The organism is Petrotoga sp. SL27 (genome assembly GCF_002924605.1).
GTDB classification, from domain to species: domain Bacteria; phylum Thermotogota; class Thermotogae; order Petrotogales; family Petrotogaceae; genus Petrotoga; species Petrotoga sibirica.
In genome coordinates this window covers 1-57671 of sequence record NZ_JAIP01000012.1, presented here as the reverse complement: position 1 = coordinate 57671, position 57671 = coordinate 1, and the positions used below count along the sequence as shown (strand labels likewise).

Below are 57671 nucleotides of genomic sequence, written 5' to 3'. Positions count from 1 at the left end.
AAAAGTTGCAATTTTGCTTGTTTCATCAAATGCTTCTCCTTGAAAATGTACTTTGTTATAGGTTACATCAGTTATTTTTAACTTTATGAATACCTTAAAAGAATAAGGTGTAGGTGACAGATGATCTATGCAACTGTGTGAAACTACAGAAATTTGATCCTCTTCCAATAGATCTTTTATAGTATTGTAACTGCATTTATGTATTTCTTCTAAAAGAGATGAGGTGCTTAAAGCATGGAAACTTATAACTTCTTTATCTTCTGACCATAAATAGCTTTCATCTCTTACCTTAAAAGAATAATTAAATTCCTTTTCTTTCAATGGGATTATTTTCTCTAGGAAGGTATTCATAATTTACCACCCTTTCTTCTTCCAGAGTTGAAGATACTCCAAAACTTTCTACATATTCTTCAAGGTCATCAACATCTTTTTTTAATAATTCTTTTAATTCTTTTCCTGTGATAGTTTCCTTTTTTAAAAGATATTGGGCAATAAGTTCGAGTTTTTCCTTGTTCTTTAGCAACACAGATTTAGCCTTTTCATAACTTTTGTTAATTATTTGTTTTATTTCAGAATCCAATTCTTTTGCAGTTTCATCAGAGTAGTTTTTTTCTCTAAATAATTCACGTGCTAAAAAAGTTTCCTCACTTTCGCTAACCCAAGCTACAGGACCAATTTTTTCGCTCATACCAAAACTTTCGACCATCCTTCTAGCCATTTCTGTAGCTCTCTTTAAATCATTCTCAGCTCCACTGGTTATTTCATCAAATATTATTTCTTCCGCAGCTCTACCGGCTAACATTACTGTGATATCATCGAGTATTTCAGATTTACTCATAAGATATCTATCTTCCGATGGTAACTGTAAGGTATACCCCAAGGTTGCGTAGCCCCTGGGGATAATTGTTACTTTGTGTACAGGATCAGCATTTGGTAAAGATATTCCTAAAATAGCATGACCTAGTTCATGATATGCAACGACTTCTTTTTCCTGTTCGGAAAGTACTCGCGTTTTTCTCTCAGGACCTACTATAACTCTCTCTATGGCTTCTTCGCAATCCTTCATTGTAATGAACTTTTCCCCGTTTCTGGCTGCCAAAAGCGCCGCTTCATTGACTAAATTTTCTAAATCTGCTCCAACAAATCCAGGAGTAGCCCTGGCTAACACATCTAAATCAACATCTGGTGCTATTTTCTTACCTCTAAAGTGGATCTTTAATATCTCTTTTCTCCCCTGGGCGTCCGGTCTATCAATCACGACTTTTTTATCGAATCTTCCGGGTCTTAACAAAGCTTTGTCCAGAACATCAGGCCTATTTGTGGCTGCCATAACTATTATTCCTATACTTGGATCGAATCCATCCATTTCCACTAAGATCGAATTAAGGGTTTGTTCCCTTTCATCGTGACCTCCTCCCAGGCCTGATCCCCTTTGTCTACCTACGGCGTCTATTTCGTCAATAAAGATAATGGCAGGTGCGTTAGCCTTGGCTTGGTTAAAAAGATCTCGAACTCTTGCGGCACCTACCCCGACAAAAAGTTCAACAAAATCTGAGCCACTAATATAAAAAAATGGGACATTTGCCTCGCCAGCCACGGCTCTAGCGAGTAAAGTTTTTCCTGTACCTGGTTCTCCTACTAAAAGAACCCCTTTTGGCATTCTAGCTCCAAGCCTGTTAAAAATCTTAGGATCTTTCAAAAATTTCACAACATCTGTTAATTCTTCTTTAGCTTCCTTGACCCCAGCAACATCGTTAAAAGTGGCGCGATTTTTTTTTGGGTCATATTTTTTGGCGGGGCTTTTTATAAAATTCATACCTTGATTTGCACCGCCCCCGCTTGATCGAAACAGAAAGGTGAAGAGGAAAATAAGTAAAAAAACAGGTAAAAGAAACGTTAAGATAGAAATCCACCAACTATTTCCCAAACTCCTGGTATATTTAATCTCTATTCCTTGGTTTGCAAGCCCATAAACATACTGCTGGTCCGATAAAAGATTAGGGGCATATGTCTCATAATAAAGCCCTGCTTGATCTCTTGCTCTAGCATAACCAGAGTCTTCTATTTCTAAAGAAACAATTCTTTTATCTTCCAACATTTGAACTAATTCACTATATTCTATTTTTGAAACATTTTGAGTACCGATAAGGCTGTTTACTCCAACATATATAAGAATACCTATTGTTATATATATTAATAATAGCAAAAAAACTCTAGGTTGGTTTCTTTTGTTTTGCAAGACAGGACCTCCTCTTTTCACAATTATATAATTGTTTTAGATTTTAACAAATAGAGTATCTTTTTTTTTCGCTATAGTTAATGCATTTATCTTTCTTATTCCGCCGTTGCGCATTTTAATAATTTTCGCAGTTTCCTCCATATTTGGGGGGTATTTACCAAACTTCAAAAAGGCAATTCTTATTATTTCGGTATCGAAAAAGTCATTTTCCAATTTTAATTTTAACGAGTCTTTACTTATCTCACTTCTTTCTTCAAATTTCCTTTTAACTTCCTCCCTGTAGCCCCATATGATTTTTGCAAGCCTAAAGAAACTTTCTTTGTACCTTGGGTTGATCTTCTTAAATAAAGGAGTAATTTCATATCTTATTTTATTTCTAGCATAATCTAAAGAATAGTTGTACTTATCTTCCACATACTCTATATTATTAATTGTAACATAATTTCTGATTTCTTCCAAGTCGACACATAACATTGGTTTTGTTATTTCTTCTTCTATAGGAATTAAGCCGCCTAATCCGTATATTCCGGTCCCCCGTAAAATTCTGTAAAACATCGTTTCAAATAAATCATCCATATGATGGGCGGTTGCTATTTTATTATAACTTAATCTTCTTAACGTTTCATAAAAAAACTCATACCTTAAATTTCTTCCAGCTACTTCAACACCTACCTTGTTTTTTTTTGAGTATGTAAAAACATCCACTTTTTTAGAAAAAAAGAGTACATTTAGTTTCTCACAAGCTTGTCTTACAAAGGCTTCGTCATTATCAGCTTCTTCTCTCATGCCATGGTTTAAATGAGCTACTGATATTTCAAATCCCATAGTTTTCGATAATTTTGACATCACATGAAGCAAAGACATTGAATCTTTCCCACCGGAAACTCCTAATAGAATTTTATCATATTTGTTAAAAATTTTGTAGTCTTTTATGAATTTAAATATTTTTTTCTCAAAATCTTGAAGTATCATTTCTTCTTCTCCTTCCCAAATTAACTCTAATAACGCCTATAAAAACAAAACAGCGTCTTAAGACGCTTAAAATACCAAAGAATATTATGGAGCCGGTGAAGGGATTTGAACCCCCAACCTACTCATTACGAATGAGCCGCTCTACCGTTGAGCTACACCGGCAATTGACTTCGTTATTGACAATACATACAAAAAACCCCGCTTTTGGGGTCAAAAATGGAGGGCCTGATTATCAAAAAAATATAATATCCGACTTTATGTGGAATTTCGCACTATTAAAGTGCCAAGCACCATTACGTGCACGAGATTCTTTAGGCCCTCCTTTTTTATTCTACTATATAATTTCAAAAATGTCAACTAACATGGGGCTCTGTAGGGACTTTACAAAATGAAAGATTTGTGATAAAATAATTAAGTAGAAGATGGGGACGTAGTGAAGCTGGTTATCATGCCGGTCTGTCACACCGGTGATCGCGGGTTCGAGTCCCGTCGTCCCCGCCATATTTTAAAAAGGCGAACGTTAAACGTTCGCTTTTTTTAAATTATTTTTAAAGTTTATACGATATTGTTATTTTTTAATAATTAATACTTCATTTGTTTAATTTGTGATACAATAGAAGTGACAGAAGGTTTACAAAATTAATGGGGGGATCATACTAAAATGCAAAAAGAAGTAGAAAAGGGATTTTTTATGGAAACTTTTCAAGAAATGGTGGATCTTTTTCAAGGAATAAATTGGGACGAAAGTGAAAAAGATTTTCTAACAAAGCTGTTAAAAATTGCTATAAAGATCATACCAGAAGCTGAATACGGCTCTATTTGGCTAATTAAGGGCGCATTATATGAAGCCATAGTTGGAATTGGTTACGATGAAGATTTAATTAAAGAAATGGTTGTTCCCTTCAACGAATCATATGTAAGTAATCATATGGATAAAGATTTAATAGAGGTTCAGAATATTTTGAATTACAATTCCCCTGAAACCGATTTGTACAAAATCAGCAAAAAATTACATAAAGAAACTAATCAAATGGTGACTTTGATTTCAGCTTTAAAAAATAAAGACAATGTAATTGGGCATATATATATTGACAGCTACCATGTTGACTCTTTTGATGATAATTCAAAAAAAATGCTTAGAATGTTCAGCAATTTAGCATCTATATTTTTAACTTTGAAAATCCTACGGGATTCAGAAAAAGAAACAGTAGAGACAAATTCTAATTATTTGAGTTTTATTAGTCATGAATTAAGAACACCTTTGACTTCAATTATAGGATTTGCCGAAACAATATTGAACAATGAGGATTTAAATAAAGATGAGATAAGAAGTATCATAAGAAAGATACTATTTTCTACTAAACACATGAACTCACTCTTAGACGATATTTCAACTTTCAACAAATTGAACAAAGAGAAGAGATTGAATTTAGAAAAATTAAATTTAAAAAAGTTATTATATCAGGTTTTATCAATGTTAGAGCCAACAGCTTCCCCTGATGTTGAAATAAACCTCGATTTTCCCCTTGACATGCCAGTAGATATTGAAACAGATGAAACTAAATTAAATCAGGTCCTCGTAAACGTAATAGGGAACGCAATGAAATACACCACAGAAGGTTCAATAGATATCCGTGTAGGTTACGAAAGTCATACAAAACATTTTCTAATCGAGGTAAAAGATACGGGACCTGGGATTCCAGAAGATAAATTAAAAGACATATTTAGGCCATTTTTTAGAGTTTCTAAAGATAAACCTGGAAGTGGATTAGGTCTAGCGATTGTAAAAAAGAATCTTAAAATGCTCAAAGGAAGTGTAGAGGTAAAATCAAAAATAGGCAAAGGGACTACGTTCCTGATAAAAATACCCCAATCCATAAGTGGTATTGTAGATAAGAGTTAATAATAGTTACGCCGAACATATTTCTTCAAATAATTTTGGGAAGAGTACTTTTGGTTCACCACCTGTTTTTAAGGATCTATCCAATTCTTCTATATCTATTATTATTTTTTCTATAGAAGTAGGGGAGTAGAGTTTCTCAACGTTGATTTTTTTTACTTTGTCGGTTTTAAAATTGAATCCTAAAAAGGAAGCTACTCGTTGTAGTGAAACCATGCTATCTTTGCTGATTTTCATGACTTCAGACCAATTGTAATTGGCCTTTCTTTCGCTATTTAATATTACCGAATATAGATCCAAAAAGTACTTATATAAATAATTTGCTAGGGCAATTGGGGAGAATGAAGAAGATTTTACAATAGAATGCAGCTTTATTAGTGAATTTGATAATTTCTTTGTTATTAAATCATAGCAAAGTTCTTCATAACTAGCAGTAGAAAAATAAGTAGAAACATCTTCAACATCTTTTATAGATATAATTTCCATATTGGAATATATGGAAAGTTTCTTAATTTCCTCATACAACAAATCCTCATTTTTCCCAACAAATTGTATTATTTTCTCGGCTGTTTCGTTACTTAATTGTTTGTGTAACTTGCTTGCTAAATCCTTAACCATTTCTATCCACAATTCATCTTTCCAAAGGGGAGGAATCATCGCCTCTATTTTTCTATCGAAATTTATTTCTTTTAGATATTTATTTTCCTTTTGACTATCCAAAATGAGAATACCTTTGACAGCATTATCATAATGCTTCAGTAAAGTGGAGATCTTTTCTTGATATAGGATTTTAAAAGAATCAAAATCTGAAATTACTATAATTCTGTCTTTGGAAAAGATACTTCCCATGGTGAAAATATTGTTGATCTCTTCATCTACATAATTTTCTGGCGATAACGTAACTATTTCAGCATTTGGGAATTTTTCGATAATTTCTTCGATTCTGATTCTTTTTTGTATAGTTGAATTTCCCAAAATTAATATTTTTTGCAAAGTCAACTCTCCTTCAATCGATTGTGTGAAGTTGAATGATTTCGGAATCGTTTAGATAATTATACGGGGGAACAGATTGTGAAAAAACGGTGTCCCCATTACCAGTGATTATTACGTTTTTTTCTTCTATTCCTAAGTTTAACAAAATATTGTAAGCTTCAGATATAGGATGACCAATCAAATCTGGCATAATATCTTTATAAAAAACTTTTTGATCTTGGGGTGCGATACTTTCTTTTTCTGTAGCATATCTATAAAAAATATTAGTTAACACAGGAGCCGCAACTTCTCCACCATAAAATTCTTCTTTAGGATTATCGATTATAACTACAGCAGTATATATAGGATCAACAACGGGATAAAAGCCAACATACAACGAATAATAACTACCTTCAACATATCCTAAACCACTTTCTGCCTTTTGGGCGGTGCCAGTTTTTCCGCCGATTTTCAACCCTTCCTTATAAGCTTTTCGAGCAGTTCCTTCTATGACTGTATAACTTAACCACTCTTTTACCATTTTAGCGATAGGTTCAGATATCACTTGCCTTTCTGAGATTTCTTTTACTTCTAAAAAAGTGGGCTTTACATACTTCCCATCATTCGGAATCACGTTAAAAGCAGATATTAACTGTATTGGTGTGATCCCTATTCCCTGACCCAGAGCAATCTGAAAAGGAGTTATTTCATACCAATCATCCGGATAAGGGACTACCCCGTTGATTTCACCTTTGAATTCTATTCCTGTTTTTTTCCCGAAACCATAGGTTAAAAGTTTTTGGTAGAACCATTGATTAGAAAAATCTTCAAGTATTTTTTCCATAATCTGAGCGATCGCTATATTTGAGGAATAAGTTAGAGTTTCCTTAAGTCTAACTTCTCCCATGCCATAACCTTGGGATTCGGTTACCTTGAAATTTTTTTTACCTGTAGGATAATACTCGTAGCCAGAATAAAATTTATCGTTAGGATTTATTATATGTTCATCTAGGGCAGTAGAAATTAATAACGGTTTAAGTGTGGACCCTGGTTCTATATATCCCATATAAGCAATATTCCAAGGATAGAGTGAAACACTGGCTTTAATTTTACCGGTCTTGCTTTCCATAACTACGACAATTCCGCCTTCCGCGGATTCTTTTTTTACGGTATTTTGAAGTTCTTCATATGCTATTTGCTGCATTTTCAAATCTATACTTAAACTGACTGTTTTTTGACTATCTAAAATTCCATTCTCTAATAAAAAAGGTTCGATTCCATAGGTGGTTCTATCAGTTTTTCCGATTAGTAGATCAAGAGAAAATAATTCATTGTAAACGCGGTGAGTGACAGGATATATCCTCGCGTATTTGTTTAAAATTCCAAGATCTATATAAGCCTCTTCATAAGTATCATAACTTCCCCATTTTAAAAACTTAATGTTTTCTATTTCGTTGTCACTAAACCTTTGATTCAACAAATATTTGTTTTTTTTAAAATCGTTTCGTGATTTCATAAAACCTAAATCTACCCAAGCTTCGTATTTTTCTTGGTTATATACAATCATATTTCCTTTGGAATCAACAAGTTCTGAGTATTTATTATTTTCTAAAGAAGTTGAGAGTTCGTTAAAGTCCTTTTCCAAAGAGTTATTATACACAAAGGTGATGGTGATAAGAAAAATATATCCTGAAAGAAAAAGGAAGGTGAAAATTAACCATTTGTGTTTCATAGTTGAATTATTTCCCCACAATATTTAAGATCCCTATGTATCTGTCTATTTCGCTATCTAAGGCAGATACTTTTGATTCCATATTATTAAGCTCCATCTGAGATTGGACTATTATGGATTTATAATTCTCAATATTTTTACCAAAGTTAAGAAAGATAGTAAGCCAAATGCTAACGGTTAAAAAGGCTAAGAAAACTAAAACGATTGTAGCAATATCGAGAGACTTAACTTTAGATTTAGTTTTTTCTATTCCTTTACTTTTACCGAACACGCTTCTTTCCATAGAAACTCCCCCTAACTCTTGTCATTCTTTACACCCCTACATACTCGGCTACCCTCAATTTGGCACTTCTACTTCTTGGATTATATTTTATTTCTTCTTGCGTAGGTAAAATAGGTTTGGGAGTGAGGAAATCATATCTTTCATTATTTTTGAAAAAATCTTTAACGATCCTGTCTTCCAGTGAATGAAAACTTATTACCGCTACTCTTGCTCCTGTAGTTAAAAAACTTTCAAATTTAGCAAGGGTTTCTTCGATGTTTTTTAATTCTTCATTAACTTCTATTCTCAGAGCTTGAAAAGTTTTTGTGGCAAAATGTCTGCGCCTGTCGTGTGTTACTGAACTAGGTAACCCTTTCCTTATAGCGTTCACTAACTCTTGTGTGGTGTTTATAGGCCTGCTTTTTATAATGCTTTTTGAAATACTGTGAGCAAACCTTTTTTCTTCTCCATACTCAAAGATAATACGTCTGAGCTCTTCTTGTGAATAATTATTGACTATGTAAGCTGCATTCTTCTTTGCTTGGACATCCATTCTCATGTCTAAAGGTTCGTCTTTAGTAAAAGTAAACCCTCTATTTTCGCCTTTTAGTTGAAACGTAGATACACCTAAATCCATTAAAAAACCATCAACTTTATCAATATCTAATCCCCTTAAGACCATATCTATGTCTTTATAAGAAGATTTAATCAATACCACATTATCCGAAAAGTCTTTTAATCTTTGTTCTGCTATCTCCAATACCTCATAGTCCACATCTACTCCAATTATTTTAGCTTTGTTATTTGTGAATTCTAAAATAGCTTTTATATGTCCGCCTTCACCAGCAGTACAATCCACATAAATGCCGTCTTTTTTAGTTATCAAATAGGATAAGATTTCCTCAACCATTACACTTTTATGAAAATCATTGTATTTTCTTACTATTATTATACACCTCTTTCGCGGAAAAGCAAGTTAATTTTTTTACTTATATTTTGCAAAGAATAACAGTTCTTCTTCTATGAATTCATCTATTTCCCCATCTAATACGGCTTGAGCGTTAGAGGTTTCATACTCTGTTCTTAGGTCTTTAACCAAAGTATATGGATACAAAACATATGATCTAATCTGATTACCCCAGGAAATGTCTTTTACTTCTCCACGTAATTTTAGTTTTTCTTCTAAATTTTTTTGGTGTTCTATCTCGTATAACTTTGCCCTTAGAATTTTTAAAGCGGTGGCTTTGTTTTTGTGTTGTGAGCGCTCGTTTTGCACCGCTACCACTATGCCTGTAGGTAAATGAGTAATTCTAACTGCTGAATCTGTTTTATTAACATGTTGGCCACCTGCTCCACTGGATCTATAAGTATCTATTTTCAAATCGTCTGGATTTATTTCTATCTCAACATTTTCATCAAATTCAGGCATCACGGATATTGACGCGAAAGAAGTGTGTCTTCTTCCATTAGCGTCAAATGGAGAAATTCTAACTAATCTATGTACACCACTTTCATACTTTAATTTACCGTATGCATAGGGACCTGAAATTTTGATGGTGGCACTTTTTATTCCAGCCTCGTCTCCTTCTTGAAAATCTATCGTTTCAATGTCATAATTATTTTTATCTGCCCATCGAGTGTACATTCTCAATAACATAGATGCCCAATCCTGTGATTCTGTTCCTCCCGCACCAGGATGTAGACTAAGAAAGGCGTTTGCATCATCATATTCTTCGGATAATAACATCCTTAGACGAAAAGAACCTATCTTTTTTTCAATACCTTTTAAAATTGCTTCAACTTGAGCGTTCATTGATGGATCATCCTCTGATAATTCAACCGCTATTTCCAATTCTTCAAAATCGCTCTGCAATTTTTTAAATTCATCTATTTCATCTTTTAAATTTTGTGCGATTTTGGAGATCTTTTTGGCTCTATTTTGATCATTCCAAAAGTTTGGTTCCATCATTTCTTTGTCAAGTTTTTTAACTTCTTCTTCTGCTTCTTCTATACCAAAAATTCCTTTTAAATCTTCAAAATTTTCTTTCAACTCATCTATTTTGACTTTCGTTTCGTATTCTATCATCGAATCACCTCTTAAAAATGGCTTCAATTATTATCTCTTAACTTTATACCTTTTTTTAATTTTGTTGGATTGCTTAGCCGTATTTTTATTTTTAGATCCTTCACCATTGTTTGATTCATCAACCGCTGATACGTTGTTATGTACAAAGTTCAAACTGGCATATATTTTTTTTGCTTCCCTTTCTTCTTTTTCTGGAACGACCCTTGCTATTCTCATTAGATAATTGACTATTTCGTCGTATATACTGTCAACCATTTGATCAAAAAGTAGGTACGATTCTTTTTTAAATTCCATAACAGGGTCTTTTTGGCCATAGGATCTTAATCCCACAGCTTCCTTTAACGCTTCAATAGAATCTAAATGGTACCTCCATTTTTCATCTATTATTCTTAACATCACAAATTTTGCAACTTTGTTAAAATCTTCTCCAAACTCCTCTTTTTTGTATTGATATCTCTTCCAAAGTAGATCAAAAATTTCATTTTCTATTTCCTCACGCGTGTTTCCCTTTATTTCAGAAATTATCAAATATTGTTTCAACTTTTCTGAAATACTACTTTTATCGTATTTTTCTTCCACTTCATCCCACGAGGATTCCACAATTCTTTCCACAACATCCCTAAAGATTTCTTTTATATGATCATCATAATTGCCTTGCTCGAGTATCCAATCCCTATGATTGTATATTACAGATCTTTGTTTGTCCATTACAGAGTCAAATTCGTACAATCTTTTTCTTATCGAAAAGTGTATCCCTTCTATTTTTTTTTGGGCATCTCGAATAACTTTACTAAGCATTTTATGTTCTATGGGTTGTCCTTCTTCTATTTTTAAAGCATTCATCATGTTTTTCATTCTTTCCCCACCGAACAATCTTAAAACATTATCTTCAAAAGAGATAATAAATCTTGATTCACCAGGATCCCCTTGCCTACCAGATCTACCTATTAGTTGGTTATCTATTCTTCTGCTTTCATGCCTTTCAGTACCTAAAACAAAAAGGCCGCCAAGTTCTTTAACTCCTTCTCCCAATTTAATATCGGTTCCTCTACCCGCCATATTCGTGGCTATGGTAACGGCATTTTTTTCTCCTGCCTGAGCGATAATTTCTGCTTCCCTTTCGTGGTATTTTGCGTTCAAAACTTCATGTTTTATTCCTCTTTTTTTTAGTATCTCACTTATGGTTTCGCTGTTTTCTATGGACGTTGTTCCCACCAATACTGGTTGCCCTTTTTGATTACGCTTTACTATTTCATCAATTATTGATTGATATTTCTCTTTTTCGGTTTTAAAAATTAAATCATTTCTATCTTCTCTAATAACAGGTTTGTTGGTAGGAATAACAACAACTTCTGTGTTGTATATCGCTTTGAACTCGTCTTCCTCAGTTTTTGCAGTTCCGGTCATACCAGATAATTTTTCATACATCCTAAAATAATTTTGGAAAGTTATTGTAGCAAAAGTTACGCTTTCTTCTTTAATTTTTACTCCTTCTTTTGCTTCTATAGCCTGGTGCAATCCTTCCGAATACCTTCTTCCAGGTAATAATCTTCCGGTAAATTCATCAACGATAACAACTTCTCCATTGCTAATGATATAATCTTTATCTTTTTTGAAAAAATTTATCGCCTTTAAGGCGTTCAAGAGGTGGAACAAATACTTAATATTGCTTGGATCATATAAATTATCGACAGATAATAACTTTTCTGCTTTGCTTATCCCTTCTTCTGTTAACGCTAAAGTCTTTTGTTTTTCATCTATAGTGTAATCTTTTTCAACTATGAATCTCTTAGCCAAAGACGCAAATCTTCTGTAAAGTTCAGAAGGAGTATCTGAAGGTCCGGAAATGATTAAAGGTGTTCTCGCTTCATCTATCAAAATAGAATCAGCTTCATCAACTATTGTAAAGTAATGTCCTCTTTGTACTTTGTCGCTCATTTCGTAAACTAAATTGTCCCTTAAATAATCAAATCCAAATTCATTAGCAGTACCGTAAGTTATATCAGCTTGATAAGCTTTTTTTCTGTCTTCTTTGTCCATATTGGCTTGAATGTACCCTACGCTCAATCCAAGGTACTCATAAACCGGTCCCATCCAATTTGCATCTCTTTTAGCCAAATAGTCATTATGGGTAGCCAAATGAACATTTTTTCCTGTTAAGGCATTTAGATAAATTGGAAGGGTTGCAACTAAAGTCTTTCCTTCCCCAGTTTTCATCTCGGTTATCTTACCCTCATGTAAAGCGATACCTCCCATTAACTGTACATCGAAATGCCTCATTCCTACCGTTCTTCGTGAGGCTTCTCTTACAACAGCAAAGGCTTCAGGTAAGATATCGTCCAAACTCTCACCTTGTTTTAACCTGTTTTTAAATTCCGGAGTCTTTCCAGATAATTCAGTGTCGCTGAGAGATTTCATACTTTCTTCTAATTCGTTTATTTTATTTGCGATCTTTGAATATTTTTTAAGCAAACTTTTATTCTTGTCTATCAGTCCAAAAAGCATAAAGAATGCACTCCTTTCGAATCAAACTTTCTAAACTATAATTTTTATCTAATTTTCATTTCTACTGTATATATTCCATCATTATCGTATTCTTCTTTTATTATCCAGCTATCTAAAGAACCATAAAAATTCTCTGATAAGTAATTTGAAATATCTAAGATTAATAGATTATCGAGACCTTCTTTTCTTTCAATTTCTACATAAAATTTTGCATTTTTAAATCGAGGTATTTCCGTTAAATACACATTCATCCTATTGGGTAAAACGTTTGAGAATATGAATTCATCTTCTACAAAATAAAGGTAAATTTGGTTTTCCATACTTTGATTAGACCAAAGATAATAATTGTAGGTTCCAACTTTTCCCTCTTCTATATTTCTTTCTTCTGCAAATTCTTTCAGTTTTGAAGTATCAATTGATGCTTCAAAGAATAAGTTCAGCTCGTTATTACTAATATTTTGTGAACTAATAGCTAAAAACTCATCTTCTTTGATACTATTGGCTATAAATCCTATAACATTTTTACTTTCATCGTCCAAAGGCGTTAAAAAATTTTTGAAGTATGCTTGGAAATTGGTTTTATCCAACTTTTCTATATTCAAAACTTCTCCAAACAATTTTTTGTTTTCCAAAATTGCCAAATCAAAATTTTTTCGGACCCCTCTATAATCTTTAGACTCAAATGTTGCCTTTAAGGTTCTAGAATCAACGGTAACGTAAAAATCCCAATGTTTATTTTCATTTAAAATATTTTCCAGCGAGCCTGATACTAAACCCTTTGAATTATCATCAAAGGTTGTAGGTTCCATGTTCAAAAAGATACCCTCTTCATTTTTTTGAACAGCAAAATTCCTTTCTTCTAAGGTGTATAGTTCATTGCTTATCTTATTAGCACCAAAGATCTTTGTAAAAATTTCATTGAACACTTCATATTCGGTAGAGTATATGGCGATACTTTCCGAATTAACTATCATATCAGATAGAAGGTTAAAATAGTTCGGATTAAATAATTCGCCGAACGAATAGTCTTTTTCCAAATAAAATACCATCGGGGCATTTAAAAAATTTTGAATGTTTGTATTCGTAGATTCTAATGTCGTTGAAAATAGTTCTTTGATATAATCTTGTCCTATTCCTTCAGTGGAGTTTACAAAGCGATAAAAAGGCACTGTTTCATAGATTTCGGTATAAACATCTAAAGGACTTTTTATCCTTATCGTTGTTTCTCCAAAGGTAACTAAAGCAATTAAAATCAAAAAGGCGAAGATAATTGATAACTTCTTTATTTTATTTCCTCCCTGTTATTCAACACTCATTTTGAATTTTGAAATGGCTGAATTGAGGTTTTGAGAAAGTTGTTCTAATTCTTGGGCTCTTTCATTGAGTGAGCCAGCGTTTTCAGATTGACTTTGCATCAGCATCTTAATTTCTTTAATTTTTTCGCTAGTTTCATTTACCGTTCTCGCTATTCTTTCCATTGAAGAACTCATTTCTTGCGTACTTGCACTTTGTTCTTGCGAACTAGCAGTTACGTTTTCCACACCTGAAATCATGCCGTTTATCTCACCTAATATGCCTTCAAATTGTTCTCGAACCTTGTTGGCTTCCTCGTTTATTTCTGCGATAGTATTTACGGTTTTGTTGGTTACATCGTTGACGTTGTTTGTTCCTTTTTTTAGGTCCTCTAAAATGTTGGCGATTTCATCCGTTGCCTTACCACTTTCTTCTGCTAATTTTCTTATTTCATCTGCTACAACGGCGAATCCCCTTCCCGCTTCTCCTGCTCTTGCTGCTTCTATCGCTGCGTTCAGTGCTAACAGGTTCGTCTGTTCGGTGATGGAATTTATAGTTTGAATAATATTTTCAATATTTTCTGCTTTTTCCAAAAGTTTTGAAACATTTTCTTCTGCTTCTTTGGATTGCTCTACACCAACTTCTATCTTCTTTACTATATTGTGAATACTTTCCATTCCTATATTGGCTTGGTTTTGTGTCGTTTCAGCTGAATTAGATAACTCTTGTGCAGCCGAAGATAAACTTTGTGCTGAAGAGGCAATTTCTTCAATCCCCGAGGTGATCTCTTCAACAGATGAGGCACTATCTTCTGAAATTAACTCTATATTTTTTGCTTTTTCTAGACCTTCTTCTCCTGACTTTTTGAATCTTTGCGAGTCTTCTTTTAATTCTTTTGAAGATGTTTCGACTTTATAAGATACATCTTTTATGCTTTCAATCGTTTCTTTTAAGTTATCTCGCATCTTGCTAAATGATTTAGCCATTTCTCCCACTTCGTCTTTGGACTTACTTTTGAATTCTACATCTAGATTCCCTTCTCCAAATTTTAATAAAACGTTTGAAAAATCTTTTATCGGTTTAGATATACCTTTCCCAACAAAATATGCTACTACAATAGCTATAACAACTCCCACAACAGTTATTAGGATTATAAGAAGCGTTAAACTATTTATTTCACTGTATATTTCACTCTGAGGTAAATTTAGGAACAAAATCCAGTCATTGGATAGCTTGGAATAACTTGTTAAAAACTCTTCACCATTTAATCTTTCTACAAAAGTCCCTTCTGTATTTGAGTTTATGGTTTCTAAGTAATCCACTATTTCATCTTCTATATTCTTTCCAGATTCATAAAGAGGATGGGAAATTACATTTAAATTATCATCCACTAAGTACGCATATGCATTTTCGTATCCTAAATCTTTTTGAATAAGATTGGCAAAATATTCCAAAGGAAAACTCATCCCTGCAACGCCAACAAAAGTTCCATCTTCTGGATCAAAATAAGGAACAGAATAAGTAATTACGTTTGCTTGTAAATATTCATCAAAGTATATATCGGTCCAAACACCTTCACTTTTGTCTCTTGCTTCGAAAAACCATTGATATTTTTTATTTTCGGGGTTAAAAGTATCATCTAATTTTAGATATTCATTTTCTAAACTCTTAACTTCGTTTTCAATGTAGTAAAGAGAATACAATTCTTTTGTGCTTAACATATCAGGATTGAAAACGATGAAGGAGGTTGCATTACCTTCTATTTTTTGGGAAAAATTTTTGGGTACATCCTTAGCTCTATCTAAAAACTTTATCACTTCAGCATTTGAAAAACTCGCTATAAAAGGATCAAATCCTAAAAAGGCAGAATCGCTATAATTATCCACCACTATTTCAATAATACTTATTTGTGAACCTAGATCAGATGCAACGCTCGCAGTTAAATTTTCTACTCCGCTTAGTGAATATTCTTCTAAAAGAGAAGTGGATCTGAAAATTGATACGATACTAATAACGGTTACCACCACTATCACTAGCAACGTAGAAGATAAAATAATCTTGGTGCTGATTCTTTTCAATGCGAACTCCCCCTTTAAAATATGTATCAGGTTAAATTGAAACGCCCAACGTGATTCTAACGATGAACCCTATAAAAAAGGTTAATCCTGCAACACCTAAACTTATCCCTGCCATTTCAAGAAATCTACTTTTGAAGTTTAGATCTTTAGCCACAGAAATATAAAAATTGAAAACCAATATTATTATAACAGCTATTATTAAAGTTATAACTAAACTTAAAAAATATTTATTTGGCATTAACAAGTAAGGAAGAATTAAAAAAAACACTGTAATTATATATGCGATCCCGGTGTAAGATGCAGACTTTAATGCTCTTTCATCGTTTTCAGCTCTTTTTGATAGATACTCGGATGCCGCCATTGACAATGATGCAGCTATCCCCGTTATTAGTCCAGATGTAGCTATTATTATTCCGTTTTGAAGGGCAAAGGTCAAACCTGCTAATGCACCTGTCAATTCAACCAACGCATCGTTTAAGCCCAACACAATCGATCCCACGTAATTCAATCTTTCTTCTTCTATCATTCCTAAAAGTTCCTGTTCATGCTTATCTTCTTCTGCTTCAATCTGTTTTGCTTCTGGAACTACACTGGAAACATCTTCGTAGGAGATCTGAGCCCTTTCTTCACCATTTTCCATAAGCTTCAAACTGAAGGTTAATCCAAGTATTTTAGAAAGAATGAAATAGAACATAACTATTATGTAATTTGGTTTCACATCTTCGTTTGTATAACTTTTCCAAAAATCGTGGTGTTTTAATTCTTCGTTCGCTATGTTTTCTAAGACTTTTTTATTTTTAGGATCTTTAGTAGATTCAGCTAACCTTTTATAAATCATATGTTCCGTTATCTCATTCTTTTGGAAATTCAATAAATGTTTTTTTGTTTTTGAGTCGATTTTTGAATTTTCCATTTTAGCACCTCCGATTAAAAATCATTTTCTATTCTTCGTATTTTTTATACATTTCCTCTATTTCTTTTTCGTACCTTTTCAATATTTCTAGCAATTTTTGGTTAAAATGATCTGGTTTTGTCCTGTTATCCCCGTGTAACAATATGTCAATTGCTTTCCTATGCGAAAAAGCTGCTTTATAACTCCTTTTTGATCTTAATGCATCGTATACATCTACTAAACCAACGATCTGGGCTTCAATGGGGATCTGTTCACCCCTTAATCTAAAAGGATACCCAGAGCCATCGTAATGTTCGTGATGGTAAAGGGCAATTTTTCTAGCTGTTTCAAAATATGAACCATCCAACAAATTATCCGCATATAGCGGATGTTTCTTTATTTCTTCCCATTCTTTTTCGTTTAGTTTACCCGGTTTATTAAGTATCTCGGCAGGAACAAAAAGTTTTCCGACATCGTGAAGAGGAGAAAAATCTCTTATTCTTTCAACATGTTCTTTGGGTAAACCCAATTTTTCAGCAAAAAATGCAGATAATTCACTTACACGGTAAATGTGTTTTTTACTGTTCTCATCGTGTGATTCTGCCAATATAGAAAGTTTGCTTGCAAAGGTTGCATAAGCATTTTTTACCTCTTGCGTTTTTAATCTGTTAACAAAAAACATTTTCGCCACATTTAGCAACGAATCAAAAAATCTTACCGATTCTTCGGAAAAATTCTCATCGCTACCTTTTTTAATATCAAGGGAAATATTCAAATATCTATCTTCGTCTATTTTTATTGTTTTCAGTAGAGAGGATTTTATTGGTTTGGTAAATTTGTACATTAAATTGGCTACATCTTTAGGCATCTTTTCTTCATCCAATGAAAGTACGTTATCAAGTACCATCGATTCTTCAGCAATAAAAGCATAACTTTTTTTAAGATTTAAACTTTTTAAACCAATAATATCATGACCCCACGTAGTTAAAAATCTCCAACTATCTCCCTCTATTATAGAAACACTACCATAATCAGCTTGGGGAATTTCTACGATTAAAGTATTTAAAAATTTTTGAAAAAAATCTTCTACTTTTACCTTTTCATCTCCTACTTCAGAGATAATTTCCAACAGATGAATTATTTTATTATTCAGTTGTTCTATTTCTTGATAATTACTCTCTATTTCTTCATTTTGTGATATTAACTCTTCGTTGTAGGAAGTTAATTGTTCATTTGCTGCGGTAAGTTCTTCATTGTAACTTTGAGCCTCGTCCTTTGCCTCATTTAATTCATTCAAAAGAGAGTGAAGTTTTAAATTTTCTTCTCGTAGCACATATATGAATAGAATAGAAAAAGGTACTAGAATTATTATCATCCAAAAAATTATGGGGTAATTCTCATAAAAAGAGGGCGGTTTATTCTGGATTATTGAATCTGCTGGTAGTCTATTGATTGAAATACCAAATCTTTCCAACTGAAGAAAGTTAAAAACGTATTTATTATCAGGGAAGTAAGTTCTTGGTAACTCTTTAATATTAATTCCGTTTAATAAGTCTATTGCTATTTCTCCAGCTTTACGTCCTTGATCGTATGCACTGGTAATTTTACCTCCTACAACGTTGTTGCCCATATAAACGCTTGAGGTAGTATAAATGGGAAGCTTATCAAATTGTCCCATATATTGTTCTACTTGTATGTAATCATAAAAATTTCCATAAATATCTTTACTAAAAGCCAAAAGGAGTACAATTGAGTTTTGTAATGGTGTATCTAGCTCTTGTTTTATTTGATCCAATGAATCGGTAAGAAAGATAAAATTGATACCCTCAAATTGAGGTATTACGTTATTTTCCACTTCTTGCTTAAAAAGTTCTCCAGTTTTGGTCTGATTATCAACAATTACATAAACATTCTCTGTGGTTGGATGAAGATTTAGAGCTAATTCTAAGGTTTCTTTTATATCATGAATCTCTACAATCCCACTTACAAAGTTCAATTTACTCAAATCGTACTCTTGATAGTAATTGATCCCGGCATGCACTATAGGGGTTCCCAAAAAAAGTGATTCATAATTTGATAAAACAAAATCAAAGGCGTTATTATCCAGAGCGATAACGACATCAAAAGTAAAATTACTAAATTTTTTTTCAAAGTACTCTTTGAATATGTTTAAACTATTATCATCGCCAAACCTTTTGCTATCAAGATATTCAACATATATATTTATACTTTCTTCATCTTCTAAAATTGAATATATACCTTCTAATTCCCTATCTGACCATGACAAACCCGGATTATATGAATTTAAAATTAGGATATCAGCAAAGGCCAAAGAATAAATCCCAGACAAGATGAGTAATAATAACAATAATCGAACTTTAGTGTTTTTTTTCAAATGTGAACCTCCTAGCTATAATGAGTGGGAATTTTAACGTTTATTTTGACTTTCAATAATTCTTACTTTCGATATTATATCACAAATTAGTAAACTGCTATAGTATAATAATTTCCTAGTTAAACAAAAATTATTCTAAAGTTATAATATTCGTAATATATATTTTCTATCATATCAATAGTGTTTAAGCCGATAAATTTGTTCAACTTTTTTCAGCAGTGTTTCACTTAGTCTATCGTCTAATTTTGTCTAAAGTTAAGTACAAAGGAGGGGGTATTATGTCTAAAACATGGTTGATAGTCGTTGGAATTTACCTTGTGCTAATGGCTATTGCAGGTTTTAGTGTTGCAACCATGCCAAACTGGCATGCTTGGATAGACATCATCGTTGGTATTATTTCTTTGATAGTTGGTTTTATGGATAAAGGAAAGAAAGGCTCAGCGGCGTAGAATTTTAATTTCATAAAATTTGTACAAAACACAAAAGAGGCAGAAATCCTTTTGCCTCTTTTGTGTTCTTAATGGGCTCTATATTTTCATTATAAAAGAGGTGGTTTATTTGCCTTTTGATGGTTTGGTATTGCATAAAGTTTTAAAAGAAATAAAAAACAACATTTTGGGAGATAGAATTAAAAATATTTATCAACCTATCAAATCCCAAGTGTTAATACAATTTTCTCAAAGTTTTGTGCTTCTTTCTTTAATAAGCCCTTCCTATGTTATTTTACTTTCTCAAAAACCAAACGTACCCATACAACCAGCGAACTTTGCACAGTTTTTACGAAAAAAGACAAGAAACGGAAGAGTGGTAGATGTTGAACAGTTAGGTTTAGACAGGATAGGTTACTTTGAAATTGAAAGTTACGATCAAGAAACTTCTGCAATGAGAGAATATAAGCTATTTTTCGAATTAATGGGAAGAAATTCTAACTTAATACTCGTTAACGAAGATAATAAAGTAGAAGAATCTTTAAAAAGGGTTTATGAAGAATTTAGACCTATAATTCCAGGAGTTAAATACCTGCCTTACTACGATGATTCTCAAACAAATATATTGGAAGAAAATATAGAAAACATTGAAAATATTGATTATGATAGATTGATGGGGTTTTCTAAAAAATCAATAGCTTTTTTGCAAGAAATAGGTATCCAAAGAGCTGTACAAGACCTCAAAAAGCCTTATCTTTTCTACTTCAATGAGGCAAACACATATGATTTCTCCGCAATAACTCCGAATAATTTTAAATATGAGGAATTAAAACCATCAGAGGCATTGCTCAAAGTCTTCCAAGAAAGGGCTAATCAATCACGATTATTGGAAATAAAAAGGGATTTGGGAAAAAGGGTAAAAAGTGAAATTGACAGATTAGAAAAAGCCAAAGAACAAATATTACAAGATTTAAATGAAGAAAAAAGTCTAACGGACTTAGAAAAAAAGGGAGAACTTCTTCAAACTTATCTCTACAAAATAAAAAAAGGTGAAAGATACTTTACAGTAACCGATTGGAATACTGGTGAGGAAGTCACAATCGAAATAGAGCCACTTTTATCCCCTACGCAAAACCTGGAAAAACTGTATAAAAATATAAAAAGAACAAAATCAAGAGTCGAACATGCTAAAAAAAGAATAAAAAAAGTGAATAACGAACTCGAATATTACAATCAGTTATTTGAAACAATCTCTTCCGCAGAAGAAATTGAAACTTTAATAGAGATAAAAGAAGAAATGAAAAATATAGGACTGATAAGTGAAAACAAAAAATCTAAAAGGGAAAGAAAAGTAAAAACAACCTTTAGGAAATTTAATTACAAAGGCTTTGAAATACTAGTTGGGAAAAATAATAAACAAAACGATGAATTAACAAGATCAGCTACACAGGCTGATATATGGCTTCATACACATGAGATCCCAGGTTCTCATACAATAATAAAATCTTCTGGTAAAGAAATACCAGAAGAAGTAATAGATTACGCAGCAAGAATTGCTGCAACATTTTCTAAAGCAAAAATGTCTTCCAATGTGGCGGTTGATTACACTCAAAGAAAAAACGTATGGAAGCCAAAAGGAGCAAAACCAGGAATGTGGTTGTATAAAAATTATGAAACCATTATCGTTGAACCTTTTAGAGAAATACCATGAAAAACTTAACCTTTATGACCCAAGAACTCTGAAATATTTTTGGCACATTCCATAACATAACGAATGTATTCATCGACTTTTTTTTCTTCTGCCCTAGCGACACTCATCGAAATACTTACTCCCGCTATTACTTTTTTATCGTAGTTAAATATAGGAGCTCCTATACAAAAGATCCCGATTTCATTTTCTTCGTTATCAATTGCGTATCCTCTTTTTCTTATTTTTTTAAGTTCATTTTTCAATTCATTAGGATCAGTAATTGTGTTTTTACCCCTCTTTTTTTGCTCCACAATTTTCAAATATTCTTCTACTTCTTTTTCAGGTAAATGCGCCAAAATAGCTTTTCCAAATCCTGTTGCATAAAGGTTCATCTTCATTCCAATTCTTGACATCATTGGTAAAGAATTGGGGCCTTCTATCTTTTCTATATATATTCCTTCATATCCTTCTTTAATAGCCAAATGAACTGTTTGACCTGTTTTCACCATTAAATCAACTAAGTGTGGATGTGCAATCTCCCTAAGATTTACTTTTTTTAGAATAATACTTCCATACTCCACAAGTTTAAAACTCGGGAAATAGGATTTATCACTATTCTTTGACAAAAGTCCTCCTTTGTACAAGTCGTCTAAGTACTTATAAGCATTGGACATAGACATATCAAACTCTCTTGCAATTTCTGTTACATTAACTGGTTTTGGTGAATAGACTATATAATCTAATACTTCTATAACTTTTCTGATAGATTGAATAGATTTTCACCTACTTTCATATCTTTTAACTAAATATTATACTATATTTATTTGACAAGCACCTTAATTATCTTTTATTTTGATGACTAACTGAACAAAAACATCATATGTTTTAAGTTTATGAGGAAAATTATGTGGTATAATGGCGATAGAACCTTTTCTCAACTTTGTTGTTATTGGTTTAGTAATTTCTCCACCCCTAAACTCACCATCTTCGATCTCTTTTGAATTCAATAAGTCCTCTCCAATGGTTAAATCGGCTTCACCATCAAGAACTATATACACATCAGTCCACTTTTTATGTTTTTCAGCTTCTGTTTCTATATTTGACATTTGGACAAATTTTACATAACTGTTCCATGAAATTGGTATTTCATAAGGTTTTTTGTTCTCTTTTTCAAAAATATTCTTAACAATAAAAGGTTTCATTTGTTTTTACCGCCTCCAAAAATTTTTCCAATTAGTTTAGAAATAGGCCCCCCAAAAAAAGTCAATGTAATAAGAATTACGAAAATCAAAGAAATAGGTCTTGTGAAAAAGAGTGTCATGTCCCCGCCTGTTTTTGTTAACCCAACTCTTAGATTATCTTCTATCATTGGACCTAGAATAATGCCAAGTATCATCGGCGGAGTTGGGACATTCGTTTTTTCAAACAGATAACCTATGACTCCGAAAAGCAACATCACGTATATATCGAAAAAGCTATTTCTTATAGCATAAGACCCAATCATGGAGAAAATTACTACAATTGCCATAACAATTGAAGTATTCATTTTAAGGATTTGTGAGTAAGCTCTAATTCCTAGATAACCAACAAATATCAAGAAAATGTTGGCTATTATTGCTACTGTAAATAAACCAGTTACAATGTCTCCGCTTTGTTCAAATATAAGAGGACCAGGTTGTATCCCAAACATAAGGAATGCACCGAGTACAATGGCCGTTATGCTATCTCCCGGAATACCAAATACCAATGCAGGGATCCACGTTCCTCCTAATGCTGCGTTATTTGCGGATGTAGGAGCTATTACTCCATCGACAATACCCGTTCCAAACTCTTTTGATTTTTTTGAAGTTTTCTTTTCTGTACCATACGCAACCCACGCTCCGATATCAGCTCCGGCACCGGGTAGTGCACCTATAAAAGTACCAATTATTGCTGATTTTATTATAACAAACGGTTTTTTTATAATTATTTTTAAAGCTTCAAGAATAGGTACACCCATCTTTTCTTTTATAGTTGGGACACCTAAACCTGAACTTCCTCGTTCAATATTTTTTAGAACCTCTGAAATCCCAAATAGTCCAATCATCGCAGGTATAAATTCAATTCCCCCCATCAATTCAATATTCCCAAAAGTGAATCTTGGATAGCCAGTTGTAATGTCTATGCCAATAGTTGAAATCAATACGCCCAATAAAGCTGACGATAAGCCCTTTATTACATTTCCTGAACTGAGTACAGCGCTCATGCTTAAGCCAAAAATTCCCAACCAAAAGTATTCATAGTTAGTAAATTGAAGAGCTAGCTTGGCTAAAGGTGAAGAAACTGTTATTAAAATCAAAACGCCAATAAGACCTCCTATGGCTGAACAAAACAAATCAAGTGATAAGGCTAAGCTACCTTTTCCTTTTTTAGCCATCTCATGACCATCTAAAACTGCAGCTCCTGATGAAGGAGTACCTGGTATTCTTAAGTTAGTAGCTGGAATATCACCTGCAAATATAGACGTAAAGGTAACTCCCACAACCATTGCCAACGCCGCTAAAGGGCTCATATAATAAGTTATAGGAATTATTAAAGCTACGGCCATTGTTGCGGTGAGGCCTGGTATACCTCCTACAAAGATTCCAAAAAACATAGCAATCAACATTGGAAATAAGACGTCGGGTTGAAATACTTGCAAAACATTTTCCATTCAAATCACTCCTGTTTTAAAATGAAAAAAGGATCCCTTCGGGAAAAGGTATTTTGAAAAGGTACTCAAAGATCAAGATAATAATTACCGTCACGATACCTGAATAAATCAGTGCTCTTAATAAACGCACACCAAAGGTAGTCATCAAAATAGTTGAAAAAATAAAGAGCCCCAATTTAAATCCAACAAGATTAATAAATGGAACAAATAAAATTATTCCAGCAATGACAACAGTTATATTAAATAATCCTTTCTTTGTAACTACAGTTTTTCTAACCTCTTCTTCTTTTTTTAGACCTTCTTCATTCAACTTTTTTAATTTAAAAGTCCGAAGAATGCCTACGATTATTTCATAAATTCCTATTACTATAAGAAAAATACTTATTACTTGCGGAAAAAAACTCGGACCAGGCAATTCTTGACCTCTTACTACATAACTAGGGAATTCTAAACTTATTAAAATAACAATGATTGATAATAAACTCAAGATGCTACCATATACAATATTTTTATAGTTCATCTTTTAGCACCTCTCTAAAATTGACAAGTATTTTTAAACAATCTCCCCGACAAGTAAGTGTCGGGGAGAAAAGAGACTATTCTGGCAAATACCCCCCGATTTGGAGTATCTCTCTCCAAACTTTGTCTTGCTCAGCAACATACTCTGTAAATTCCTGAGAACCACGAATTTTAATACCAAAACCATTTTTATCCATGAAATCTTTAAAATCTTGAGATTGGGCTATTTTTATAATTTTTTCTTCTAGCAAGTCTTTTATCTCTGGTGGTGTTCCCTTAGGTACAGCAATTCCACGCCATGTTCCTGCCGACCAATCAATTCCTATCTCTTTTAATGTTGGAATATTTGAGTACCTCGGATCTCTTTCATCTGCCATAATTGCTAAAGCTTTAAGGTCACCAGATGCCATCTGTGGCCAGACTTCAGGAATACTGGAAGTGATAGCATCCACATGACCGCCTAACAATTCTACGACAGCAGCAGCAGCTCCTGTAGTTGGTATCCAAGTTGTGTAATCGGGAGGTATTCCAACAGCATTAAACATTCCGATTCTTGCAAGGTCCCAAACTGATCCTACACCTGAACCTGAAAACAGATACTTTCCTGGATTCATGGCTACATCAACCAATAATTCCACAGTACTATTCCATTCTGAGTCCCCTTTAACAATCAAGCCTGCAGGATCAAAATTAACTTGAGCTATATAGTCGAAATCTTCATAAGTTAAAGGAGTAAGACCCATCCAATGCATACTAGCTATTTCCAGGGTTACCAAAGTTAGGGTGTATCCATCAGGATTTGCATACGCCCCAGCAGCATGACCAACTGCACCACTGCCGCCGGTTTGGTTCACAACAACAAAGGGTACTCCAAACTCTTTAGATAATTCATCAGCTAAAAATCTTGCCAATCTGTCTGTTCCTCCACCCGCTCCCCATGGGCAAATAATGGAAACAGTTTTACGGGGGTAATCCAGAGAAAAAATGCTAACAACAATAGTTAACACTAAGAATATAACCAATAACTTCTTCATACTGACACCTCCTCAAATTAAGTTGAAAAATCTCTTTAGAAACTATAAAACATGCATTGTAACTAATTTTAATACCTTCAATATTTGATGTTTACCTCCTCACTATATAATTTATTTGATACCACATTTTTATTATCTCGTAAGGAGGTCATACAATTGTCATTATTCGGTGACTCTTCTCAACTATACTGCGATTTCGTCTACTTGGAGTGGATAATTATCCAATATTTTAGTTCTTTTTCGTCACACTTACTTTACCTTTAGTTATTCTTTACTTTTGCCTATTTCTGAAATGGGTAATAATAGTTGTCAAATGTTTTCAATATTATCGATATTCTCATACTTTAATACATATTTTTCCATTAATTCTATAACTGCTTGGGCTACTGTTTTTGCTCTGCCTTCTACAATTGGTTCTACCCATCCAATTAACCCATCATCAGTTTCAAGTTTTAAAAACATCCATCTTGGTTGTTCGAAAAAGATATCATAATTAACTATTTTCACCATATTTATCCACACCTTTTATTTATTAAGAAAGTTATCTATTTAACTCTGGACTATTTCCGACAAATTCTTTTAATTCATCCCAGCTTGGTAAGCTTTCTACATCTCCTTTAACCGTTAAAGCAAAGGCCCCACAGGCATTTCCTAATTTTACAGATTCTTCTAATTCATAACGCTTTGTAAGACCAGTTATAAATCCAGCAGCAAAGGCATCCCCCGCACCTATAGGATCTATTATTTTTGGTACTTGGAATCCTGGAACCAAAACTCTTTTATCCTTTGTTCCCAAATAGGCACCTTTTTCTCCCATTTTTAAAACAACAATTTCTGGTCCCAGATTTAAAAATCTATCTAGAATTTTATCTTTATCATCTTCATTAATTAATATTTTTGCCTCACTTAGACCAGGAAGTACTATGTCCGATTTTTTAATTAAATCCAACAAAATATTTATCATTTTGTCTTTATTATTCCAAACCTTTAATCTAATGTTGGGATCAAAGATGATTTTTAGATCATGTTTTTTTGCTATTTCTATAGCTTTATACACTGCCTCACAACAAGATTCACTTAATCCCGGTGTAATACCAGTCAAATGTAAATACTTTGCTTGAGAGATGTAATTCTCATCTAAATCATTTTCATTTATAAAACTTGCAGCAGAGCCCTTTCTGTAATAATATACTTTGCTTTCTCCTAATTCTCTCCGTTCTTTAAAAAAAACGCCCGTGGGGTGCTGCTCATCTCTTTTAACTTGAGAAACATCAACCCCTTCACCTCTAATAAATGACTCAATATAATCTCCGAACCCATCTTTCCCTAATTTGCTTATCCAACCAGTTTTTATTCCTAATCTTGAAAGACCAATCGCAACATTGGACTCTGCTCCACCAATTTGTTTATTGAATTGATATACATACTTAATAGACCCCGTTTCTACAGGTACAAATAAAACCATCGTTTCCCCTAAAGTTACCAAATCAATCATATTGATTATAACCTCCTGGTTACAAATAGTTTTAGTGTCTTTTGAGATGCTAAAAACATCTTTTAGTTTTTCTTAGTCTGGCAAACCATCTGTAGCGCTTTTAAAATTAAAATCTTATTTTTGTCTATCATTTTATTTCTAAAGTGTCTAAGTTTTGAAAGGTTATATAATTTTTGGTAGATCTATTAATTAAATTATTTACTCTTTAACTCTTCAATATTTTTTGCCCTTCCAAAGCATTTTTTACTTTTATAAGAAAATTTTCATCATATATGAATGGAAACCTTGGACGTCCCACATTAATGCCATTTAAATTCAAAATAGCATGAATTATTGGAATGCCCTGCCCTAATTTCCTAATTTTTCTGTAAGCAAATAAATAATTCATTTTTTCTTTGTAATCCTCCATATTGGCATTTTTTATAGCGTTATAAACATCGACAACATACTCTGGAAAGGCATTAGACATAGCAGAAATTGCGCCTTTCCCTCCATGAAGCATCGTCGGATTTAGATACAATTCCGAACCATTTAGATAATTAAATTTTTCCAAATCAACGGTAGAACATAAATCATAAAAATAATTTAAATTATTGGTAGTATCTTTAATACCGTACACTCCTATTCTTACCAATTGTTCTACACAAGATACAGAAAGATTATATCCAACTCTAGGGGGATTGAGATATACAAAAACGGGAATAGTAATTTCTTTTACTATTTTTTGAAAGTATGAAATAACTTCCTCTTCTTGGTAATTATAAAAATACGGAGGAACAAAAGCCACGGCATCTACTCCCTTGTTTTGAGCGTATTTTGCAAGTTCTAAAGATGTATTAGGATTACTTGATCCCACGTGAACAATTACTGGTTTGTTCAATTTGTTTTCTACTACTTTATCGATAATTTGTTTTTTTTCTACTTCGTTTAACAACGCTGTTGAGCCATAAGTCCCTAGAATAAAAAAGCCATGTACTTTTTCTTTTAAGAAAGACAATAAATTCTCTAGTCTAAATAAATCAACTTTATTCTCATTGTTGAAAGGCGTAATTAAAGATGTAAATATTCCTTCAAACATATTTTCTCCTTCCTCTCTTATTGTTTTCTTATTAAGAAAGCAACTTTCTTATTTTCAAATCAAAAAAATTATAATAAAATAACGCCTACTTGTCAAATCCGATTATAAGCAATTAGGAGCATTTATTAGCAATTATTTAAGTTTAGCTAATAAATGCTCCTGTTTTCTGAGTTTTTCTGTTTTTATTTTTTTTCTTCAATTTTAAGTTCTTTAACATGTTTTTCTATATGGTTCGCAACGTTTCGATGGTATTCATTTTGGTATTTTGTAAGGATCTCAAAAAACTTTTCTCTGAAATCGTATTGAGGGTTCAAAACAAACATATATGAAACGTGCAGCGTTTGCCTTGCATCTGGGTTTTGTAGGTACTCTGTTGGGGATAGATCTTTTGGAACAGAGAATGGATCACAGGAAAGATGGTAGTATTTATCCATCTCTTCTCTTTTATCAAGACATGTTTTCCAGATTTTTTTGAAGAATTCAGGATCTTTTTGAGCTACAATCTTAATAGCTTCGAGATAGCTGGTTCCAGATGTTTTTAGGTGGTAATTACCTTGAGTAACTTCACCTATTATGGGATAAATAGAGAATTTATCACTACCAGAATGAATGGAAAGCCTGTATCCAAAGTATTTGGCTATTTTGTCTTGTTTGATAAGAGACTTTTTAAACTCTTGTAGGTTTCCTATATAGTCAATAGCTTTTTGAAACTCCCCAGGGAACCGCGGGGCTAGGGTATCTATTTTTACTCCTTCGTCGTAGATATATTTAGAGATCAAAAAATGTGTTTTTTCGTCTGTTGGAACATCTGTCTCGTCAACTGAAACTTCAAAAGTTACCTCTTTTTTATTTACTTTCGGGAATTTGTTCCATACATCTATGACTCTTTCGATAACACCGGCATAAATTGAAACGATTTTATTCAACTCGTTTTTATTTGAATATTCTATGGGCATATCGTTTACAAAAAAGCTTTTGTTATAAAATTGATCAAATATGCGTTCTTTTATAGAAGAATCTTTATTATTCATATGTTCTGAACAATCCAAAGTCAACATTGTAATACCCGAATCTAAAGCATATTGAATCTCCTCATCGCTTTTCAAATGATCTCCATCAAATCCACTGTTTCCAACATAATTTTCTTCAATGAGTGCATTTAGTACGTCTTTTCGCACGTCACTGAACGTTCTTCCTGTAAAGTTTAATTCCCTAATGCTTTGTTGTGCGAAAACAGGAAAGAAGTTGTATTTTTTTGCAACCTTTATATGGCCGTGGGTAGCAATTCCTATTCTATCTCCAAGACCCAAAGAAATACCTTTCTTCGGTAAAATTGTAAACATTTATATTTTCCTCCTCATGGTATTAATTCTTCTCTTACATATTTTTCAAAGGCATAAGTCGCAGCTCCACAAGCTGTTAGGTATTCCCCTATCGAAGAAACTTCAACGGTCACATCTTTGTTTGCGTAAAATATATTCTGGTTGTAACTTTGTTCTGTGCTGTCTTTAAGAAATTCCCACCCGTTTGACACCCCACCTGCTATATAGACCTTTTCTGGATTTAAAATATTGACTAAAGTAGCAATGCCAATTCCTAAATATTTTCCTGCTCTTTCAAAAGCTTTTATCGCATTTTCATCACCTTTTTTGGCTAGTTCATATACTAATTCAGATTCACAACTTCCTTCACACTCTAAATTTTTCCCGGATATTTCTTCGTAATTTCTAACAATCGCTTTACTTGAGCTTTCTGTTTCCAAACAACCTTTTTTACCGCAGTTACACTTTCTGCCTTCGGGGTTAACCGTAACGTGACCTAACTCCCCTGCAGCGTTCTTATATCCTCTCAATATTTTTCCGTTACTTACTATTCCTACTCCTATACCTGGACCGATGTTGATTACACAAAAATCTTTCTCTTTGTGGGAATTGTTAGAAATTAAGCTTCGCGCCATCATTATTGTGTTGTGGTCCACGTAAGCAGGTAGGTTGAATTCTTTTTTCATCACCTTTTTAACTTCAAAGTTGGATATATCAATATTGTGAGATCTGATAACCTCTCCTTTTTCGGGATCTATATAACCAGGAAAAGCCATCCCTATGCCGATTATGTTGAATTCTTTTTTTACCATTTTTATATTTTCATAAATCTGTTTCAACAATTTGTCGTTCTTCTCCGATACGAATCTTTTGGAATATAAGATATCCCCTTTACCGTTCGAGACAATAACCCTTGAATATGCAGAGCCCACGTCATATCCAATAAACAAGAATTCATCGTAGTTTATATCAAGCAAAATACCCTTTTTCCCAACACGAGAAACATCCTCACTTCCAACTTCTTTCAATACCTTTTTATGAATTAAAAGATTCGTTATATAACTCACAGTTGAAGGCATGAGGCGTGTTTCTCTTGCGATTTCAGCTCTCGTCATAGGGCCTTTAACTCTTAATGAGTGGAAAATAAGTGCCGCGTTGTTTTCTTTTAAAGAAGACAAGGATGCTTTTTTCATCAAATAGTACCTCCGGGTTCAATAATTTTTATCTAAATTTTTTCAAAGAATAACCTTTTTGGTCTGAAATAACTAATATCTCTCACCAAATCAAATGCTTCCCTGATAGGTATTTGACCTTTTTCTACCATTTCACCAACCACATTAGATAACTCTCTTCTGAACATCTCCGTTCGTGAACCATAGGAGATTAACTTTCTTGAATCTGTTACCCAACCTGCTAAGTCGCTAAGAAGGTCTACAGTAGCTATATATTTTAAATACATCTCCATTCCAAAAGGGCTGTCGTTGAACCACCAAGGCGCTCCTAGACTAACGTTTGGGAAAGCCCTTGCTATGGAGGCAACGGTTGGAAATAGTGACGGATCCAAACAGTACAAAACAACTTTCAATTTTTCATCAAATTGGTTTAAAAAGTATCTTAAGCCATTTGCCAAGTCAACGTTGCTGGTTGAAATATCCCCCCCAGTGTCTGGCCCCAAAGTATTATATAACTTGTCTCTATAATCTCGCATAGCACCAATATGTAATTGCATAACCCAATTACTCTCAGCATTCATCTTACCAAATTCATAAAACAAAAGGGATTTGAAGTCTGAAATTTCTTTTTTAGTTAACTCTTTTTTTGAAAGTGCTTTTTCATATACTTCTTGTACTCTTTCTTTTTCAACTGGGTATGAAACGGGTTCAAATATCCCATGATCGCTCGACACTCCACCAAGTTCTTCAAATTTTTTGTGAGTCTTGTAAAGAGCATTTAAGAACTCTTCAAAGCGTTCGACATTTTCTTTTGTTATTTCTCCTAGCTTTTCTACAAATTCTTTCCAATTTTCTTTTTCAATGTTCATAGCTTTGTCTGGTCTCCAAGTGGGAAGAATCTTTATTCCCCCAATATCTTTAGCTTTTTCATGATATGAGAGATCCTCTGTCGGATCATTTGTTGTACACATTATTTCTACGTTCATTTCTTTTAATAATCGTTGAGGTTTCATGCTTTCGCTTTTTAGTAAAAAAGAAGTATCTTGCCATATCTTTTCAGCAGTATACTTTGAAATGGTGTCCTCTATTTTAAACCTTCTATTTAAATCGAGGTGTATCCATTCATAGGTAGGATTGCCAACGAACCCAGGGAAAACTTCAGCCAATGCCATCCACTTTTCCTTATTTGAAGCATTTCCGGTTATTTTTTCTTCGGGGACTCCTCTTTTTCTCATTAATTCCCAAACATAATGATCTGTCTCGCCTTCGATTTGCCAGATGTCATCCCAACCTTTATCCTCAACGATCTCTTCCACATCCCCGTGATTGTGAGCATCTAAGATAGGGAGATCTTTAATTGAATTATACAACATCTTCGAAGTGTTGTTTTGTAGTAAATAATTTTCGTCTAAAAAAGACATTTTTCTAACCTCCTCTAATTTAATTTTTATGCTGTCTTTGGAAATTCTAAAACATTATATGTAGCGCCCCCTAGACCCGCAGCCGCCCGTAAAGAAGAGCAAAAGACTTCAACCATCCACAAGGATAACTGTCTATTAAATTTTATACATCTTAATTCTATATAATATCAACCTTCTGAGGTCTCTTGGTTCTTGATGATTCATATAACGCTAATACTACTGATAAGGTATTTCTGGCATCTATTCCAGTGACCATAGGTTTTTTATTTTCTAAAATACTTTCAATTATATTTTTTAACTGCCTTTGATGTAAATAATAATCGATTTCTGGAGAGCTTTGTCCATTTTTTTGCTTTTCGCTTTCTTTTCTTTCAAAGGTGTATTGGTCCGTTTTCCAAGTGTCTATTTTTTCGTCGACAATTACCACTAATCCTTTTTCACCATAAACATCCAATCTGGAATACAATCCTGGATAAGCAGCTGTGTTGGCTTCAATAAGTCCAAGTGCCCCATTTTTGAACTTAACTGTCCCAGTTAAAACATCTTCTACTTCAATATCATGCATCCTTGTGGCGGAAAAAGCAAAAACCTCTTCAATTTCTCCCATAGTGTAACGCAGGAGATCAACATAGTGTATTGACTGGTTAATTAATGCACCGCCTCCATCTAATTGCCATGTTCCATGCCAATTACTATCGTTAAAGTAATCTTGGCTTCTATACCATTTAGTATGAGCTGCGCCAAAATTCAATTGTCCAAAATTGTCTTTTTCTATGGATTTTTTTAATTTTATTATCGCATCTGAAAATCTCCTTTGAAAAATCACACTTAACTGAACATGTTGTCTTTCACACTCATTTATCAATGCATCTGCTTTTTTAAGGGTTATATCTATAGGCTTTTCAACTACTACATGTTTTCCGCATTTTGCAGCTTCTATTCCAATATCCGCATGTAATCCACTTGGAAGAGTAACACATACTACGTCTATATCACTTTTTTCTAGGAGCTCTCTGTAATCAGTGTAATAATCACAATTAAACTCTTTTGCAAAAATTTCTCCTTTTCTTTTCTTTCTTGTAGAGATTGCTACTAATTGGCCAGCTTCTAAACTTTGTAAAGCTTTAGCATGAACTTTTGCCACACTTCCAGTGCCTATTAAACCAAATCTTACTTTATTGCTCATTTCAATCTGCCTTCATTTTCTAGAATGAGGTTAGAGATGGTAACCATTCCGCAAAAAACGGGACATACGTTACTAGTAACAATATTCCAATCATGGCAAGATAAAACGGCCACATCGCTTTGAAAACATTTTCGATAGTTGACTTTCCGACTACAGTTCCAACAAATAAAGTGTTCCCGACAGGAGGGGTACATAATCCTATTCCCAAGTTTACCATCAAAATTATTCCAAAGTGTATTGGACTAATACCTAAATCCACTACCAGGGGTAAGAATATTGGAGTAGTTATAACTATCAAAGGTGCCATATCCATAATCATCCCTAACAATAACAAAACAGCGTTTATTATCAGTAAAATAATGTACTTATTGGAGGAGATATTTAAGATTGTATTTGCAACCAATTCTGGAATATTTAGATAGGCTAATAGCCAACCAAAAGCTGAAGCTGCCCCAATTAAAAAAAGAACGGCTATAGTAGTTTCTAAAGTTTCTCTCATAATTTTGAGAAATTTTGGTACTGTTAATTCTTTATATACAAGAGTAGCAACTAATAAAGCATATACTACAGCAATTACTGAGGCTTCTGTTGCCGTAAATATTCCTGACAAAACGCCTCCAAGAATTATGACAATAGTCATCAGACCCCAAATAGAATCTAAAGCGATTTTTAAAGCGGCTTTTCCTTTTGGTGGATTCCCTTTAGGATAGCCTTTTTTTACTGCTATAATGTAAGCAGGTATCATCAAGCCTAAACCTATCATAATTCCTGGTATTGCACCAGCGAGGAATAAACTCGCTATAGAAACCCCGCCAGCGGCTTGAGCGTAGATTATTGCGTTGTGACTAGGAGGTATTACTAAACCTTCAGTTGAAGAGGTAACAGTAACTGCGATAGAATAGTCTTTCTCATAACCATGTTCTTCCATTTCTGGTATTAAAATAGAACCAATTGAGGCTGTATCGGCCACAGAAGATCCTGACATCCCGCCAAAAAACATTGATGCAACAATATTCGCAAAAGCTAATCCCCCGCGTATTCTTCCAACCAAAAGATTGGCAAAATCGACTAATCTTTTTGCTATTCCTGATTCAGTCATTATCTGTCCAGCTAAAATGAAAAAAGGGATAGCCATCAAAGAAATGTTATCAAGAGGGTCGGCCATTCTTTGCAATACAATCATTGGAGGGAGACCCAAATAAAATACAGTTAAAAAAGAGGAAAATAATAGAGAAAAAGATATAGGTATTCTCAAAAAAATCATTACTAAGAAACTTACAATAAGTATAATAGCAGCATTCATATTTTATCCCCCTCTTTTTTGCTTTTCCACAATGCAAATATTCTTTCAAATACAAAATAAAACATTATAAATCCACTAATAGGGATAACTCCATAAATGTAAGATTGCTTTATTCCAAGGGTAGGCAATGTTTGAAATTTTGTTAAATCTGCAAGTTGGAATCCATAAATGATTGCTAGAATGGAGTAAGCAATATATGCTAAAATTTCCAATATATCTGGTATTATAGGGGCTTTCTTAAATAAAAAGTTAGAGACTATTGAAATCGAAATATGAATAGATTTCCTGATTCCCCATGTAGTTCCTATAACCACTAAATAAATCATTGTTACACCTGACATTTCCTCCTGCCAAAACAAAGGAGAATTAAAAATATATCTAGCAATCACTTGTGAAAATGTGATAGCAACATTAAAAAGTAGTGCGGCACCCAATAAGGCAAAAAAGATTTTGTCAACCCTCTCGAAAAATCTATGCATTTTCGTTTCCTCCTTGTGTTGGGAAGTTAATGCTACCTTTAAAATTATTAAGAGAAGGGGAGAGTTTCCCCTTCTCTAAAAGGAAACTCATTCTATCGATTGGATTTGTTCAATGAGATCAGAATATTTTGCACCATATTTTTTATAAACATCCTCCATAGCATCTATAAAAGGCTGTTTTTCTGGATGAATAATCGTCACTCCTGCATCTTGTACCTCTTTCAAAGCAGCTTTTTCTTGATCAAGCCAGAGTTTAATTTCTGCTTCTTGAGCTGCTTGAGCAGCCATTTTTATAATTTGTCTGTCTTGTTCTGATAATTGATCCCAAGTGACCTTACTCATAAAAATCATTTCTGGTACCATGGAGTGCTCATCTAACGAAAAATAACGAGCCACTTCATAATGATGTGTTTCTAAATAACTAGGAGGATTATTTTCTGCCCCATCTATAACCCCAGTTTGTAAAGCTGTATATACTTCTTCAAAAGCCATTGGGGTAGGCTTTGCTCCCAATGCCCTCACTACATCCATCATTAATTCACTTTTTTGAACTCTAATTACCATACCTTTCATATCATCCGGTGAATATATGGGCTTTTTAGCATAAAAGCTTCTTGCACCGGAGTCCATGTAAGCTAATCCTACCAAACCTACTTGTTGTAATTCTTCAAGAATGCTCTGACCAATGTCGCCGTTTAAAACATTCCACATATGGTCTCTATCTCTATATAAGTAGGGTAATGCTAAAACGTTTAGCTTATCGTATAGCGAAGTTAAAGGAGAAATAGAAGTTCTGTTTATGTCTATTATACCCATTTGTGTTTGTTCGATAGTTTCTTTTTCAGATCCTAAAACAGCACTTGGATAGATTTTTATTTCAATCCTTCCGCCAGTCCACATATTAACTAGTTTTGCCATAACATCTAAACCTTCTACCGTTGGATAACCCCATGCATGATCGTCAGAGGCCATCAAAATGATTTTGTCACCTTGTTTTTGTAAAGGAAAGATAGTTACCGAAAACACCATCACCAAAGCTAACGTAACAATAAACAACTTTTTCACCACAAACACCTCCTGTAATTTGGTTTTTTCCAGTCTCCAAGAATCAGAATACCTGGTATCATCTTCGACAAATATTGAATCTTTTTGGACGGTTTATAAATCACCTCCCTCGTTTAAACTCGTTTTTTAACTTCTATAATGCTCCTTCATTTCCTTGTTGAATGGTAAATCGAATATCTCATCCCACAATTTAGGGATATCGTCATAATTTTTGGTTCTTGGATCTCTTACTAAAACTTCTTCTAAGATCTTTCTATCTCCCGTTATAAAGGCTTCTAATGCCATTTCCATTCTTGTGATTCTGGGGATTATATAGTAATTTTTAATCTTTTCTGGTAGATCTGGCTGTATCTTTTCAGGGAATATTCCATTTTTGTTAACTTTTACAGGCACTTCTACAACTACATCGTTAGGAATGTTTTTTATCGTTCCATTATTCAAAACATTCAAGAACAACCTTGCTTCAACATCGTTAGTTAAAGCGTTTATAAAAGGTATCTGTTGTTCACCACTCATTTTTTCCTTTGGGAACTCTTCAGGCCAGTGTTCTGTTATTTTGATACTTGGATCTTTCGAAACTTGAATTATCAATCTTTTTATTTGACGTAGTTCTTCATAGAACTTCGGCCTTTCAACTTCGTTGTCTATTGCCCCAAACTTTCCATACCATTTCTTTTTTGCTTGTAAACTATTATGATGTTTCCAAGTGCTGTTTCTAGTTGTGTCTCCTATGGGTAACAATCCATAGAATTTGTACATATCGATAACTGCAGGAGCTAAATGTGTATCCCAAGGATCTTTTGGTTCCCAATTGTTTGATTCTTCTTTTATCCATTTATCTAAGATTTGGTAGCCATCTTCGCCTTTGTATAGAAATCTGTTCAGCCATATTCCATGGTTTACACCAGCTACCTGCCAATCAGTTTCTTTTTCTTCTAATCCTAAAGTTTTTAGAACTTCGTGGATACCTCCAATGCCATGACAAAAGCCCACTACTTTTACGTTGGTCAGCCTTTTAATCAATTGTGTAATTTCAAAAACGGGGTTAGCAGTTTGTATAAGCCATGCATTCGGACATATTTTTTCAATCGATTTGGCTATATCGAGTGATAATTTCAGATGGTTGTAGTTTGTGAATGTATAATAATCCGATACCATGTTGAACTCTTGACTATCTATTCCTCTGTAGTAACCATATTTTTCTGCAACATCTCTCATGATTTCATAACTTACATAACCATCTTCATGACCTGGTGCTCTGTATAATGCCGTGTTTATAACAAAGTCTGCATCTTTTAAAGATTCTTCACGGTTGGTAGTCTTCTCAAATTTAAGATTTCCACCTATTTCTTCTGTGTATCTTTTAGCAAGGTTATCTACAGCATTTAACCGTTCTTCGTCTATGTCCATGAAAGAGATTAAACTTCCATTTAATTCCTTTGTTTTTGCTAAATCTCCTACTAATTTTACTGTGTACCTGACACTACCTGCTCCTATAAAAGAAATTTTAACTGGCATGTTTTTTAGCTCCTTTAATTAATTCATTCTAAAATCGAATTTATTCGTATCCATTTTAAATTAAAATAAACAAAAAGTCAATCTTGATTTTACTTGATCATAGTCAATGTACTCCGATTAAATGCAAATATTTTTGATTAGATTAATTTTTCTCATTTTTTCTAAGGATTTGAAAAACTAGAGTATAATTAAAAATAAGAGGTGAGTGGTATGAAATTGTTAATCTCTTTGGTTACAAGTTATCTTATTGGTTCGATACCATGGAGTTATATTTTTGCAAAAATTTTTTCAGGAAAGGATATTAGAAAAGAAGGAACTAAAAATGTTGGCACAACTAACGCTTGGAAAATAGCCGGACCTGTAGCAGGTGTATTGTCTTTCACAGGAGATTCTACCAAAGGGGTTTTGGCTATTTTAATTGGTTTTACGCTTGGTATAGGTAAGAGTTGGTGGCCATTACTTGCTTTAGTTGCAATAATAGGTCATTCTTGGTCTATTTGGCTGAAGGGTAAAGGTGGTGTTGGGGTAGCAGCCTCTGTGGGATCTTTTGTTATTTTGTTTCCATTAGAGTCTGCAGCTTTTGGTATATTAGCTGGAACATTATGGCTTACTTTTGGTAAGGGGATAATGTTTGTTTTGTCATTTTTATGGCCTTTTGTTATTTTGATAGGATATCTGAGAGGTACTATGGATTTATTGGGTATTATTTTGACTATTATTTTGGTGGCTTGTCTTTTTATTAAAGGTTGGGAGAATTTGAAAAATGCTTTCCAAGAGGTAAAAGAGCCTTTAAAAGAGAATTTTGTTAGAAGAAAGCTCTGGCGTTATATGGGCTTTTTGTTTCCAGCACTTGCTTACCCTCTCTGGGGTCCTGTAGTTTTTAGTTATATTGTTGTAATTGCTGGTTTAATAGCACTTTCTCTTGAATTAATAAGAAAATATTCAAAGAGTATAAATGAATTTTTGAAGAAAATTTTTAAACCCGTTGGAAAAAGTGAAGAAGCTCATAAGATTTCGGGAACAAGTTATTTTCTTATGGGTTCAGCTATTGCGGGATTGTTCCCTGTTCCATATTCTTTGATCTCTATTGTGATGTTAGTACTGGGAGACTCTTGGGCTGTGTTGGTAGGAAAAAAGAGGGGTAAACATCAATGGTTGAAAGGGAAGTCCGTGGAAGGGAGTTTAGCATGTTTTTTCATTTCTTTTGTATCAGGAGTTGTTTACATGAATTTGCTCGATTTACCAATTAGTTATATGAGCTTGGTTGCGGGTGCACTTTCGGCAACTGTTGTGGAGGGGTTTGGTGATTGGTTAAACGATAATTTGACTATGGCTCCAATAGCAGCTTTTTTCATGTGGCTGGTTAATATATAAAAAGTCGTTTCTTTCATAAAAGTTTAATTTGAAAGTCAGAAAATTAGTTTTTGATTTCGATGAATTATTTGCAAGGGTTAGGTCTTTGCTAAGAAGAGAAAGTTTTACTCGCAACCCAATTCTTAAAGTAGGAGATTTAACTTTAAACACCTTAACAAGGGAGGTTTGGATGGGAGAGAAAAAATTAAAATTAACCCCAAAGGAATACAATATCTTGGAGTATTTTATGAGAAACCCAAAAATAGTAGTTACCAGAACTATTCTTGAGGAAAAAATGTAGGATATCGACTGGTGTTTTGGTAATGATTCTTGCAGGGATCGGAGGATTTTTTTACGCTGATAGTTCTCTTAAACCTGTTGAAAAAATTATAAATACTGCAAAGAATATCGAAGAAAATAATTTGAATGAAAGAATAAAAGTAAAGTCACAAGATGAGTTAGGAAGGCTAGCCTCCACATTGAATCAAATGATTTCTAGACTTGAAAAAGCCTTTGAACAACAGAAGCAATTCACCGCAGATGTTTCTCATGATTTGAGAACGCCATTTTCTGTAATTCAAGCTGAAAGTAGTTTGTCATTGAAAAAAGACAGATCCATAGAAGAGTATAAAAAATCTTTAGAGTCGATCTTAGAAGAAACTTCTTATATGTCAGAAATTATCGATAAATTGCTTTTTTTAGCTAGGAGTGATAACAAAACTCAATTTTACAATTTTACGAAAACTAATTTGAGATCTTTGTTGGAGGAAGTCATAAAAAAAGTTAGTCCTTTATACCACAACAAGGGGTTAACTTTGCAAGTTGAAAAATTGGAAAAGTTAAATATCTTGGCAGATAAAGATAAATTAAAAGAAGCTATTATAAATATTTTAGATAATTCTTTAAAGTACACGGATAAAGGAAAAGTTACTATTTCTTCTGTTAAAATTAGTAATTTTGCTAAATATCCATAGAAGACACCGGTAGAGGTATTCCCCAAGAAGATTCACATAGAATATTCGATCGTTTCTATAGAGGAGATAAAGCAAGGACAAGCAGTGAAAAAAGTACTGGCTTAGGGCTGGCAATTGTCAAAGAGATCGTTAATGCTCATAATGGAAGAATAGAAGTGGAAAGCGAAGTCGGAAAAGGAACTGTGTTTTCTTTATTTTTGCCTATTGAAAAATAAGGGCCAAAAGGCCCTTATTAACTCCTTGCAACATAAGTTGTGTGCAACAATTCATGAGATTTCTCGCTTAATGGTTCTTCTAGAAATTCTTCGTATAAAGTTTTAATAGCAGGGTTTTCATGAGATTTTCTTATTGGTAAGGATCTGTCAATTTCGTATATCGCTTGCATCCTTTTTAGAATTATTTCCTTGTTTGTTGGGATAGGTTGACCACCTCCACCAATACATCCACCTGGACATGCCATGAATTCCACAAATTGATACTCTTTTTCACCACTTTTGATCATTTCTAAAACCTTTCTGGCGTTACCTAAACCATTCACGATAGCTACTTTTAAATTTATTCCATCAATTTCCACGGTAGCTTCCTTTATTCCTTTAATGCCTCTAACGGCTTCAAAGTCCAATTTTTCTAATTCTTCACCAGTTATTACCTCGTAAGCAGTTCTAAGAGCAGCTTCCATGACACCACCTGTTGCTCCAAAAATAGCGCCGGCACCAGAAGAGATACCTAAAGGTTCATCGTATTCTTCCGGTGGAACGTTCAGCAAATCTATACCAGCTAGTTTAAACATTTTTGCCAATTCGCGGGTGGTTAATACATAATCGACATCGCCCTTCATTTCTGGTCTAACCCGTTCAAATTTCTTGGCGGTACATGGCATGACAGAAACGACAACCATATCTTCTTTTGAGATTCCTAATTTGTTTGCATAATATGTTTTGGCAATAGCTCCAAACATCTGTTGAGGAGATTTACACGATGAAAGGTTATCAATAAATTCGGGATAATTATGTTCTAAGAATTTAACCCATCCTGGACTACAAGAGGTGAATAAAGGAAGCTTCCCATTGTTTTTAAATCTTTCAAGGAATTCATTAGCTTCTTCCATTATCGTTAAGTCAGCAGCAAAGTTAGTATCGAAGACTTTATCAAATCCTAACAATCTTAACCCTGCCACCATTTGTTTTGTTGCGATTTTTCCTGGTTCGGCATCGAATTCTTCAGATATTGCAACTCTAACGGCAGGAGCCGTTTGAACGATTACAAATTTACTTTCGTCAGAGAGAGCAGCCCATACTTGGTCCATTTGATAAACCTCATGTAATGCTCCTGTGGGGCATTCTAAGATACATTGTCCACAATTTGTACAATCTACGTTCCCCATACCTTTGTCCATGAAAGTTGTAACGTATGTATCTGGCCCTCTGTTTGCAATTGTTAATATGTTAACCGACTGGACTTCTGAGCATTTTCTGACGCATCGGTTACAAACGATACATTTTTGAGGTTCTCTGACAATTGAATAACTGCTTTGGTCTTCTGATAAACCATTAGATATCGGGGGGACCCTTATTTCAGTTACACCTATTTCTTCAGCAACCTCTTTTATCTCACAACTGCCGGATTTTGAGCATGTAAGGCAATTTAAGTTGCAGCTTATTCCATGAGAAGCTATTATCAATTCCATGATAGTTTTTCTTGTTTTTCTTACTCTTTGAGAATGAGTAAAGATTTCCATACCATCGGTTATTTTTGTTACACAAGCTGGTTTTAAGGTTCTTTCACCCTTTATTTCAACAGAGCAAAGTCTACAACTTCCAAAAGGTTCAAGCTTTTCAGAATAACAAAGTGTTGGTATTTTTATGTGAGCGTTCTTTGTGGCATCTAAAATACTAATTTCATGGTCAAATTCATATTCTCTGTTGTTTATCTTTACTTTCATACTTCCACCTTCTTTGTGTAAAATTTCTCAAACAGGGAGAGAATGAGGTTCAACGAAGATTCTCCAAATCCACAGCGTGCTGCAGAACTTACCGCGTACTGTATATCAGAGATTATTTCTATATCTTTTGAAGTTGGATATCCTCTTTTATATATATCCGAAACGATTTTGCTTATATTCTTGTTTCCTTCTCTACATGGGAAACACGTTCCACATGTTTCGTCTCGGAAAAAGTCGGAGACATTTTTAACGATTTCTAAATAATTTCTTTGTGAAGAAACTACTATCATTCCGCCAGATCCGATGTTACTCCCCATTTTTTGAAGATTTTCATAGGTGTAAGGTACATCTAATTCCTCTTCAGTTAATATTTCGGTGGAAATTCCACCTGGTATAACAAAACCGATTTTTTCTCCTTTAACCCCTCCTGCCAATTCTTGTACGATATCTCTAACTGTTAACTTTCCAAATTCTACTTCGTAAACGCCTGGTTTGTTAACGTCACCACTGATAGAGACTAATTTTGTTCCTCTACTTTTTTCAGTTCCCATTTCTGAATAAGGGTTGTTATCATAGTTCATTATTTCTGCTGCTGCAGCTAATGTTTCAACGTTATTGACAACTGTCGGTTTACCATACAATCCCTCAAAAACTGGTAAGGGAGGCTTTATACGGGATTTTCCTCTGTCTCCTTCAATGGAATTAATTAAAGATGTTTCGTCTCCACATACGTAGGCGCCTGCACCTCTCACTAACTTCAAATCAAACGAGAAATCTGAGTTTAGAATATTTTCTCCCAATATATTTTTTTCATAAAGTTTTTCGATAGCTTTCTTAACGATTTTTATTGCTTCTACGTATTCACCTCTAATGTAGATGTAACCATATTTTGATCCAGTGGCATAACCACTGATTATTATGCCTTCCAAAACTTTAAAGGGTAGATTTTCCAACAAAAATCTGTCTTTGAAAGTTCCTGGTTCTCCTTCATCCGCATTACATATGATAAACTTGGTGTCATCTTCAATTGAAAGCACCGTTTCCCATTTTATACCTGTAGGAAAACCGGCTCCCCCTCTTCCTCTTAAACCACTTTCTTTTATTTTGCTGATAACTTGTTGGGGCTGCATCTTAAAAACATTTTTCAAGCCTGGAAAGTCGTATTCTTCCAAACTTTTACCCAAGTCCTTTTTTAGAAAGATTCTTTCCATGTATTCCCCTCCTATTCCAGTGAATCGAGTATTTGAATAGCCTTTGTAACCGTCAGATTGGTGTAATAAGTATCGTTAACCATCATTACAGGTCCTTCATCGCAATGTCCTAAACATTCAACTACCTCTAATGTGAATTTTTTGTCTTTTGTGGTTTCATTTTCTCCAACTTTGAGATAATCTTTTAGGGCTTTAACTAGTGCTGCTGACTCGTTTAATCTACATGAGACACTGTCACAAACACGTACGATGTATTTCCCAGTTGGTTCAAGATGGAACATAGAATAAAAACTGATCACTCCGTACAACTGAGCTTTGGGGATGTCTCTTTTTTGTGAGATTCTCAAGATATCCTCTTCAGAGATGAACCCGTATGTTTCTTGAATATCGTGAAGTTCTTCCAAAAGTTCTTTTTCATAATACTTTTCCATTCCTTCGCCTCCTTTTATTTTTGAGATGCAAAAATTTTAATGGTATTTATTAATAGAATCTAAATTGTTAATATTTTCATTAAATTTGAGCAATTTTTAACATATTTATGTGAAAAAAAGCACTAAAATAATACTATATACACTCTTAAAAAGCTTTCTTTAGAGCCCCTTCGCCCTGCAGCCCGCCCTTATTAAGGAAGGGACCTGCGGTCCCTTAGACCCCGCAGCCCACCCCTAAGGATAAAAGAGTCTTTGCCTTTCGTCCGAAATTATTTTTTGGTTCTTGATTTGGAAATTAAATATGCCCCAATTCCAATCAGTAATATACTTATCACGATTTTGATAAAATTTCTAAAGAAGAATGTAGAAGGAGTTATCATACTTACTAAAATAATTAGCCCAATTACGATAAATAGTAAAGCAAATAAACCTATGACGACTTTTCTGTCTTCGTCTTCTATATTATGTGAAATATGACTATGCCCGTTTTCGGGTGTTTCTTCAAATTGTTCAGAATAATTATTTCCTTGAGGTTGAGGGGGAATTATAAAAATTGCGATTATGTACAAAATAACTCCGAATCCCCAAACTAAACTTAATACAATCCACAACAATCTTATGATGACTGGATCTATTTGGAAATATTCACCTAAGCCTCCACAAACGCCAGCTAAAATCTTGTTTTCTCTGGAACGATAAAGTTTTCTCAATATTTTCCCCTCCAGTTATGAGTTATTATACTATACTAGTTTTGTTTTTCAAAAGCCAATTAATAGCGTTTGTGCCAAATCTGAGTTGAAGAGCGCCGATTATACCCAAATAATTAAAATTATTAATAAACTGCTCAAGAGTTATTAAAATCTTTTGTATATCAGAAAAAGTGATTTTTTTGCAATCAAAAGCATTTAATAATTCGTCCATATCGAGTATTTTGTATTTTAAGTTGTTATAAACTAGAAGATCCAATTCTTGATCTTGAAATTCAATATTGTCGGTGTTGACATTGTATTTACCAAAATCTATATAAATGAGATATTTAGACATTTCGCCTTTCTCATCATGATAATAGGTTAGCATAACGTCGTCACTGGGGCATAATATGCGTTTTATGAAATCAACTGAGTTATGCGAAGATAAAATCTTCCATTTTCTTTTAATTCCGTACAGATTATTTTCAAATATCTTTATCTCATCTACTTGAATTTTCATGTCAACGGCATGAGTTTTTATTTCTTCGATTTTGTTTTTTAAATCAAAATTATAGTATTTTATCTATACCACCTCTAACGCGTGAGAAAAAGTGTTAGCTTATTTCGTGAATTAATAAGCCACTCCTCAATTTTGGTTCAAACCAAGTGGATTTAGGCGGCATTATCTTGTTCATGTCAGCAACTTTTAGGAGTTGGTCTATTTGAGTAGGATACATAGAAAATCCAACTTTCCAATCTTTTGTATCTACCCACTTTTCGATTTCTTTTACGCCTCTAATACCACCAAGGAAATATATTCTTGGATCGCTTCTGGGATCTTTTATGGAAAGTACGGGATCCAATAGATATTTTTGTAATATTTGTACATCTAGGTTTTCAACAGGATCTTCACTTTCTTCACCTTTAAATGTGAGTTTGTACCATTTTTTTTGAAGATACATTCCAAAAGAGTGTGAGGAATCAGGAGAATAGGGAGAAAAGGGAGCTTCTTCTACTTCAAAATAGGAACCGATCTTTTTCAAAAATTCTTCTTCTTTTAAACCGTTTAGATCTTTAACTATTCTATTGTATGGGAGTACCCTGAGTTCATTGTGTGGGAAAATGACCGCCATAAAATAATTGTATGGTTTATTCAAAGAGTAATTCGTGTCTTTTTCTTTCATTATTTTTTGAGCTCTGGAAGCTGCAGCAGCTCTATGGTGTCCATCTACAATGTAAAGATAATCGATGCTGTTAAAAGTTTTTTCGATTTGTTCCTTTTCGTCTTCTTCTTGGATTTTAATAAGTTCATGTTTAACATTGTTTTCATCGCAAAAAGAATAAAGAAATTCTTTGTTTTTTATGATCTTGTCAATGATTGTTTTTAAATCCTCTTGGGCTTTGTAGGTTAAGAAAACAGGTCCAGTTTGTGCATTTAAATTTAATATGTGATTTGTCCTATCGTCTTCTTTGTCCCTTCTGGTTAATTCATGCTTTTTTATAATTCCTTTATCGTACTCATCTACACTCACAACAGCAAAAAAGCCTGTTTGAGAAACCCCTTTCCAGGTTTCTCGATAAATATAAAAAGATGGCTCGGAATCTTTGATTAATACTCCATTTTTGATAAAGGATTCAAGATTTTCGTTGGCTTTTTTGTAAATAGCCTCTTTAGAATCTTCTTCAGCCTCTACTTCGGACCTTGTTACTCTCAAAAAAGAATTGGGATTTCTAGAGATTATTTCCTTAACTTCATCCTCTTCAAGTACATCGTAGGGTGGGCAAGAAAAACACTGTTCTATCCCTTTATATGGTCTTAAAGCTTTAAAAGGTTTTACTGTAGCCAACACTATCTCCTCCCGCTTTTAATTAATTGATGAAAATATTGTTCTTGAACTTCGAACATCTTTTTTGCATCTTCTTCAGAGTTTTCATGATCGTAGCCAACGATGTGTAGTAAGCCATGAATAAGTATATAATAGAATTCTTCTTCAAAGGAATTGCCAAAATCAGGGGCCTGTTTTTCTATACTTTCAACAGAGATAACAATATCTCCAAGGACAGGTTCATTTAAACCATATGAAAAGGATAAAACATCTGTCGGTATACTTTTGCCTCTATAGTTATTGTATTCGCTTATACTCTTATCGTTGGTAATTAGTATGTTTAATTCAAAATTTCCTTCGCCAACCTCATTTAAAAGAACTTTTTTGGCGATATCTTTGATTTTTTTAGTGTCTATCGTTCTTAAATCTTGTTGGTTTATAACGTTTATTTTCAAAGGCATCCTCCCTCTACTCTCTAAGTTCTTTTGCTTCAACTTTGGGGTAGGCTATCCTTTTATGGTTCATTTCCATTATTGTTCTAACAATACGACCTTTCATCTTTTTGATTTCTTTAAGTGTTAATCCACAATCATCTAACTGTCCTTCAAAAAAAAGAGAATTTATCAAATTATCAAGCTTTTCATTAAGGCCCACAGCGTTTAAGTCTTGCATACTTCTTACCATAGCTTCGGTTACATCACATATCATTAGTATGGCAGCTTCCTTAAATTTAGGAATGGGTCCAGGGTATCTGAACATGTTGGTATCTTTTATCCCTGTTTGATTATAATATTCTCTGTAAAAGAATTGCTTAACCCTTGTACCATGATGCTGTGCTATCATATCCTCTATTAGTATGGGTAAACGGTGTTTTTTTGCCAATTCGATACCATAGGTAACATGGTTGTTTAATATCAAAGAGCTTAATTTAGCACTTATATCGGTATGAGGGTTTTTATTCTTTTGGTTTTCTGTGAAAAACTGAGGTCTCCACACCTTCCCTATATCGTGGAAATAAGAGCCTACCCTAGCTAACACCGTATTTCCATTGATAATTTCAGAAGAACTTTCCGCTAAGTTAGATATGATCATGCTGTGATAGTATGTTCCTGGTGCTTTCAATGAAAGATTTTTTAGCAAGGGATTGCTTAAATTACCCAGTTCCAATAAACCGATCTCTGAATAAACTCTGGTTAAGTATTCAAAGAAGGGTAAAATACCCATGGTTACAAACATGCTTAAAAAATTACTTTCGATTATTATTAGATAGTTTAAAGGAGTATAGTATAAGTTAATTACATAAGCAACGATAATTTGTGTTAAACTAGCCCAAAAAAATGGAAGTATTATCTCTATTCTTCTTTTGATCTTTCTGGATGATAGTGCGACAACCGCTGCAGGTAAAAATAAGAAAATTGTGAATTTTAAATCAAATCCGAATAAAATACCGAAGTAAGCAGAAAATATGAGACCCGAAATTAAGCCACTAGAGTAATCTATTAGTAAAGTTATTATCAAAGTACTCAATATTATCGATATTGCAAATATATTCACATATTTATAAACAAAAAGGTTCAGTAAGATATTGAAAAAGAGCGGCGTTAAAAAAGCCGCCCAGTAATTTTTAGGATGAAGTTTAAACATCTTATTCTTTGGTAAGAAAAATTCTCCGATAAATATCCAAAATACAAGAAATACTAAATTAAAACTCAACTGAAAATTCAACGATATTCTGTTAAAAATGAGCCATTCTGTGAATAAAGCTAAAAATATAAAAAGAAAAATCCTAATTATAAAACCCTTATTTTTAGAGAAAAATAAATTAACTTTTTGAAAAAGATTTTTATCAGTCCGCTTAGTATTTTCAGTACTTTTGTTCTTCATATAATGAAAAACACTTCCTTATTTATACAGAGTTTTCATAATCTTCATAGGCTTTTATAATTTCTTTTACTAAAGGATTCCTTACCACATCGTTATTTGAAAGCTCAATGAATTTTATTCCTGAAATGTTACCATTCAAAACCTTTCTAACAGATAGTAACCCCGAATCTTTCTTTTTTTCTAAGTCTATTTGAGTGACATCTCCAGTGATGACTGCCTTAGTGTTGAAACCTATCCTTGTTAAAAACATCTTCATTTGCTGATAAGTTGTATTCTGAGCTTCGTCTAAAATAATATAAGAATTGTTTAACGTTCTACCTCTCATGTAAGCTAATGGAAGTATTTCTATAATACCTTTTTCTCTGTATGAAATCAGTTTGTCAGTATCCATAAAATCAAGTAAAGCATCGTACAAGGGCCTTAAATACGGGTCAACCTTTTCATAAAAGTTACCAGGTAAAAAACCTAATTTTTCTCCTGCTTCAACAGCGGGTCTTGTTAATATTATCCTTTGAACTTTACCTGATCTTAAATAATCCACCGCCATAGCAACTGCGAGATATGTTTTGCCTGTTCCGGCTGGTCCTATACTAAAAACTATGTCATTATTTTTTAAGTAGTCGATGTAATTCGCTTGGCCCTCAGTTTTTGCGAATATTTGAGTACCCACAATGCGGGTATTGATCACATCTTTCATCGATTTTTTCTTTTCTTCAGTCTTCGAACCATTCCCTTTGGTTTTATACCTAGAAACCACGTATTGAAATTCATCCCAATCAAGTAAATGACCTTCGTCTAAAATTTCTAAAAGTTCTGTGAATATCTTTGATGTCTTATTGACCGAGTCGTCGTCCTTCCCTTCGATGAAAATTTTTCTGTTTTTATAGTGTATATCTACGTTCATCTCTTTTTTAATGTACTTTGTTCGGCTATCATAAGCCCCAAAAATTTCAATCGGTTCAATATTTTCAGGTATAGAGATAGAATATCTCAGAATAGATTATCCCTCCTCTTTGATCTTTTTACAAAATAAGGTATACTTTTATTACTATTATTATACCACAATTTAAGAAAAATAAAAATAATCGTGAAAATAACTGTTTAAAGGGGTTAAGAGCATGTGGTATCCAGGGCACATAGAAAAAACAAAATCTTTGATAAAAAAGCATTTAAAACTTGTCAATGCCATAGTAGAGATCCTTGATGCAAGGGCTCCATACGCGAGCAGAGCATACGAAGAAGAACAACTTTTTAGGAACAAAAAAAGAATAATTGTTCTCAATAAAAAAGACCTTTGCGACATGAAAAAAACCAAGTTATGGGAAAAGTATTATAAAGAGAAAAGTGAGGATGTTTTTTCACTTAGTCTCAATGAATTCAATGTGAAAGACTTTTTTTTAAATCACATTTATCCCATCGTCCCTCAAAAGTTCAATGAAAAAACTCTTATGATAGTTGGTATACCAAATGTTGGTAAGTCTACCTTTATAAACCGTTTAAAAGGTAAAAAATCTGCAGCAGTCGGCAATAAACCTGGGATGACAAGAGGGTTACAATGGATAACCGTATCGAAGGACTTAAAAATTCTTGATACACCGGGTGTGTTGTATCCAAAACTTTTTAACAAAGATCTTGTGAACAAATTAATTCTAATTGGTTCTCTAAAAGCAGAAGATTCGGAAATGGACGAAGCACTCTTCTATCTTTTTGACTTTTTGAAACGAGAGTATACTACTATTTTGGATTCAGTTTTAGAAGAATGGGACAACTGTGAAAATGCAATTGAATTCATTGAAAAATTTTGTATGAAGAGAAATTTTCTAAAAAAAGGCGGGGTTCCAGATTACGAAAGGGGAAGAAATATCTTTCTGAAAGAAATATCCGAAGGAAAATATGGGGGTATAACCTATGAAATACCTTCTGATATTGATTGAAAAAACCGGTGAATACACCGGTTTTTAGAATTTTTCTATAATTTTGATATAATCTCCGTTGTTGAGTAAAGCTGCATTAGCTTCGTCGATATCAACATGAAACTCTAATGCAAATTTTTCACTAACTCTAATCAAAACATCTTGAAAAACAAGTCTTCTTCCTTCTTTGTCACAATATACTGAAACTAAGTCTTTATCCTTAACGCCATAATGTTCGGCGTTCTCTGGGTGCATATGTATGTGCCTTATGGCGATGATTACACCCTTGTTTAACTGTATTTCACCAACAGGTCCTTTTATTGTAATCCCTGGTGTTCCCTCTATATCTCCTGAGTCTCTAACAGGAGGGTTTACTCCCAATTTAAAAGAGTCGGTTCTAGAAATTTCGACTTGTGACTCTTTTCTCACAGGGCCTAATATTCTCACTTTTTGCAAAGATCCCTTTGGCCCTATCAAATCTACACATTCTTCAGATGCGTATTGCCCCGGCTGTCCCAACTGTCTCAAAGGAGTTAATTCATAACCTTCACCAAACAACTTTTCCAAATCCTCTTGTGATAAGTGTACGTGTCTATTGGATACCCCAACAACGATTCCTGGTTCTTTCAATTGCAAGTTTTAACACCTCCATAAATGATGAAATCCTACTCTCTTTGAAGCTCGAAAACTCTATAGGCAGCGCCCCTTCACCCCGCAGCCCACCCGCAATTGGTTCTTATGAAATTTTCCTATTTCATCGATTTTCTTACCAGATACCTGAACTCTTTAGGTTTTGAGATCTCGGCTATTAAAGGGCCTCTTTTTACGGAAAGCCATCCCACCCCGGGAAGGGCTATATCATTTCCCTTATCAATCTTTACAATTTCTTTTTCAAACTCTATTTGGTTAAAATCAAAATTTTTATCATAAGGCGGAAATAAAACCTCTCTATTGTGAAGTAAGTCATTAATTCTTTCTTCTTTTGCCCTATGAGCCGATATCTCTTCTGGAAGAAATACCGTGATTATGGGGGGTAAATTGTTAACACCATTCTTTAAAACTTTCATCCAGAGCAATCCGCTGATAAAAAGAACATTTTTTTCATTCACTGTGAAAGTTTTAATCTTAATTTTTTTAAAAGGAATCATCTTAACTTGAGTATAAATATCAAAAAAATCACACAATCTGTCTTGAGTGAAAATACCTGGTGTATCGAACAATTGTAAGTTTGTGTTAGGTAATTTTGCTTTTAATACCTTCAAAGTGGTTCCAGAATAAGCACTTACAGTTATTTCTCCCCCCACAAGTCTGTTCAAAAAAGATGATTTACCTACATTGGTTACCCCTACTACTAATGCCTTTTCATTCTCTTTTTGCAAAAGCAGTTTCTTTGTTTTTTCTATTCCCATACCTGTTTTAACACTGACCATTCTCACATGATCATCGGGAATATTTAGACCCATTTCTTTGATTCTCAAAAACAACCAATTTTTTAATTCTGTGTAAGGTGTGCTTTTCGGTAGGAGATCGATTTTATTAACTATTAAAAAAATATTCTTCCCTTTTATTTTTTCAGCAATCTCTTTTCTAAATGTGCCTTCGAAATCTATAACATCTACCACCCACAAAACTGTTTTGAAATCCTTCAAAATCGTGTCAATTTCATGGGAAAAATCGGAATTTATTGTTATAGGCAACAAATAATTATAATGCTTTAATTTAAAGCATCTTTGGCAAACTAAAGATTGGTTGTTTTCCATTTTTTCTTTTAGAACGTTCTCAGGGATATATCCTGGTTTTTTAGGGTCTTCCATTTGTATCTCTATACCGCAGCCTTCACATTTCATAATAATTATTGACTCCATCAGAAAAACTTTTTAAGTGAGATGAAATTCGCAATTATTTTCCCATAAAATAGTTTCTAACATTTGAACCTATGTTAAAAAAACCCCAATACTCACTTATTTTTGAGTATTGGGGCCAAAAGTTTTTGTCCCTCAATCTACCTCTTTTTTCATAGTTTCGGGTAGAAAGATAAAGTTTAATATTCCTGTCAGCATGAAAAGGATTGCAATCCCTATCAATCCTATATTTATGTTGCCTCTTTCAAGAAAATATGAAGTATAAAAAGGTGCGATGAAGCCAGAGAACCTAGTTAAGGCACCTGAAACACCGTTAGCTGTTCCTCTCATAGTTGTTGGATAAAGTTCAGGAGTGTAAGCATATGTCAACCCCCACTCACCCATACAAAAAATGGAAACCACTAGACTAAAAATCAATACTAATAGATTTGAAGAAACACTGGCGAATATAATGAAAGAAATAGCTGTTCCTAAAGCAAATAATAAAACGCTTTTTCTTCTTCCGATCTTCTCAATAAGATACGCTGCTAATAAATAACCTGGTAACTGCGCTAAAAACATGTAAAAAGTGTACCAATCTGTCAAAACGATATTCACACCTTTCTGAGCTAAAATCCCTTTCACCCAAACAAAAATACCGTAATATCCAAAACTCATAGTAAACCATAACAGAAGTATATTGAGACTTCTAACTAAATAACCTTTTTTAAAAAGTGCATTAATGGTTACTTTTTCCTTCTTAGGTAAAGTAATTTTTTCTTGAATGTTGTAATTAAAAAGTTTTTCAAACTTCTCTTTTTTCTCTCTTATTAGCAAGTACTTTGGAGATTCAGGGACGGTAAATAAAAGCAAAAAAGGAATAAACCCAGCCCCTAAAAATATATAATCCAACCTCCAAGTAAAATTTCTTGCAATAAACATATGGATAATAGCGATGAATATGCTTCCAATTGCCCAGCTGCTTTCTAAATAAACTAAGTATTTGCCTCTAATTGAAACATTCAAAAATTCTGTTAAATATGCGTTTAAAACAGGCATCGAACCTCCAAAACCAATACCAGATAAAATCCTAAAAATAATGAAAAGAGTTGGAGAACCTATAAAACCACTAAGAACACTGAAAAAACTTCCGAGAAACAACAAAAACATTGCAGACTTCTTTCTGCCAAAGTAATCTGAGATAATTCCAGCACTCAATGTACCTATAAACATGCCTATAAAAGTTGAACTAGCAATCGTTGAAGCGAAAATATTAGACAAGTTCCATTCTTGTATAAGTAGCGGAAGAGTGAACGAAATTATCATTACATATGCAGCCACCATAGCCCATCCCAAAGAAGTAATAAGTAATAAATAATTTCTTTGAGATTGAGAAACTACTTTTTCTATCAAGGAATCAAAAGTCATAAAAAAGCCTCCTTCTATGTTTTGTGTAGACTACCTTTAGAAATTTCAAAATTCTAATGTATATACAGTATATACTAATTATATCATCCCCAAATTTACTTGTCAACAAAAAAATTTTGTGATATAATAATTTAGCTGATTGGGGGATCGTCTAATGGCAGGACAGCGGACTCTGACTCCGTTAGTGGAGGTTCGAATCCTCCTCCCCCAGCCAATACAATAAAGGATCCTTCAAAGGGGTCCTTTTTTAGATTTGTAAAATATTGAACAAAAATTATAAAAGGGGTGATTACCGTGAGTATGAAAGATAGTTTTCAAAAAGCAATGGGCTGGATGAAGGAGTTTTCTAAGACAAATCCAGAGCAAATGAAGAGTTTCCAAAACATGATGGAGGCAATCGAAAAAGAAGAAGGAGCCGCGCTTGATAAAAAGACTAAAGAGTTAATAGCTGTTGCACTTTCTATAGCCAGAGACTGTGAATGGTGTATCGCGTGTCATGTGAAATTTGCGTTAGAAGCAGGTGCCACAGAAGAGGAAATTCTGGAAGCGGCGTGGGTTGCAGTTTTGATGGGTGGAGGTCCAGCTTTAATGCATGCAGGTTTGGTTTTGGAAGCGTTAAAAGATCTAAAATAATAGTGAATTATGTCAAAGGGGAGGAAAGCTCCCCATTTTTGTTATAATAATATTAGAAAGATTAAATCAAACGGGCTTCTAGGCGAAGGGTAAAAAGACTTTTATTCTTATGAGTGAACTGTCGTGGTGGAGGATAAAACTTCCTTTCCTTTTGGGTTGGGAGCGGGGGAAGGGGCTATATATAATATTTTAGAGATATAAAAAGCAGAACATCAAATTAAATGGGAGGAAATTCTAATGTACGATGTTGTTGTTATCGGCTCAGGTCCAGGCGGTTATGTGGCGGCAATAAGGTTATCTCAATTAGGGAAAAAGGTTGCCGTTGTTGAGAAAGAAAATCTTGGTGGAACTTGTACTAACAAAGGTTGTATCCCCACAAAAGCAATGTTGACCTCTTCACATCTTTACGAAGAGATTTTAAAAAAATCAAACAAATTAGGCATAAAAGTAGGTGAAGTTACTTATGAAATAAACGAAATAATGAAACATATGAAAAAAGTTGTTCTACAATCCAAAAAAGGTATAGAATATCTATTTAAGAAAAATCATATCGATTTAATACAAGGTACCGCTGAAATAATCGATAAAAATCATATAAAAGTTGGCGAAAAAACTGTAGAAACAGAAAACATTATTTTAGCACATGGCTCAGAACCAATAATTTTTCCACCTTTCGATAAAATTGAAGGAATTTGGACAAGTGATGATGTATTTACGATGAAACAGATGCCAGAATCGATTTTGATAGTTGGTGGAGGGGTAATCGGTGTAGAATTTGCTACATTTTTTGCAAGTTTAGGTAAAAAAGTCTTTGTCGTTGAACTGCTTGAACATATTCTTCCCAATGAGGATAAAGATGTTGCAGAAGAAGCAAAAAAATCTTTGGTTAGAAAAGGTGTGGAAGTCTTAGAAAAACATAAGGTTGTAGATATCCAAAAAAATGAAGATTCATACGTATCGAAAATCGATTTCAACGGTGAAACCAGAGAAATAATAAGCTCAAAGATTTTACTTGCTGTGGGAAGAAGACCTGTTATAACGCAAGATATTAAAAATTTAGGTGTAGAGATAGAAAAAGGTGTTAAGACAGATTCCAAAATGAGAACAAACGTAGAAAATGTATATGCAATAGGAGATATTAGAGCCCACATAATGTTAGCTCATGTAGCTATGAATGAAGGGATAGTAGCCGCCCACAATATCGCAGGCGAAGCCAAGGAAATGGATTACAGTGCTGTGCCAAACATTATTTTCTCTAACCCAGAAATAGCAACTGTTGGGCAAAAAGAAAAAGAAATTGATCCTGAAAAAGTTATCATTTCAAAATTCCCTGTATCTGCTAACGGTAGAGCGAGGACTATGGAAGAGAGAGATGGTTTTGCAAAGATAATAGCTGACAAAGAGACTAAAAAAGTATTAGGTGTAACTATTGTATCCCCGAACGCGACAGATATGATTATGGAAGGAGTTTTGGCTGTAAAGTATGGAATGAGTGTAGAGCAACTAACAGATAGTATACATCCTCACCCAACTTTAACGGAAAGTATCCTAGGTGCAGAGGAAAGCGTGGAAGGATTAGCTATACATATTTAAAAAAGGACTTTTTTAGTTTCATTTTTAAAGGAAATAGCAGATAACTATTCACTGAAGAAGCACACAAAAGAGTTGCATTGTCTTAAATATAACTATTTCCAATGTTTGTGGCTTGACATAATCAAAGTCTGAGGTCCTTTAAGCTAAAGAAAGTTAAAAGATCCCACCAATTCGGTGGGATTTTAATCATTTTTATAAGGGTTTGTTGTTTAGAATTTTTTCAATTTCTTCCATTACGCTGTCTGTAAGTTTTTCTTTTATCTGAGAAGCCTTTACATTTTCTTCCACCTGTTCTGGTTTACTTGCACCGGTAATTACGGTGCTAACGTCAGGATTTTTCAATATCCAGGCAATAGCAAGCTGAGCCATTGTTGCGCCTAAATCGTTAGCTATTTTTGTCAATTTTCTGACCTTTTCGATATTTTCTTGAGATAATAGTCCGCCTTTTTCGAACTCTTCTCGTAAGTTTTCAAATTTTGCAAGTCTGCTGTCTTGGGGGATTCCATCGTTGTATTTTCCGGTTAATACCCCACTGGCCAACGGACTCCATGTGGTTAATCCTAATCCATGTTTTTCATAAAGAGGTTTAAATTCTTTTTCAACTTTGGTTCTAACTAACATATTGTATTGAGGTTGTTCCATTGTGGGCGGAATAAGATTCCTTTTATCCGCTACTAGATAAGCTTCTTCCAATTGCTCCGCACTCCATTCAGAAGTTCCCCAATAAAGAGCTAAACCGTTTCTTATTATATAATCCATTGCGAATACCGTTTCTTCAATGGGGGTTGTAGGATCTGGCCTATGGCAAAATATAAGGTCCACATAATCAACTTGTAGCCTTTTTAGAGAGTTCCAAGTTCCTTCTAAAAGATGCTTCCTTGATAGCCCTCTATCGTTTGGGCCTTTTCCAGCCCAAAATATTTTTGTGGAAATTACAAGATCTTCTCTTTTGTACTCTTTGATTGCCATTCCCATTAGAGATTCAGAAAGACCATTAGCGTAGGCTTCTGCGTTGTCAAAAAAGTTAACGCCGTTTTCATAAGCGGTACGCAAACACGATTTAACCCCTTCTGTATCTAGTTGGTTTCCAAAAGTTAGCCAAGATCCGAATGAAATCTCACTTACTTTTATACCCGCCTTACCTAAATTGTTATATTGCATAATCTGCCTCCTCCTCCTTCTTCTTTAATTATACTATATACCATTATACCATATATTATCTTTAATTTTTCATTTCGCATTATATCTATTAAAAATAAAAAAATATTCTTAACAACTTTTTATTTGCTTTTCTTTGCCTTTTTATATTATAATTATACCTAAGATAATTGAAGATAAAGGAGGAAAAATTCTATGTCGTTCAAAAGCGTAAGAGGAAGGATAATTGCAATTATCGTTGTAATTTTTGTCTTATTTGGGGCAGCGATATTTTTCAATATTTTTTCTTTGGCAAGGTCCAACGATGGGTTGGGTAGTTATAGGGATTTATCTGAGGTAACGAATCAAATCTCTGAAATAGAAAATAACTTTTTTGGAGCAGCTTTAGCCTTCAAAGACTATGTAGTTAACTATGATGAACAAACAAAAGAAACTTTTACTCAAAATATCAACACAGTTCAAAGTTTCTTTACAGGTGAAAGTACCGATTCTACAGTTGTGCAAAACGTAATCACAAAGATAGGAGAGTATGAAAGTAATTTTAATCAAATTGTTCAATTGAACGAAGAAAAAAATAGACTCGTAAATCAAGATTTTAAAGATATATCCAATGAATTACGTCAAATTATTACCGAGTTTAAAACCTTAGCCCAAGAAAATAATATTTCAACCCTTGTTTTTTATGCTAATAGTTTACTAAATAAATTGGATAATATAGATAATTTATCTTCCATGTATTTTTCATCCAAATCTCTTGGTGATAAAAACAATATTTTAAACGCTTTTAATGAATTGGATTCTCAACTTTTGGTTATGCAATATGGACTAACCTCAGACGAACCAACTGAAATGTTCAACAAGATGAAAGGCATATTTGAACAATTCAAAAACACATTCAATCAAATAGTCACAGCTATAGAATCCCAGGAGCCCATAATCGAGCAGATGGAGCAAGCAAGGGTAGAGATACTGAACCTATTAGAAGAACAAAGAATGGAATTAAAAGTTCAACAAGACACCTTAGGTCCATCACTCATAGAAGAAAACAACAGAGCAATAACCTTGAC

At 33.6% G+C, this 57671-nt stretch carries 52 protein-coding genes, 3 tRNA genes and 1 pseudogene (1 of these 56 running past the window's edge); 13 read left to right on the top strand and 43 right to left on the bottom strand.

Translation table 11 applies throughout. The features are described from left to right. The 4 genes from AD60_RS04700 to AD60_RS04685 all read right to left on the bottom strand — a co-directional run. On the bottom strand, window positions 1–351 hold the 5' portion of the coding sequence (locus tag AD60_RS04700; RefSeq protein WP_103876504.1) for a thioesterase family protein. It extends 186 nt beyond the left edge of the window; the window shows 351 of its 537 coding nt (coding positions 1–351); it begins with the start codon at window positions 349–351; its stop codon lies off the left edge, out of view. Beyond that, window positions 302–2239, bottom strand: a complete 1938-nt coding sequence (gene ftsH / locus AD60_RS04695; protein WP_103876503.1) for an ATP-dependent zinc metalloprotease FtsH — start codon at window positions 2237–2239, stop codon at window positions 302–304. Before ftsH ends, AD60_RS04700 begins: the two co-directional genes overlap by 50 nt. A 36-nt stretch (window positions 2240–2275) precedes the next feature. Beyond that, window positions 2276–3211, bottom strand: coding sequence for a tRNA lysidine(34) synthetase TilS (gene tilS, locus AD60_RS04690; protein ID WP_103876502.1), 936 nt, complete (start codon window positions 3209–3211; stop codon window positions 2276–2278). Window positions 3212–3298: 87 nt separating this feature from the next. Then, window positions 3299–3373: transfer RNA gene (locus AD60_RS04685), tRNA-Thr, on the bottom strand. 262 nt (window positions 3374–3635) lie between these two features. On the opposite strand from AD60_RS04685, the gene AD60_RS04680 reads away from it, so the two are divergent. Further along, a tRNA-Asp gene (locus AD60_RS04680) sits at window positions 3636–3712 on the top strand. 160 nt (window positions 3713–3872) lie between these two features. Next, window positions 3873–5114, top strand: coding sequence for a HAMP domain-containing sensor histidine kinase (locus tag AD60_RS04675; RefSeq protein ID WP_103876501.1), 1242 nt, complete (start codon window positions 3873–3875; stop codon window positions 5112–5114). Between the two features lie 6 nt (window positions 5115–5120). Here AD60_RS04675 and AD60_RS04670 read toward each other — a convergent pair whose 3' ends face one another. Genes AD60_RS04670 through AD60_RS04625 form a run of 10 tightly spaced genes read right to left on the bottom strand, consistent with a single transcriptional unit; the run spans window position 5121 to window position 19326 of the window. Then, window positions 5121–6104, bottom strand: coding sequence for a hypothetical protein (locus AD60_RS04670; protein WP_103876500.1), 984 nt, complete (start codon window positions 6102–6104; stop codon window positions 5121–5123). A 13-nt stretch (window positions 6105–6117) separates the two neighbouring features. Continuing rightward, window positions 6118–7815, bottom strand: coding sequence for a penicillin-binding transpeptidase domain-containing protein (locus tag AD60_RS04665; RefSeq protein WP_103876499.1), 1698 nt, complete (start codon window positions 7813–7815; stop codon window positions 6118–6120). 7 nt (window positions 7816–7822) lie between these two features. Further along, a complete protein-coding gene (locus tag AD60_RS04660; RefSeq protein WP_103876498.1) occupies window positions 7823–8098 on the bottom strand; it encodes a hypothetical protein in 276 nt (91 codons plus the stop codon). Window positions 8099–8126: 28 nt separating this feature from the next. After that, a complete protein-coding gene (rsmH, locus tag AD60_RS04655) occupies window positions 8127–9023 on the bottom strand; it encodes a 16S rRNA (cytosine(1402)-N(4))-methyltransferase RsmH (protein ID WP_103876497.1) in 897 nt (298 codons plus the stop codon). A gap of 39 nt (window positions 9024–9062) precedes the next feature. Continuing rightward, window positions 9063–10163 carry a peptide chain release factor 2 gene (gene prfB, locus AD60_RS04650; RefSeq protein WP_103876496.1) on the bottom strand — a complete coding sequence of 367 codons (1101 nt, stop codon included), beginning with the start codon at window positions 10161–10163 and terminating at the stop codon, window positions 9063–9065. Window positions 10164–10193: 30 nt separating this feature from the next. Next, window positions 10194–12668, bottom strand: coding sequence for a preprotein translocase subunit SecA (gene secA / locus AD60_RS04645; RefSeq protein ID WP_103876495.1), 2475 nt, complete (start codon window positions 12666–12668; stop codon window positions 10194–10196). A gap of 44 nt (window positions 12669–12712) precedes the next feature. Beyond that, a complete protein-coding gene (locus tag AD60_RS04640) occupies window positions 12713–13924 on the bottom strand; it encodes a hypothetical protein (protein ID WP_103927404.1) in 1212 nt (403 codons plus the stop codon). 45 nt (window positions 13925–13969) lie between these two features. After that, window positions 13970–16039 (bottom strand): methyl-accepting chemotaxis protein, encoded by a 2070-nt coding sequence (locus tag AD60_RS04635; protein WP_103927403.1) that lies wholly within the window; start codon window positions 16037–16039, stop codon window positions 13970–13972. A 31-nt stretch (window positions 16040–16070) separates the two neighbouring features. Continuing rightward, window positions 16071–16952: a VIT1/CCC1 transporter family protein gene (locus tag AD60_RS04630; protein WP_103927402.1), complete on the bottom strand. Its 882-nt coding sequence runs from the start codon at window positions 16950–16952 to the stop codon at window positions 16071–16073. 28 nt (window positions 16953–16980) lie between these two features. Continuing rightward, the gene (locus AD60_RS04625) at window positions 16981–19326 is read right to left on the bottom strand and encodes an HD domain-containing phosphohydrolase (protein ID WP_103927401.1); all 2346 of its coding nucleotides are present in this window, start codon (window positions 19324–19326) and stop codon (window positions 16981–16983) included. A 278-nt stretch (window positions 19327–19604) separates the two neighbouring features. On the opposite strand from AD60_RS04625, the gene AD60_RS10165 reads away from it, so the two are divergent. Further along, window positions 19605–19775: a hypothetical protein gene (locus AD60_RS10165; protein WP_158248376.1), complete on the top strand. Its 171-nt coding sequence runs from the start codon at window positions 19605–19607 to the stop codon at window positions 19773–19775. A gap of 109 nt (window positions 19776–19884) precedes the next feature. Then, window positions 19885–21465 carry an NFACT family protein gene (locus tag AD60_RS04620; RefSeq protein ID WP_158248375.1) on the top strand — a complete coding sequence of 527 codons (1581 nt, stop codon included), beginning with the start codon at window positions 19885–19887 and terminating at the stop codon, window positions 21463–21465. 5 nt (window positions 21466–21470) lie between these two features. Here AD60_RS04620 and AD60_RS04615 read toward each other — a convergent pair whose 3' ends face one another. The 16 genes from AD60_RS04615 to aglA form a co-directional block, all read right to left on the bottom strand. After that, window positions 21471–22208, bottom strand: coding sequence for an IclR family transcriptional regulator (locus tag AD60_RS04615; RefSeq protein ID WP_255396819.1), 738 nt, complete (start codon window positions 22206–22208; stop codon window positions 21471–21473). Window positions 22209–22280: 72 nt separating this feature from the next. Then, window positions 22281–22646, bottom strand: coding sequence for a hypothetical protein (locus AD60_RS04610; RefSeq protein ID WP_103927398.1), 366 nt, complete (start codon window positions 22644–22646; stop codon window positions 22281–22283). Beyond that, complete coding sequence (locus AD60_RS04605) at window positions 22643–24136, bottom strand: tripartite tricarboxylate transporter permease (RefSeq protein ID WP_103927397.1); 1494 nt, start codon at window positions 24134–24136, stop codon at window positions 22643–22645. The genes AD60_RS04610 and AD60_RS04605 overlap by 4 nt, the downstream gene beginning before the upstream one ends. 16 nt (window positions 24137–24152) lie before the next feature. After that, a complete protein-coding gene (locus tag AD60_RS04600; RefSeq protein ID WP_103876486.1) occupies window positions 24153–24656 on the bottom strand; it encodes a tripartite tricarboxylate transporter TctB family protein in 504 nt (167 codons plus the stop codon). Window positions 24657–24732: 76 nt separating this feature from the next. After that, window positions 24733–25689: a tripartite tricarboxylate transporter substrate binding protein gene (locus AD60_RS04595; protein ID WP_103876485.1), complete on the bottom strand. Its 957-nt coding sequence runs from the start codon at window positions 25687–25689 to the stop codon at window positions 24733–24735. Between the two features lie 309 nt (window positions 25690–25998). Continuing rightward, on the bottom strand, window positions 25999–26199 hold the full coding sequence (locus AD60_RS04590; RefSeq protein ID WP_103876484.1) for a hypothetical protein: 201 nt from the start codon (window positions 26197–26199) through the stop codon (window positions 25999–26001). A gap of 31 nt (window positions 26200–26230) precedes the next feature. Further along, window positions 26231–27184, bottom strand: coding sequence for a sugar kinase (locus AD60_RS04585; RefSeq protein ID WP_103876483.1), 954 nt, complete (start codon window positions 27182–27184; stop codon window positions 26231–26233). A 205-nt stretch (window positions 27185–27389) separates the two neighbouring features. Next, a complete protein-coding gene (locus AD60_RS04580; RefSeq protein ID WP_103876482.1) occupies window positions 27390–28262 on the bottom strand; it encodes a dihydrodipicolinate synthase family protein in 873 nt (290 codons plus the stop codon). Between the two features lie 182 nt (window positions 28263–28444). Further along, window positions 28445–29605 carry a tagaturonate epimerase family protein gene (locus AD60_RS04575; RefSeq protein WP_103876481.1) on the bottom strand — a complete coding sequence of 387 codons (1161 nt, stop codon included), beginning with the start codon at window positions 29603–29605 and terminating at the stop codon, window positions 28445–28447. Window positions 29606–29619: 14 nt separating this feature from the next. Continuing rightward, a complete protein-coding gene (locus tag AD60_RS04570; protein ID WP_103876480.1) occupies window positions 29620–30777 on the bottom strand; it encodes an ROK family transcriptional regulator in 1158 nt (385 codons plus the stop codon). 32 nt (window positions 30778–30809) lie between these two features. Next, the gene (gene uxaC, locus AD60_RS04565) at window positions 30810–32177 is read right to left on the bottom strand and encodes a glucuronate isomerase (RefSeq protein WP_103876479.1); all 1368 of its coding nucleotides are present in this window, start codon (window positions 32175–32177) and stop codon (window positions 30810–30812) included. A 157-nt stretch (window positions 32178–32334) separates the two neighbouring features. Then, complete coding sequence (locus tag AD60_RS04560; protein ID WP_103876478.1) at window positions 32335–33363, bottom strand: Gfo/Idh/MocA family protein; 1029 nt, start codon at window positions 33361–33363, stop codon at window positions 32335–32337. A gap of 19 nt (window positions 33364–33382) precedes the next feature. Beyond that, a complete protein-coding gene (locus AD60_RS04555; protein ID WP_103876477.1) occupies window positions 33383–34666 on the bottom strand; it encodes a TRAP transporter large permease in 1284 nt (427 codons plus the stop codon). Continuing rightward, window positions 34663–35145: a TRAP transporter small permease gene (locus AD60_RS04550; RefSeq protein ID WP_103876476.1), complete on the bottom strand. Its 483-nt coding sequence runs from the start codon at window positions 35143–35145 to the stop codon at window positions 34663–34665. Before AD60_RS04550 ends, AD60_RS04555 begins: the two co-directional genes overlap by 4 nt. 87 nt (window positions 35146–35232) lie before the next feature. After that, window positions 35233–36210: a TRAP transporter substrate-binding protein gene (locus AD60_RS04545; protein ID WP_103876475.1), complete on the bottom strand. Its 978-nt coding sequence runs from the start codon at window positions 36208–36210 to the stop codon at window positions 35233–35235. 126 nt (window positions 36211–36336) lie between these two features. Continuing rightward, a complete protein-coding gene (aglA, locus tag AD60_RS04540; protein WP_103876474.1) occupies window positions 36337–37728 on the bottom strand; it encodes an alpha-glucosidase AglA in 1392 nt (463 codons plus the stop codon). Between the two features lie 210 nt (window positions 37729–37938). Here aglA and AD60_RS04535 point away from each other — a divergent pair, with 210 nt between their 5' ends. The 4 genes from AD60_RS04535 to AD60_RS10700 are packed head-to-tail and all read left to right on the top strand — an operon-like array spanning window position 37939 to window position 40270. Next, window positions 37939–39102: a glycerol-3-phosphate acyltransferase gene (locus AD60_RS04535; protein ID WP_103876473.1), complete on the top strand. Its 1164-nt coding sequence runs from the start codon at window positions 37939–37941 to the stop codon at window positions 39100–39102. 28 nt (window positions 39103–39130) lie between these two features. Further along, the gene (locus AD60_RS04530) at window positions 39131–39382 is read left to right on the top strand and encodes a response regulator transcription factor (RefSeq protein WP_233186818.1); all 252 of its coding nucleotides are present in this window, start codon (window positions 39131–39133) and stop codon (window positions 39380–39382) included. Window positions 39383–39404: 22 nt separating this feature from the next. Next, complete coding sequence (locus AD60_RS04525; RefSeq protein WP_103876472.1) at window positions 39405–40055, top strand: cell wall metabolism sensor histidine kinase WalK; 651 nt, start codon at window positions 39405–39407, stop codon at window positions 40053–40055. Next, window positions 40046–40270 carry a sensor histidine kinase gene (locus AD60_RS10700; protein WP_103876663.1) on the top strand — a complete coding sequence of 75 codons (225 nt, stop codon included), beginning with the start codon at window positions 40046–40048 and terminating at the stop codon, window positions 40268–40270. Before AD60_RS04525 ends, AD60_RS10700 begins: the two co-directional genes overlap by 10 nt. 17 nt (window positions 40271–40287) lie before the next feature. On the opposite strand, the gene AD60_RS04515 is transcribed toward AD60_RS10700, so the two are convergent. The 9 genes from AD60_RS04515 to AD60_RS04475 form a co-directional block, all read right to left on the bottom strand. Continuing rightward, window positions 40288–41997 carry an NADH-dependent [FeFe] hydrogenase, group A6 gene (locus AD60_RS04515; RefSeq protein ID WP_103876471.1) on the bottom strand — a complete coding sequence of 570 codons (1710 nt, stop codon included), beginning with the start codon at window positions 41995–41997 and terminating at the stop codon, window positions 40288–40290. Next, window positions 41994–43208, bottom strand: a complete 1215-nt coding sequence (locus tag AD60_RS04510; RefSeq protein WP_103876470.1) for an NADH-quinone oxidoreductase subunit F — start codon at window positions 43206–43208, stop codon at window positions 41994–41996. Before AD60_RS04510 ends, AD60_RS04515 begins: the two co-directional genes overlap by 4 nt. Before the next feature lie 11 nt (window positions 43209–43219). Further along, window positions 43220–43639, bottom strand: coding sequence for an NAD(P)H-dependent oxidoreductase subunit E (locus AD60_RS04505; RefSeq protein ID WP_103876469.1), 420 nt, complete (start codon window positions 43637–43639; stop codon window positions 43220–43222). A 269-nt stretch (window positions 43640–43908) separates the two neighbouring features. Beyond that, the gene (locus tag AD60_RS04500) at window positions 43909–44349 is read right to left on the bottom strand and encodes a PspC domain-containing protein (RefSeq protein ID WP_103876468.1); all 441 of its coding nucleotides are present in this window, start codon (window positions 44347–44349) and stop codon (window positions 43909–43911) included. Window positions 44350–44374: 25 nt separating this feature from the next. Next, a complete protein-coding gene (locus tag AD60_RS04495; RefSeq protein WP_103927396.1) occupies window positions 44375–44848 on the bottom strand; it encodes a DUF402 domain-containing protein in 474 nt (157 codons plus the stop codon). 94 nt (window positions 44849–44942) lie between these two features. Further along, a complete protein-coding gene (locus AD60_RS04490) occupies window positions 44943–46175 on the bottom strand; it encodes a DUF1015 domain-containing protein (protein ID WP_103876466.1) in 1233 nt (410 codons plus the stop codon). Between the two features lie 2 nt (window positions 46176–46177). After that, window positions 46178–46615 (bottom strand): rRNA maturation RNase YbeY, encoded by a 438-nt coding sequence (gene ybeY, locus AD60_RS04485; RefSeq protein ID WP_233186816.1) that lies wholly within the window; start codon window positions 46613–46615, stop codon window positions 46178–46180. A gap of 7 nt (window positions 46616–46622) precedes the next feature. Continuing rightward, complete coding sequence (locus AD60_RS04480) at window positions 46623–48038, bottom strand: HDIG domain-containing metalloprotein (protein WP_103876464.1); 1416 nt, start codon at window positions 48036–48038, stop codon at window positions 46623–46625. Window positions 48039–48060: 22 nt separating this feature from the next. Continuing rightward, window positions 48061–48942, bottom strand: a complete 882-nt coding sequence (locus AD60_RS04475) for a PhoH family protein (protein ID WP_103876463.1) — start codon at window positions 48940–48942, stop codon at window positions 48061–48063. A gap of 214 nt (window positions 48943–49156) precedes the next feature. Between AD60_RS04475 and ylqF the strand changes: the two genes are divergently transcribed. Then, window positions 49157–49972, top strand: a complete 816-nt coding sequence (ylqF, locus tag AD60_RS04470) for a ribosome biogenesis GTPase YlqF (RefSeq protein ID WP_103876462.1) — start codon at window positions 49157–49159, stop codon at window positions 49970–49972. Between the two features lie 24 nt (window positions 49973–49996). On the opposite strand, the gene AD60_RS04465 is transcribed toward ylqF, so the two are convergent. The 3 genes from AD60_RS04465 to AD60_RS04455 form a co-directional block, all read right to left on the bottom strand. Next, a complete protein-coding gene (locus tag AD60_RS04465; RefSeq protein WP_103927395.1) occupies window positions 49997–50587 on the bottom strand; it encodes a phosphate propanoyltransferase in 591 nt (196 codons plus the stop codon). A 113-nt stretch (window positions 50588–50700) separates the two neighbouring features. Next, window positions 50701–51798 carry a ribosome biogenesis GTPase YqeH gene (gene yqeH, locus AD60_RS04460; protein ID WP_103876460.1) on the bottom strand — a complete coding sequence of 366 codons (1098 nt, stop codon included), beginning with the start codon at window positions 51796–51798 and terminating at the stop codon, window positions 50701–50703. A gap of 150 nt (window positions 51799–51948) precedes the next feature. Further along, window positions 51949–53220, bottom strand: coding sequence for an MFS transporter (locus tag AD60_RS04455; protein WP_103876459.1), 1272 nt, complete (start codon window positions 53218–53220; stop codon window positions 51949–51951). A 140-nt stretch (window positions 53221–53360) separates the two neighbouring features. Between AD60_RS04455 and AD60_RS04450 the strand changes: the two genes are divergently transcribed. From AD60_RS04450 to lpdA, 3 genes are all read left to right on the top strand, one after another. Next, window positions 53361–53434 (top strand) — tRNA-Gln (locus AD60_RS04450). A gap of 86 nt (window positions 53435–53520) precedes the next feature. Further along, window positions 53521–53853, top strand: coding sequence for a carboxymuconolactone decarboxylase family protein (locus tag AD60_RS04445; RefSeq protein ID WP_103876662.1), 333 nt, complete (start codon window positions 53521–53523; stop codon window positions 53851–53853). A 237-nt stretch (window positions 53854–54090) separates the two neighbouring features. Further along, complete coding sequence (gene lpdA / locus AD60_RS04440) at window positions 54091–55446, top strand: dihydrolipoyl dehydrogenase (protein WP_103876458.1); 1356 nt, start codon at window positions 54091–54093, stop codon at window positions 55444–55446. A 192-nt stretch (window positions 55447–55638) separates the two neighbouring features. Here the strand turns inward: lpdA and AD60_RS04435 are convergent, their stop codons facing one another. After that, window positions 55639–56607 carry an aldo/keto reductase gene (locus AD60_RS04435; RefSeq protein WP_103876457.1) on the bottom strand — a complete coding sequence of 323 codons (969 nt, stop codon included), beginning with the start codon at window positions 56605–56607 and terminating at the stop codon, window positions 55639–55641. A gap of 192 nt (window positions 56608–56799) precedes the next feature. On the opposite strand from AD60_RS04435, the pseudogene AD60_RS04430 reads away from it, so the two are divergent. Further along, window positions 56800–57671 (top strand): annotated as a pseudogene (locus tag AD60_RS04430) (methyl-accepting chemotaxis protein); the annotation flags it as partial.

Excerpts from the sequence above, each read along its gene's own strand:
- tilS (WP_103876502.1), bottom strand. The coding sequence starts at position 3,211 with ATGATACTTCAAGATTTTGAGAAAAAAATATTTAAATTCATAAAAGAC.
- AD60_RS04675 (WP_103876501.1), top strand. The coding sequence starts at position 3,873 with ATGCAAAAAGAAGTAGAAAAGGGATTTTTTATGGAAACTTTTCAAGAA.
- AD60_RS04665 (WP_103876499.1), bottom strand. The coding sequence starts at position 7,815 with ATGAAACACAAATGGTTAATTTTCACCTTCCTTTTTCTTTCAGGATAT.
- AD60_RS04660 (WP_103876498.1), bottom strand. The coding sequence starts at position 8,098 with ATGGAAAGAAGCGTGTTCGGTAAAAGTAAAGGAATAGAAAAAACTAAA.
- prfB (WP_103876496.1), bottom strand. The coding sequence starts at position 10,163 with ATGATAGAATACGAAACGAAAGTCAAAATAGATGAGTTGAAAGAAAAT.
- secA (WP_103876495.1), bottom strand. The coding sequence starts at position 12,668 with ATGCTTTTTGGACTGATAGACAAGAATAAAAGTTTGCTTAAAAAATAT.
- AD60_RS04630 (WP_103927402.1), bottom strand. The coding sequence starts at position 16,952 with ATGGAAAATTCAAAAATCGACTCAAAAACAAAAAAACATTTATTGAAT.
- AD60_RS10165 (WP_158248376.1), top strand. The coding sequence starts at position 19,605 with ATGTCTAAAACATGGTTGATAGTCGTTGGAATTTACCTTGTGCTAATG.
- AD60_RS04610 (WP_103927398.1), bottom strand. The coding sequence starts at position 22,646 with ATGAAACCTTTTATTGTTAAGAATATTTTTGAAAAAGAGAACAAAAAA.
- AD60_RS04605 (WP_103927397.1), bottom strand. The coding sequence starts at position 24,136 with ATGGAAAATGTTTTGCAAGTATTTCAACCCGACGTCTTATTTCCAATG.
- AD60_RS04600 (WP_103876486.1), bottom strand. The coding sequence starts at position 24,656 with ATGAACTATAAAAATATTGTATATGGTAGCATCTTGAGTTTATTATCA.
- AD60_RS04595 (WP_103876485.1), bottom strand. The coding sequence starts at position 25,689 with ATGAAGAAGTTATTGGTTATATTCTTAGTGTTAACTATTGTTGTTAGC.
- AD60_RS04590 (WP_103876484.1), bottom strand. The coding sequence starts at position 26,199 with ATGGTGAAAATAGTTAATTATGATATCTTTTTCGAACAACCAAGATGG.
- AD60_RS04585 (WP_103876483.1), bottom strand. The coding sequence starts at position 27,184 with ATGATTGATTTGGTAACTTTAGGGGAAACGATGGTTTTATTTGTACCT.
- AD60_RS04580 (WP_103876482.1), bottom strand. The coding sequence starts at position 28,262 with ATGTTTGAAGGAATATTTACATCTTTAATTACGCCTTTCAACAATGAG.
- AD60_RS04575 (WP_103876481.1), bottom strand. The coding sequence starts at position 29,605 with ATGTTTACAATTTTACCGAAGAAAGGTATTTCTTTGGGTCTTGGAGAT.
- AD60_RS04570 (WP_103876480.1), bottom strand. The coding sequence starts at position 30,777 with ATGAAAAAAGCATCCTTGTCTTCTTTAAAAGAAAACAACGCGGCACTT.
- uxaC (WP_103876479.1), bottom strand. The coding sequence starts at position 32,177 with ATGTCTTTTTTAGACGAAAATTATTTACTACAAAACAACACTTCGAAG.
- AD60_RS04560 (WP_103876478.1), bottom strand. The coding sequence starts at position 33,363 with ATGAGCAATAAAGTAAGATTTGGTTTAATAGGCACTGGAAGTGTGGCA.
- AD60_RS04555 (WP_103876477.1), bottom strand. The coding sequence starts at position 34,666 with ATGAATGCTGCTATTATACTTATTGTAAGTTTCTTAGTAATGATTTTT.
- AD60_RS04550 (WP_103876476.1), bottom strand. The coding sequence starts at position 35,145 with ATGCATAGATTTTTCGAGAGGGTTGACAAAATCTTTTTTGCCTTATTG.
- aglA (WP_103876474.1), bottom strand. The coding sequence starts at position 37,728 with ATGCCAGTTAAAATTTCTTTTATAGGAGCAGGTAGTGTCAGGTACACA.
- AD60_RS04535 (WP_103876473.1), top strand. The coding sequence starts at position 37,939 with ATGAAATTGTTAATCTCTTTGGTTACAAGTTATCTTATTGGTTCGATA.
- AD60_RS04525 (WP_103876472.1), top strand. The coding sequence starts at position 39,405 with ATGATTCTTGCAGGGATCGGAGGATTTTTTTACGCTGATAGTTCTCTT.
- AD60_RS04515 (WP_103876471.1), bottom strand. The coding sequence starts at position 41,997 with ATGAAAGTAAAGATAAACAACAGAGAATATGAATTTGACCATGAAATT.
- AD60_RS04510 (WP_103876470.1), bottom strand. The coding sequence starts at position 43,208 with ATGGAAAGAATCTTTCTAAAAAAGGACTTGGGTAAAAGTTTGGAAGAA.
- AD60_RS04505 (WP_103876469.1), bottom strand. The coding sequence starts at position 43,639 with ATGGAAAAGTATTATGAAAAAGAACTTTTGGAAGAACTTCACGATATT.
- AD60_RS04495 (WP_103927396.1), bottom strand. The coding sequence starts at position 44,848 with ATGAAAATTCAAGTAGATGAGATAAAGATATTTGAAAATAATCTGTAC.
- ybeY (WP_233186816.1), bottom strand. The coding sequence starts at position 46,615 with ATGCCTTTGAAAATAAACGTTATAAACCAACAAGATTTAAGAACGATA.
- AD60_RS04480 (WP_103876464.1), bottom strand. The coding sequence starts at position 48,038 with ATGAAGAACAAAAGTACTGAAAATACTAAGCGGACTGATAAAAATCTT.
- AD60_RS04475 (WP_103876463.1), bottom strand. The coding sequence starts at position 48,942 with ATGAACGTAGATATACACTATAAAAACAGAAAAATTTTCATCGAAGGG.
- ylqF (WP_103876462.1), top strand. The coding sequence starts at position 49,157 with ATGTGGTATCCAGGGCACATAGAAAAAACAAAATCTTTGATAAAAAAG.
- yqeH (WP_103876460.1), bottom strand. The coding sequence starts at position 51,798 with ATGAAATGTGAAGGCTGCGGTATAGAGATACAAATGGAAGACCCTAAA.
- AD60_RS04455 (WP_103876459.1), bottom strand. The coding sequence starts at position 53,220 with ATGACTTTTGATTCCTTGATAGAAAAAGTAGTTTCTCAATCTCAAAGA.
- AD60_RS04445 (WP_103876662.1), top strand. The coding sequence starts at position 53,521 with ATGAAAGATAGTTTTCAAAAAGCAATGGGCTGGATGAAGGAGTTTTCT.
- lpdA (WP_103876458.1), top strand. The coding sequence starts at position 54,091 with ATGTACGATGTTGTTGTTATCGGCTCAGGTCCAGGCGGTTATGTGGCG.
- AD60_RS04435 (WP_103876457.1), bottom strand. The coding sequence starts at position 56,607 with ATGCAATATAACAATTTAGGTAAGGCGGGTATAAAAGTAAGTGAGATT.